Here is a 56,380-nt window from a genome sequence, read left to right on the forward strand (position 1 = left end):
CCAGCCGCTGCATCGGATTGAAGGCGATCTGCAGTCCCAGATTGAGCAACGCCGAGAACGCGATGATGCAGACGCAGGGCACGATCGGAACGTCGAATTCCAATCCCTGGGCGACGATGAAGATCGCCACCAGCTGGCCAAGCGCGGCCAGCCAGCGCAGCCGCAGGATCGTATCCAGGCGGACATAGCTGCGTGGCTGGCGGAAATCGGAGGCGGCGAGGTCGGTCATATCTGGACCTTAGCTGTGCTATGGGCAGCGCACAAATTCGCGACTTACCGCAAGGAGGCGGTGCAAGCCTTGCGCTTATTGTCGCAATGGCTCAATGAACGGCCATATGCAACAGAGCGAGACAGGTCAGGGGCAACCGCCGGCGGCCGATCTGAGCGGATCGGCGGCGATCGATGTTGCGCATCTGGTCAAGCTCTACAAGGCCACCCGCGCCGTCGACGATATCTCCTTCCGCATCGCGCGCGGCAGCATCACCGGACTGCTCGGCGGCAACGGCGCCGGCAAGACCACGACGATCGCGATGATCATGGGGCTGGTGCTGCCGACCTCGGGCCGAGTTCAGGTCTTGGGCGCCAAGATCCCCGAGCAGAGCTACGACGTGCTCGGCCGGATGAACTTCGAAAGCCCCTATGTCGATATGCCGATGCGGCTCACGGTGCGGCAGAACCTGACGATTTTCGGGCGCCTTTATGCGGTGACGCATTTGCGGGAGCGGATCGACCGGCTTGCCGCCGATCTCGACCTCAAGGATTTCCTCGATCGCGCCAATGGAAAGCTGTCCGCCGGGCAAAAGACGCGCGTCGCGCTCGCGAAGGCGCTGATCAACCAGCCGGAACTGCTGCTGCTGGACGAGCCGACCGCGTCGCTCGATCCTGACACCGCCGATTGGGTGCGGCAGCATCTTGAAACCTATCGCAAGACCCACAACGCCACGATCCTGCTCGCATCGCACAACATGCTGGAGGTCGAGCGCCTGTGCGACCGCGTCATCATCATGAAGCGCGGCAAGATCGAGGACGACGACAGCCCCGACCGGATCATGGCGCGCTATAACCGTGACACGCTGGAAGAGGTGTTTCTCGACGTCGCGCGCGGCCGGATGCGGGAGGGCGTGACGTGAGCGAGGTCGTGAGCCGGCAGAATCACGGGATTTCCTTGCATCGCATCAATGCGATGGTGCTGCGCTATTGGTATCTGTTGATGTCGTCGTGGCCGCGGCTTCTGGAACTGGTCTATTGGCCGGCGCTGCAGATCATCACCTGGGGCTTTCTGCAGACCTACATCTCGCAAACCTCGGGTTTCTTCGCCAGGGCCGGCGGCTCGCTGATCGGCGCCGTCATCCTCTGGGACATCCTGTTCCGCGGGCAGCTCGGCTTCTCGATCTCGTTTCTCGAGGAGATGTGGGCGCGCAATCTCGGCAACCTGATGATGAGCCCGCTGAAGCCGATCGAGTTCCTGCTCTCGCTGATGATCATGAGCCTGATCCGGCTCGCCATCGGCATCACCCCGATGACGCTGATGGCGCTGTTCTTTTTCGGCTTCAACTTCTACGCCATCGGGGTGCCGCTGATCGCGTTCTTCTGCAATCTGATCTTCACGAGCTGGTCGGTTGGCGTGTTCGCCTCGGGCCTGGTGCTGCGCAACGGGCTCGGCGCCGAAAGCATCGTCTGGACGCTGATGTTCGCGGTGATGCCGCTCGCCTGCATCTACTATCCGGTCGATGTGCTGCCGGTCTGGCTGCAATATGTCGCCTGGACCTTGCCGCCGACCTATGTGTTCGAGGGCATGCGCGCGCTTCTGATCGACCACGTCTTCCGCGCCGACCTGATGATCGATGCGCTTCTGATCAACGCCGTCCTGTTCGCTGCATCTTTTGCAACCTTCCTTGCCCTGTTGCGCAGCGCCAAGCGTCACGGATCGCTGCTCAGCGCTGGTGAATAAATGTCACTTTCCCAAGGAATTTCGCTGTTTTAGGCAGATATCGACCCTAAATGCACCTAGCGTCGCATTGACGCATTATTGCGCATTCGGCAGTATGCTGCGGCGCAAAACAGGGGTATGACAGGGGTCTGAACGACGATGCCGATTGGTGAATTTGGCGGTGCCCCGCCACTGGTGGCGGAAGGCAGGCCGGCACTCACGACGCCGCTTTACTGGATGTACGAGATGGCGCATGCGTCGCTCAATCCGGCGCGCGCGGTGACCGACGCCACCAAGATTCTGTTCCAGAATCCGCTCAATCCGTGGACGCACACCGAGTTCGGCAAATCGGTCGCTGCCGCATGCGAATTGTTCGAGCGTACCACCCGCCGCTACGGCAAGCCCGAATGGAACCTGCCCACGACCGAGGTCAACGGCATCCGCACCGCGGTCGAAGTCCGTTCGATCTGGGAAAAGCCGTTCTGCCGCCTGCTGCATTTCGACCGCAAGCTGACGCGGCCGCTGCGCGCGCCGCAGCCGCGCGTGCTGATCGTGGCGCCGATGTCGGGCCACTATGCGACGCTGCTGCGCGGCACGGTCGAAGCATTCCTGCCGACGCATGAGGTTTACATCACCGACTGGGCGGACGCGCGCATGGTGCCGCTCGCCGCCGGCCGCTTCGATCTCGATGACTATGTCGACTACGTCATCGAGATGCTGCACACGCTCGGCGGCAACATCCATGTCATCGCGGTGTGCCAGCCGTCGGTGCCGGTGGTCGCGGCCGTGTCCGTGATGGAAGCGAACAAAGATCCCTTCGTGCCGCTGTCGATGACGCTGATGGGCGGCCCGATCGATACAAGGCGCAATCCGACCGCGGTCAACAACCTGGCCGAAGAGCGCGGCATCGAATGGTTCCGCAACAACGTCATCACCAAGGTGCCGTTCCCTCATCCCGGCGTGATGCGCGACGTCTATCCGGGCTTCCTGCAGCTCAACGGCTTCATCAGCATGAACCTCGACAGGCACATGGACGCGCACAAGGCGCTGTTCGCCAATCTGGTGAAGGGTGACGGCGATCTCGTCGACAAGCACCGCGAATTCTACGACGAGTACCTCGCGGTGATGGATCTCACGGCGGAGTATTACCTGCAGACCGTGGAGCTCGTGTTCGTCAAGCACGCGCTGCCCAAGGGCGAGATGACCCATCGCGGCAAGCCGGTCGACCCCTCGAAGATCCGCCGCGTTGCGCTGATGACGGTGGAAGGCGAGAAGGACGACATCTCCGGCCTCGGTCAGACCGAGGCGACGCACGCGCTCTGCACCGCGATTCCCAAGCATCGCCGCGTGCACTACGTGCAGAAGGGCGTTGGGCACTACGGCGTGTTCAACGGCTCGCGTTTCCGCTCCGAAATCGTGCCGCGCATCTCCGATTTCATGGTTTCGGCGGCCACTACGCGGCTTTCCCTGGTCGCAGCGGCCGAATAGGTATCGTTTCGGCCGCGATTTCGGTCGCGGCACAAGCTGCTGAATTGACTAAAAGAATTTCGATTCCGGGAGCGCTCAAGGAATGATTATTTCTTCATTGTTTGAGCGTTGCTTTCAATCGTGATTCATTCTAAAAATTCCGGTTCCAGCCCCAGCCCATAGGGGGCGAGAATCGGTCGACCCCTGTATATTGGGCAAATGATTTGTTTTTGCGCCGAGCCATTCCGCTGGCGGCGGATATGGCAGAATTCGGGTGAACTCCTGCTCCCCGGACTCTCAAACATGGCTACTCGCGCGCTCCTCTATCGGCGGCCCGCCGAACCCGCGACCCTTTTGGTCAGGCACGGCTCTCAATTCTTCACCGTCAGGCTTCGCAGACACAGGCGCGCGCGCCGCTACACGTTGAGAATTCATCCGACAGACCGTGAAGCGATCCTGACGATGCCACCGCGTGGCACGATCATAGAAGCCAAGGACTTCGCGAACCTCCACGGCGGCTGGATCGCCGCACGTCTCGGCCGTCTGCCGAAGGCCGCGCCCTTTCAGCCCGGCACGTTGGTGCCGTTGCGCGGCGTGCCACACCGCCTCGTTCACCGTGCCGGCGAACGCGGCACGGTCTGGACCGAGACCCGTGACAGCGGCGAGAAGGTGTTGTGTGTCGCCGGTGGCGTCGAGCACATGGATCGCCGCGTGCACGACTTCCTCAAGCGCGAGGCGCGCAAGGATCTGCAAAAGGCGGCGGAGCTTTACGCCGCGGAACTCGGCGTCCGGGTGCGGCGCATTTCGATCCGCGATCAATCCAGCCGCTGGGGCTCTTGCACCGCGGCCGGTTCGCTATCGTTCTCGTGGCGGCTGATCCTGGCGCCGCCCTTCGTGCTCGACTACCTCGCCGCCCATGAAGTGGCGCATCTCGTCGAGATGAACCACTCGCTGCGGTTCTGGAGGGTGGTCGGCAAGCTCTGTACGTCGGTCGACCGTGCCAAGAGCTGGCTCGACACCCACGGCAACGACCTGCATCGCTACGGGATCCTGGATTAGCCGGCGGTAGCGCCCCAAATCGAACGCTCGTCCCCCGCGAAAGCGGGCGTTCCAGTATTGCAGAGACGTCTGTCTTCAAACCGAGAGCCCGTGGTGTACTGGATCCCCCGCATTCGCGGGGAATGACGATCTGTTGGCAATGGAAACGTTGCGCGTAGCCCCTTGGCTTCATCCGAGCGACGAGCCGAACACGCCTAAAGCAAGATGAGTTTGGATCGAATCGGTTCGGCGACGGACTCGCTTTACCTCTCCCAAGGGAGAGGTGAATCTCCGTTGCCGTTTCAGCTCAACCTAGTCTCATCACGCCTTAGCGACGTCCGCCGAACAGGCGATCCACCAGCCAGCCATCCAACCCCGCGGCCGCTTCCGGACGCGCGTGCGGGTGGGGCGGCGCAGCCGAGGCGCGCACCGGCGCCGGCGGGCGGTAATAACCGCCGCCTGCTTGAGGCACGGGCGCAGGCGGCGGTTGCATCGGCGCCTGCATCTGGCCCGTCGGGGCCGATGGCGGCGTGATCTGCGACGAGATCTGCACCAGGTTCGCCGGTCCCCAATTGCCTTGCGAGTTCGGGATGGCCGCGACCGGCACGCCTTGATGCGCGGCTCTCATGAAGCGCGTCCACACTTCCACAGGCAGGCCGCCGCCGGTCGCCTTCCGGGTCGGCGAATTGTCGTCATTGCCGAGCCAGACGCCGGTGACGAGATTGGCGGTGTAGCCGATGAACCAGGCGTCGCGATAATCCTGACTGGTGCCGGTCTTGCCGGCGGCGGTCCAGCCGGGGATTTCGGCCTTGCGCGCGGTGCCGGAGATCAGCGTTTCGCGCATCATGCTGTTCATCATCGCGTCGTAGCGCGGCTCGATCACCTGGTTCGGCGGATCGGCCGGACGGTCGTAGAGAACCTTGCCCGAGCTGGTCTTGATCCTGGCCACAACATGCGGCGATACGGCGTACCCGCCATTGGCGAATGGCGCGTAGGCGCCGACCAGCTCGATGACGGACACTTCGGACGTACCGAGTGCGATCGAGACGTTGGGCTCGAGCTTCGAGGAGATGCCGAGCCGGTGCGCGGTGCGCACCACGTTCTTCGGGCCGACCTCGAGGCCGAGCCGCACCGCGACCGTGTTCAGGGACATCGCCAGCGCCTGGGTCAGCGTCACCGAACCGAAATATTCGTGGGTGTAGTTCTCGGGCTTCCAGCCCTTGATGTCGAGTGGGGCATCCTGACGGATCGTATCAGGCGTCAGACCGGCCTCCACCGCGGTGAGATAGACGAACGGCTTGAAGGCCGAGCCGGGCTGCCGCTTCGCGGTCACCGCGCGATTGTACTGGCTTTCTGCGTAGTTCCGGCCGCCGACCATGGCGCGCACCGCGCCATCAGGCGACATCGCCACCAGCGCGCCCTGGCTGACATTGAACTTCACGCTCTTGGCCGCGAGCTCGTCGATCACGGCGGCTTCCGCGATGTTCTGCAGCCTCGGATCGATCGTGGTCTGCACCACGATGTCCTGATCGATCTGGCCGACGAGATCGTCGAGCACCTCGCCGATCCAGTCGGCGACATAGTTGACGGTGCCGGCGCCGGCGGGCTTCACGTTGAGCAGGGGCTGGCCCATGGCGGCCTTGGCCTGCGCGTCGGTGATGAACTTGGCGTCGGCCATTGCTGCCAGCACGACCTGCGCGCGCTGCTCGGCGCCTTTCGGATTGCGGTTCGGCGCCAGCCGCGACGGCGACTTGACGAGGCCCGCCAGCATCGCGGCTTCCGCCAGCGTCACGTTCTTCGCCGATTTGCCGAAATAGCGCTGCGCCGCGGCCTCGACGCCGTAGGCGCCGGAACCGAAATAGACGCGGTTGAGATAGAGCTCGAGAATCTCGCTCTTGGAATGCTTGCGCTCCAGCCACAGCGCGAGCTCTGCCTCCTGCAGCTTGCGCTGGATGGTGCGCTCCTGGGTCAGGAACAGGTTCTTGGCGAGCTGCTGCGTCAGCGTCGAGCCGCCCTGCGACACGCCGCGATGCATCAGGTTGGCCACCGCCGCGCGCAGGATGCCGAACGGGTCGACGCCGAAATGCGAATAGAAGCGGCGGTCCTCGATCGCGATGAAGGCTTTCGGCAGATAGGGCGGCAGATCCTTCAAGGCGACATTGGCGCCGGCCATCTCGCCGCGCTGCGCCAGCACGCTGCCGTCGAGGCCGACGATCTGGATGGTCGGCGGGCGCTTCGGGATTTCCAGCGACTGAATCGGCGGCAGATGCGCGCCGACCCACACCACGACACCGATCACCGCGATGCACGCCCACAGGCCGAGCACCGCGCCCCAGTAGAGCAGGCGGCCGATGCCGAAGCCGCGCGACTTGCCGCGGCGCTTGCTGCCGCTGCGCGAGGCGCGCGGTTTCTCGCCGGAATCTGTTTTCTTGGGCTTGGATTTGGCCGGCTTGTCGTCGCCGCCGCCGGGAATGCGATCGTCGGGCGACAGCCGCAGGTCGGCAAGCGCGGCCGGAAGCCCGAACAGCGGCTCCTTGCGCGCACCGCCTTTTTTCCGTCCCCACGCCATAAGCAACGCTCACACTATTCCGGCGGGACACTAGCGCTCCCGGTTTAAGGGGCGGTTACGCAAAGCTTAACGGGGGATTAGGAGGTGAGGCAGCGCGTGCTAGATAGTGTGAGCATGATCCGGAGAAGTGGGCACCGGTTCTCCGAAAAGATCATGCTCAAACAAGACGATGGAGCGCGATCAAGATCGCGCTCCAGTGAACAACACATAAGGAGCGCCGCATGGGCCACATCGATCCGACCAAGGAAGTCTTCGCGCAGTTCCGCGACAACAATCGGCCAGGTCCGATCCACATGCTCAACCTGGTGCGCTTGCGCGAATGGGCGGCCTATCCCGACGGCCGCAAGGCGACCGGCGCGGAAGCCTATGCGGCTTACGGTCGTGAAAGCGGTCCGGTATTCGAGCGGCTCGGCGGTCGCATCGTCTGGCAGGGCCGGTTCGAGCTGATGCTGATCGGCCCGCAGGAGGAGCGCTGGGACCACTGCTTCATCGCGGAGTATCCGAGCGTCGGTGCCTTCGTCGAGATGATCCGCGACCCCGTCTATCGCGAGGCGGTCAAGCACCGCCAGGCCGCGGTGGAGGATTCGCGGTTGATCCGTCATGCTGTGCTGCCGGTGGGGAAGAACTTCGGCGAGATTCCGGAGTAGGTGCCTCAACGGTGCTCGCAATTACTATCCTCGTCGATAGATTGAGTCGGCCGCTCCAAAAACAAATCGGCGGCCTCTGGAGGCCGCCGATCGCATCTCACATCTGCAAGGACGACTAGCCCGCCGGAGCCTGGTCCTCGAGGATCGGTCCGAACAGCTCCCAGCGCTGGCCGTTGAAGCGCATCATCTGAAGCTGCTTGTTGACGCGGTAGTCGTTCGGCGTGGTGTTGCCCTTGATGCCGGGCAGCGCCATGTCGAGCTCGACGTTCTTCAGGTTGGTCGCCTGCTTCAGCACGTTCTCGCGCGTCAGGTTGTCGCCGCACTGCTTCAGCACGTGCACCATCAGCTGGGCCGTCGAGTAGCCGTAGGTGTTGAAGTTCGAGTTCTTGTCGCCGTCGGGATAATACTTGGCCATGAAGTCGAAATAGCGCTTCATGCCGGGATCGTCCTTCCACTGCGGGTCGGCCGGATCCTTGCCGTAGTTGGTGCTGATCAGGCCCTTGGAGGCTTCGAGACCCGCCGGCTGCAGGACGGCACCGACCGAGGTGGCGTTGATGTCGACGATCTGGATCGGATGCCAGCCCATTTCGTAGATCTTCTTGATCGCCTGCGCGGCCTGCTTCGGCGTCGAGGCCGAGAAGAACAGGTCGGCGCCGGCATCCTTGATCTTGATGATCTGAGAATCGACGGTCGGATCGGAGACCTCGTAGGAGGCTTCGGCCACGATCATCTTGGCGGCCTTGGCGCCGAGGCCGGCCTTGATGCCGTTCAGATAGTCCTTGCCGAGGTCGTCGTTCTGATAGAGCACGCCGACCTTAGCGTTCGGATGCTCCTTCAGGATGTACTGGCCGTAGATGCGGCCCTCGACGAAATAGTTCGGGTTGAAGCCGAGCGTCCAGGGGAAGTTCTTTGGATCGGTGAACTTCGACGCGCCGGTGGCCGCGAACAGCTGCGGCACCTTCTTAGCGTTGAGATATTTCTGCACGGCGGCGTTCGACGGCGTGCCGACGATCTGGAAGGTCAACAGCACCTCGTCGCTCTCGACGAGCTTGCGCACCTGCTCGACCGCCTTGGGCGGCGAATAGGCGTCGTCATACTGGATCAGGTTGATCTTGCGGCCGTTCACGCCGCCCTGATCGTTGATCATCTTGAAATAGGCGGCCTGGGTCTTGCCGATGCTGGCATAGGCGGAGGCCGGACCGCTGAAGGGGACCGTCTGGCCGATCTTGATTTCGGTATCGCTTGCGCCGGGATCGTACTTCTTCTGCGCGAGGGCCGGCGAGGCCGCCAGCGCCATCGCCAGCGCCGTTCCCGTGACCAGGTGGAAAATCCCATTCCTCATAATGCTGCTTTCCTCACGTGATTGATGGTTGGCCGATGATCTCGTCCGCGGGGCCAAATTCCCGCGGTTGCCATCGCTGGGCCGGGATACTGGAGGAACGCTTGTTGCAACGCAAGACGAGCGATGCCGAAAAGGTCAGCGATTTCAGTCAACCAAAGTAGGGGGCAATGCGAAAAAGAAACCGGGTTGGGGGTCGTGCTCCGCCTCACCTCGCCCCGCTTGCGGGGAGAGGTCGCATCGCATCGAAGATTCGATGCGGGTGAGGGGGAGTCTCCACGAGTGCAGCTACCCCCTCGCCCCGTAGGAACGGGGAGAGGGAGCTTATCTGGCCCCGGAGCGACTAACCCGCCGGTCCGGTATCCTCGATGATCGGGCCGAACAGCTCCCAGCGCTCGCCGTTGAAGCGCATCATCTGCATCTGCTTGTTGATGCGATAGTCCTTCGGTCCCGTCGTGATCGACATGCCGGGCAGCGCGAGGCTCGGCACGAAGTTCTTCAGGCTGGTCACCTGCTTCATCAGATTCTCGCGGGTGAGGTCGTCGCCGCACTGCTTGAGCACCTGGATCAGCAGTTCGGCGGTCGCATAGCCGTAGGTGTTGACTGTGTTGAGCTTGTCGCCCTCGGGATAATATTTGTCCATGAACGCGAAATAGGCTTTCACGCCGGGATCGTCCTTCCATTGCGGATCGGCGGGGTCCTTGCCGTAATTGGTCGAGATGATGCCCTTTGAGATGTCGAGGCCCGCGGGCTTCAGCGTCGCCGACACCGGGCTCGCATTGATGTCGAGGATATGCACCGGATGCCAAGCGAGGTCGGCGATCTTGCGGATCGCCTGCGCTGCGAATTTCGGCGTCGAGGCGTCGTAGATCAGGTCGGCGCCCGCGGCCTTCAGCTTGACGATCTGGGAATCGACGGTCGGGTCGGTCAGCTCGTAAGAGGCTTCCGCGACGATCATGCTATCGGCCTTGGCGCCGAGACCGCTCCTCAGGCCGGTGATGTAGTCGCGGCCGAGATCGTCGTTCTGGTAGAAGATGCCGATCTTGGCGTTGGGATAATTGGCCAGGATATATTTGGCGTAGATGCGTCCCTCGGACTGGTAGTTCGGATTGTACGCGATCGTCCACGGCGCGTTCTTGGGATCGGAGAAGCGCGATGCGCCGGTCGAAGCCAGCAGTTGCGGCACCTTCCTGGCATTCAAATATTTCTGCACGGCGGCATTCGATGGCGTGCCGATGATCTGGAAGGTGAACAGCACCTCGTCGCCCTCGACGAGCTTGCGCACCTGCTCGACCGCCTTCGGCGGCGAATAGGCGTCGTCATACTGGATCAGGTTCAGCTTGCGGCCGTTGATGCCGCCCTGATCGTTGATCATCTTGAGATAGGCGGCCTGGGTCTTGCCGATGCCGGCATAGGCCGATGCGGGGCCCGAGAACGGCACGGTCTGGCCGATCTTGATCTCGGTGTCGGTCGCCCCGATGTCGTATTTCTTCTGCGCGGCAGCTGACGTAACGGACAACGCGATCGCAAGCGAACTCGCAGCGAGCAATTGCACGCTTCTCATGTCGTGACCTCCCATGTTGCCGATGATCTTGTCCGCGGAGCTTCCCTCCGTCGGATGTCATCGTTGCAGCGATGATGGAGGAAGGGGTGCTCCATTGCAAGGACGCCGCCCGCGCGCAGTGTCGCGGAATTCGGGTGGACGTCGGCGGCCGTCAGGTGAAAGTATCACCGAGCAAGATCGATTTCCGCGAGATCAGCATGGCCGCACCGAAGACGCCGCAAGCCTTTAACCTCGATCGTCTCAAGACCCCGATCGGAACCGCGCTGCTGGTGACCGATGACGACGGCGTGTTGCGCGCGCTCGATTGGGACGACTACGAAGGGCGGATGCTCGAGCTGCTGCGGCTTCACTATGGCGCGGTGACGCTGCGCGCCGGCCGCGCGCCGCGTGAGCTTCGCGACGCCTTGAGCGGCTATTTCAAGGGCGACCTCGATCGGCTCGCCGAGATCAAATGGCGCGTCGCCGGCACGCCGTTCCAGCAGAAGGTCTGGCACGCGCTGCCGAAGATTCCGCCCGGCACCACCATGAGCTACGGCGCACTGGCGGCGAAGCTGAAAGTGCCGAACGCGATGCGCGCCGTCGGCCACGCCAACGGCTCCAACCCGATCAGCGTCGTCGTGCCCTGCCACCGCCTGATCGGCGCCAATGGTTCGCTGGTCAAGTATGGCGGCGGACTGGAGCGCAAGCGCTGGCTGCTGCGCCACGAGGGCGTGGAGGTTTAGAGCGCTTGCGAAGCGCCGCCGGGCGATTGATCGACGATCAATCGATCTTCGCTAAGGCGCGTTTCGCAGGTCGCGCATGATATAGAGGAATAAAATGAGCGAAGGCGCCCACGCGAGTATCGCTCCCACCAGCATCGCGTCTACTGTCGTCATGGCGGCTCCTTTGAGCGTTCCTCGCTCTCGTCGCTAGATCAATTTCTTCGATGGTTCACCGGTTCGGGGCAAAGGATAGAGCCATTTCCAATAGGCTCTGTTGCGCTCCAACTGCCGCTTATAGGCCTCGCGACACTTCGTCGAGCAAAACTGCTCGAAGTGCCAGCTGCGCCGGATCAGTCCAAAGGGGCGCCTGCACTCCGGATTGCCGCAACGGTTTGTCATGACGTGGTCTCCGCATTGGCTCGCTGTATCCAGCGAATGAAGTTCTCCTGACCTTTGTAGAGACACAGGCGCCCGCAGTAGCGTTCGCTCGCCGGATTTCGCAGGGAGATGACCTTGGGATCTTCCCTGTCACATTGAGAGCAGCGCGGTTCTGCACGCATGGCAACCTCCCTCCGAGGAATGGCCATCTTCCGATCACAATGTCTGATGCTGTCTTTGCCGTCGTCCTTGCAGAAGACGACGATGCCAAGTCTTGCGCCGCCACTGCTCACCTTCAACTTGTCTAGATGTTTGCGGGGATTATCCTTGCGTATAGCCCGCCTGCCGCGTTCGATATGGCCTCATTCGATCGCGGGCGCGCCGACTTGGGCGAGGGCGGTATCGAGGCATCTGATCAGAGCTTCCCCGTCGAACGGCTTGATCAGAAAGCAGATCGCTCCCGCCCTCAGAGCGCGGACGCGATCGCTTTCGATCGAGAAAGCCGTGACGAAAATGAACGGAAAGCGCTGCCCGTTGGCAAGCAGGTGATCCTGCAGATCGAGGCCGCTCATGGCCGGCATTCTGACATCCGTGATCACGCACGATGTGTCGTTAAGGTGAGGCGAACGCAGGAATTCCTCAGCCGACGCGAATGTATGGACCATGTAGCCAAACGACCTGACGAGATTGTAGATCGCGGCGCGAACCGACCCATCATCGTCGATGATTGATATTACCGGCGGGTTGGGCAAGGAGATCCTTCCTGGGGACAACCAAAGGAGTGTTTGCCGCGTCCTGTGCGGTCTTGCTATCGCACAGTGCGTCGCGAAGCCGGGTCGGAGAATCATACTTAGGTTTGCGGCTTGCTGGATGCGGGCCCGATCCCGAGCATTTGCGCCATCCGCACTAGGTCCGGCAACGACTTCGCCGCCATTTTCCGCATGATGTGCCCGCGGTGTATCTTCACGGTGATCTCGGCCACCCCGATTTCGGCCGCGATCTGCTTGTTCATGAGCCCCGCCGTGACGAGAGCCATCACCTGCCGCTCGCGAGGAGTCAGGTTGGCGAACGCAACACGCAGGTCTGATAGGACCTTTGCCTCATCGCGGCGGCTTCTGTCGCGCTCGATCGCCGTCGTGACCGCATCCAGCATGTCCTGATCGCGGAACGGCTTGGTCAGGAAGTCGATAGCCCCGGCCTTCATCGCCCTGACCGTCATCGGTATATCGCCATGACCCGTCATGAAGATGATCGGAATGTGAATGTCGGCCTTCACCAGCTCGGCCTGGAAGTCCAGGCCACTCAGGCGGGGCATCCGGATGTCAAGGATCAGGCAACTGGCGACGTTCGGAAGCTTGCTCTGCAGGAATTCGTGCGCCGAGGCGAACACCTCGGCCCTCAAGCCGACCGACCGGAAGAGATTTCTCAGTGCTTCACGCACCGATGCGTCGTCATCGACGACGAAGACGATCGGGTCCTCGGCGCTTGCGAGGGTGGGCGGCGGTGTCGGGCGCCTGATCACCATGCGTGATTCCCTTGATGCAACGGCAGGGTGAACTGGAATGTCGCACCAGGGCCGACGTTGCCGGCCGCAGAGAGGCGCCCGCCGTGAGCGGCGACGATCGAGCGGCAGATCGACAGCCCCATTCCCATGCCGCCCGATTTGGTGGTGAAGAAGGCGTCGAACAGCCGGCCGGCGTCTTCGCCGGCGACGCCGACGCCGGAGTCCCTGACCGTAACCAGGATTTGCCGGGCTTCGTCATGGTCTGTGCGGATCGTAAGTTCCCGCGGCCGGTCCGTGACCGGCTGCATCGCTTCGATGCCGTTGATGACCAAGTTGAGGATGACTTGCTGCAGCTGGATGCGGTCGGCGAGGACCAGCGGGAGAGCGGGAGCAAGTTCCAGCCGCAGCAACACCCGGTGGCTCGCCAGTTCGTGTTGCACCAGGCTGATCACCTCGTTGATGACGTCATTGACGTCGAGCGGTGTCTTCTGACCGGTCGTCTTGTTCACCAGGGCGCGGACACGCTGGAGGACATCGCCCGCCCGATTGCCGTCTTTGATGATAGACTTCACCGCTCCGCGCGCTTCATCCAGATCGGGGCTGGGCCGGTCGAGCCAGCGCAGACATGCCGCGGCGTTGGCGACGACGGCGGCGAGCGGCTGGTTCACTTCATGGGCGATCGACGCAGCGAGCTCCCCGAGCGCCGTCACGCGAGTGACATGCGCGAGGTTAGCCTGCATCTCCTGCAAGTCCGCCTCGGCTTGCTTGCGGGCCGTCACGTCCGTCACCGCGCCGATGAATTCAGTCTCGCCCGAAGCATCCGTCACCGCATGCGCCCTGGCGTGGACATGTTTGATCGACCCGTCGGGCATCAGCAATCGGTATCCGTGCTCGAAGTCCTCGCCGTCGCGGGACGCGCACTCGATGGTCCGTCGCACGCGCGTGCGATCATCCGGATGGATGCGTTGAAGCACCGTGTCGAGCTTGATGGAAGGAGCCTTGTCGAATTCGAATATTCTGAAGGTCTCTTCCGACCAGATGATCTCACCACTCTCAACGTGCCAGCTAAAGTTGCCCGTGTGGCTCAATCGCTGAGCCTCGGCCAGATACATTTCACTCTGCCGCAGCGCGTTTTCGGCCTGCTTGCGCTCAGTGATGTCCTCGCATGCAATCAGGACGATCAATTGATCGTCCAGCCGCCGCACGGCCTTGGCGTTTTCACGAACCCAAAGCCGGGACCCGTCCTTGCGGACCTTCCGGATCTCCCAGCTGTGGGTTTGGCCGATCTTGTCGAGGCATGCTGCCACGTTGCTCTGGACCATGTCCCGATCTTCGGGGGCAAAGACCCTTAGCACGGATTGCCCGAGCAATTCGTCGACGGAGTAGCCCAGTTGTGCCGCGCCGAACGTGTTGACGGACAGAACGGTGCCCGTTGCATCGACCATGAAGTACATGACCGGGTTGTGCTCGAACACCTCCTTCCATTGTGCCTCGCTGTTGCGCAGCGCCTCGATCGCGTGCTCCTCGCCCTTCGCCTGGCCGTGCAGCACATCCTCCATCTGCCTTTGGCGGGAGCCCACCAGGCGCATCACGATCAATGCAGCGCCAAGCGCGGCGACGAGCAGCACGACGGCAATCAGATATGCGGGGGTCGCCGGCGACGGACCAAGCACCAGCCAAATGCACGCCGCCGTCCCGAGCGCCAGCACCATGCAGCCGAGCAGCCATTGTTCGGCCGGCCACTTCATTTTCGGATTGCGCATCATCGGCAGCACGAAGCAATTGGCCATTGCGGGCCGCGCTGCGTCGCTAGGTGACCAGTATCATCAGGTGACCAGTATCATCAGCGGCGACAACGTCGCCCTCCTAACAGGCTGAATACTAGCAGCTTTTCGCCGTTCGAGCGACATTATGCGGGAGCTTTCGTGATCTTCCCGCATGCCGTCAGGTCGCCCGGGAAGCGAAACCATCGCGCTCACTCAGGCTCAGGTTGTGCCTAAACCTAGGTATGGTTCTCCCCCACCACATGTAACGGCCCGATCAACCTCCGTTCAATGGCCGGTTCCAGCGCCTCGACTACGCTTGTTGGGTAACTCGATGACAATAGGCCGTCTGAAATTGCCATGCGATCGCCGATTACGAATCTGGGGATTGATATGTCGAAAACTCGCCTGCACTTGATCCTTTGCTCCGATGACATCGGGCCCGAAGCAAAGCACCTGGGGAGCGACCACCGCTTCCAACCTTCCGTTATCGACGGGGACGGACCAACGAGCAGCGAGTCGGCGAACGGCTCGTGGGGGAGCGCCTTGCTTGCACTGTTCGATCTGGGCCTTCTGTTGTCCCAGGCAACTTATCTTGCCTTCCTGGAGGCGAACCTGGCAGCGCTCGAACCCCAAGGCCGAGCCGACGCCGAACAACCCGATTAGACCTGCGCGGTCGTGTGATCGCCTCTGTCGTCATTCCGGGGCGGCCCGCACGGAATGATGACGGCGGAGAGAGTCGTCAGGCAGCCGGTTTCGCCGCGGCGTCCTCGCTCGACAACAGGTGCAGGAGCGCGCTCTTGATCGCGGCCTGCCGGGTCGGCGCGGTGACCTGGGCGCCGAGCAGGTCGGTCACATAGAACACGTCGCGGGCGCGCTCGCCGAAGGTCGCGACATGCGCGGAGGCGATGTTGAGGTTGAGCTTCGAGATCGCCGTGGTGAGCTGATAGAGCAGGCCGGGCCGGTCGAGGCCGGAGACCTCGATCACGGTGTAGCGATCCGACCACTGGTTGTTGATGGTGACCTCGGGCTCGACGATGAACGGCCGCGCCTTGCTGCGCACGGCGCGCCGCGCCACCGCCTCAGGCAGCCGCAGCTTGCCCTCCAAGACGTCCTCGATCATCTGGCCGATCCGGGTCGCGCGCCGGCCCTCATCCTCGTCGCGGTCGTATTCGCGCGAGATCGAGATGGTGTCGACGGCGCGGCCGTCGGTCGTGGTGTAGATCTGGGCGTCGACGATGTTGGCGCCGGCGGAGGCGCAGGCGCCCGCGATGATCGACAATAGCCAGGGGTGGTCGGTCGCGAGGATCGTGAGCTCGGTGACGCCGCGGACCTCGTCGAACCCGACATTGATCGCGAGCTTGTGACCGGCCTGTTCGCTCGCGCGGATGAAGCGCGCCTGGCGGATCTTGCGCGGCAGCTCGACCTTGAGCCAGTAGGCCGGATAGTGCCGGCCGATATAGGCGTTGAGCTCGGCTTCCGGCCATTCGGTGAATTCGGCGCGGAATTCGGCCTGCGCCATTGCGATGCGCTGGGCGCGATTGACTTCGGAGAAGCCGCCGGTCAGCACCGGCTCGGTCTCGTAATACAGCGTGCGCAGGAGCTGCGCCTTCCAGCCGTTCCACACGCCCGGGCCGACGCCCCTGATATCGGCGGTGGTCAGGATGGTCAGCAGCTTCATCTGCTCCACCGACTGCACCACAGCGGCGAAGTTCTCGATCGTCTTGCGGTCCGACAGGTCGCGCGATTGCGCGACAGTGGACATCGTCAGATGATCCTCGATCAGCCAGGCCACCAGCTCGGTGTCGGCAGGGGAGAAGCCGAGCCGCGGGCACAGCCGCCGCGCCACCTTGGCGCCCGCGATCGAATGATCCTCGGGCCGCCCCTTGGCGATGTCGTGGAGCAGCGTCGCGATATAGATCACCGGGCGGTGCTCGGGACGGATCTTGCGGAACAGGTCGCTCGCGACCGTGAACTCCTCGTTGCCGCCGCGCTCGATCTCCTGCAGGAAGCCGATGCAACGGATCAGGTGCTCGTCCACCGTATAGTGGTGGTACATGTTGAACTGCATCATCGACACGATCTTGCCGAAGGCGCGGATGAATTGCCCGAGCACGCCGGTCTCGTTCATCCGCCGCAGCACGATCTCTGCGTTGTCGGAGGTCAGGATCTCCATGAACAGGCGGTTGGCTTCCGGGTCCTCGCGGAGCTCGGTATTGACCAGCTTCAGCGAGCGGGTCACCGTGCGCATCGCGTCGGGATGGAAGGCGAGGTCGTTCTGCTGCGCGAGGCGGAAGATCCGGATGAGATTGACCGGGTCGTGCTTGAACACGTCGGGGGCGGCGAGGTTGATGCGGTTGTTGTCGACGATGAAGTCGTCGCTGCCCGTCACCCGCCGGCGCTTGGCACCGGGCCGGAAGCGCGCCACCATGCGGCTCAGCACCGGCGCGGGCTTGTTGTGCTCCTCCTCGAGCTTGGCGCACAGGATCGCGGTGAGGTCGCCGACATCCTTGGCGATCAGGAAGTAGTGCTTCATGAAGCGCTCGACGTCCTGCATGCCGGGATGCGAGGTGTAGCCGAGCCGAACCGCGATCTCGCGCTGCATGTCGAACGACAGCCGCTCTTCGGCGCGGCCGGCGAAGAAGTGCAGGTTGCAGCGCACCGACCAGAGGAAGTCGGCGCAGCGGCGGAAGGTGCGGTACTCCTGGGCGTCGAACACGCCGCGTTCCAGAAGCTCATCCGTCTCGCGCACGCGGTAGACGTATTTGGCGATCCAGAACAGCGTGTGCAGGTCGCGCAGCCCGCCCTTGCCGTCCTTCACATTGGGCTCGACCAGATAGCGCGACTGGCCGGCGCGGCGATGCCGCTCCTCGCGCTCGGCGAGCTTGGCGGTGACGAATTCCGATGCGGTGCCCTGCACCACCTCCTTGTCGAAGCGCTCGACCAGTTCGCCATAGAGCGGCTGGTCGCCGGTCAGGAACCGCGTCTCCAGGATCGCGGTGCGGATTGTCATGTCGCCGCGCGCCTGGCGAATCGATTCGTCGACCGAGCGCGTGGCGTGGCCGACCTTCAGCCCCATGTCCCAGAGGCAATAGAGGATCGCCTCCGCCACCTGCTCGCCCCAGGCGGTCTGCTTGTAGGGCAGGATGAACAACAGATCGATGTCGGATTCCGGCGCCATCAGCCCGCGGCCATAGCCGCCGGTCGCGACCACGGCCATCCGCTCGGCGCCCGAGGGGATCGGCGAGGGATAGAGGTGTTTGGTCGCCGCCTCATAGAGGATGCGGATGATCTCGTCCTGCACGAAGCAGAGCCGCTCGGCGCAGCGGCGGCCGTGCCGGTCCTTCAGGAGCAGTGCCTGCGCCGTGGCGCGCGCCGCGAGCAGTTCGGCCTTGAGCAGCTGCGCCATCGCGGCGCGGAACTGGTCCTCCCGGCCGGCATGCTTTTCGGCGAGTGCATTGACCGTCGCGGTGATCCGCGCAGTCTCGAAACGATCATCCGCTGCAGGGCGGACTTCGGCTACGACGCTGTCCATGCTTGCATCCGATAACGGACGGAGCGTTTGCTGTCACTGACCAAAGCATAAGGACTGCTGCTCCATGCTGTTTCAGTGGCGCTTCGAACAAGGTCGTTCTCGCGCCGCCTCGCAAAGGGTAGGGATTTTCTTGTTGATCGCAAGATTAACTCATTGAAATAAAAGAGTGTTTCTTTATCAGGTCAAGCAGATCGTCGAATGTCATCGTTGTCCCGGCGCACGCTGGCCGCGATGTTCGCGGTCTCGGCGCTGTTTCCCGGCGCGGCCTAACGGCATCAGCATCGTCTGGGTCCAGTCGGCCGGGTCCAACAAGGCGCTGGAATTCCTCGATGCCGGCTCGATCGATTTCGGCTCGATCGCGGGCTCGGCGGCGCTGGTGGCGAGGATCAAGGGCAACCCGATCAGGTCGATCTATGTCTATTCGCGTCCCGAACGGACCGCGCTGGTGACAGCGGCGCTACAAGGCCTTACACCGGCATAAAGAAAAATATGCCGGGAGCAGAACCATGGACTCCGCCGAACTCCGCGCAATGCAGGCCCCGATCAAGGAACGCTACAAGGCCGACCCGACGGCCGCCGTGATCACGCTGAAGGCCAAGGGCTCAATCGATAACGAGAGTATTTCCTGCAAGGTCGAAACCGGCCGCGCGCTCGCGGTCGCCGGCCTCCACCCCGCAACCGGCGGCTCCGGGCTCGAGCTCTGCTCCGGCGACATGCTGCTGGAGGCGCTGGTCGCCTGCGCCGGCGTCACGCTGAAGTCGGTCGCGACCGCCGTCGAGGTGCCGCTGAAAGTCGGCACCGTCTTCGCCGAGGGCGATCTCGATTTTCGCGGCACGCTCGGCGTCGACAAGGAGGCGCCGGTCGGCTTCCGCGAGATCCGGCTCCGCTTCGATGTCGGCACCGACGCGCCGCAGGACAAGCTCGACCTGCTGCTGAAGCTCACCGAACGCTATTGCGTGGTCTACCAGACCATCAAGAACGGCCCGAAGGTCATCGTCTCGATGCAGCGGGTGTGATCGCTCGCATGGAGCAACGCGGAATGCGAGCCGGGGAGGGTCATCTCTCCGTTCCGGCAGCGTCTCCGCGGAGAGACCGTGACCCCTCCCCGCCGCTCATTGCATTCGCGTCGACCCTCCCCTTTCAAGGGAGGATAAGAAAAACAACAAAACAACAAAATGTCCCCCGAGCTCCACTTCCTCCTGATCCTCGTGCTGCGCATGGCCGTCGCGGCGGCGTTCGTGGTCAGTGCGTCCATCGTCACGGAGCGATCGGGGCCGGTGATCGGCGCGCTGATCGCGACCTTGCCGATCTCGGCGGGGCCGTCCTACACCTTCCTTGCGCTCGACCATGACGCGGCCTTCATCGCCGAGGGCGCGCTGTCGAGCCTGCCGGTCAACGCCGCGACGATCTATATGGGGCTGACCTACGCGGTGCTGGCGCAGCGCTGCAGCATGTGGATCAGCGCCGGCGCCGCGATCGCGCTGTGGCTCGTGCTCGCCACCATCATGCGCCAGTTCGAATGGTCGCTCGCCGGCGGGCTGATCGTCAACGCGATTACCTTTGCGATCTGCATTCCGCTGCTGAAACCCTACCGGCATGTCGCCAAGATGCCGCTGATCGCGCGGCGCTGGTACGACATCCCGCTGCGTGCCGCACTGGTCGCAAGCCTGGTCGGAACCGTGGTCACGGCGTCGAGCTGGGTCGGTCCGCGCGTCACCGGCGTGATGGCGCTGTTTCCGATCGTGTTCTCCTCGATGATGCTGATCCTGCATCCGCGCATCGGCGGCCCGGCCACCGCCGCCGTGCTCGCCAACAGCGCCTGGGGCCTGATGGGCTTCGGCCTGGGCGTTGCCGTGTTGCATGTCGCGGTGCTGCAATTCGGCTCCGCGATCGGCCTCTGCTGCGCGCTCGCCACCTGCATCGTGTGGAATCTGGCGCTGTGGTGGAATGGGCGGAGGAAAGCCGTGAAGGCGTAGAAAACGTAGGGGTAGGTTAGTAGCCGAAGGCGTAACCCACCATGGCGCCTTGGTGAAAGAAGCGGTGGGTTACGCTACGCTAACCCAACCATCGGTGCCTCGTAGCCCGGATGGAGCGCAGCGTGACCCGGGGTCAGTTGAGCCGCTGATCAGGCTAAGGGGGCTTCCGTGGCGGCGGATGCCTCAACATGAAGTCCGCTCGCGAGCGCACGGCAGGATTGGGATCATCTGCAAGCCGGGCGACCAGAGGGGCCTCATCGTCTATTTGCGACCGCACGCTAATCATGGCGTCGGCGACAGCCCTCCTCACAACAGGCGATTTGTCGCGGACGCCTCGGGCGATGAAGAAGACTCGATCATGCTCTCGCTTAATGTCGCGTGTGTCGAAGACTGGGACGCGCTTTTGCAATCCGTAGACCTTGTCGATCCAAATCCATTCGAAGCCTGCCAGCCACGTCGCCCTCCCCGAGATCAAGCATTGATACGCTACGGCGCGGATGGCGGGCTCGATCGCTATCTCTGCGACATGCGGCAAATAGCGATCGAGACTGGAGAATCGCAGGGCGTTGCGCAAATGGGCTCCGCTCGCGCCGCTGGGCTGTTTCTCCAGCGTGGAGACGAATTCTGACAGGACATCGTCGCGACCGTATACCAGATCGAGACTTGCCGCCGTGTCGTGCCAGCGGCCCCAGATGAGGCGGCGACCAAGGAGGTACTTCGCGGTATCAGCCGCGACGGTTGCTGGAATTTGAGAGGCCACGCGTTGGACACAGCGCTGTGCAGCAAGGCGGACCGGGCCGACCCAATCGTTTAGTCGCCACGCCAACGCGGCGAAAAAGAACTGAGAGCCGGGCGGGGTCTCGAGATGATCAAGAGCAAGCTCCCTCACGCGGCCATCGGGATGAAATAGAAAGAGCCACGCATAGTCTGGATTCCTGGCCATGAGTGTCTGCTCGGACGACAGCCAGCGCAGTAACGTTTCCCTGAGCGAAGGTTGCCGCCACCAGTCGAGGCCGGCGGCCCAAGCGATCTCGCGGCTCGCTCGCACGACCTCGGTCGCTGGGAGCGTAGCAAGATCCGCCAGGGCCTCGCGAAGAGCTTGATCAGACCCGCTGCGGCCAAGCGCTTTCCCGACCGCCGATAACTTTGCATGGAGTGCGGGCGATAGGAGTGATCGATCACCGAATGCCATCGCCTATCCTCGCAGCATTCGCCGGGTGATGGAAGGTACGTAACCAACCAACCCCGGATTTCGCTTCGCTGCATCCGGGCTACGGAATTATTGCTTCGGCAGTTTTGCCTTCAGCGCATAGAGCGCCTCCAGCGCCTCGCGCGGCGACATCTCGTCGGGATGCAGCGCCTTCACTGCTTCCACCAGCAAATCCGCCTCGCTCGGCGGCGCGTCCTCAGTGGCGGCGCGGGAGGGCACGGCGAACAGCGGCAGGTCGTCGACCAGCGCACGCGCGGTCTGGCCGCGGTCCTGTGCTTCCAGTTTTGCCAGCACCGATTTGGCGCGCGCGATCACGGCGGGCGGCAATCCTGCAAGCTTCGCGACCTGGATGCCGTAGGAGCGGTCGGCCGAGCCCGGCAGCACCTCGTGCAGGAACACGACGTCGCCCTGCCATTCCTTCACGCGGACTGTGGCGTTGAACATCCGCGGCAGCTTGGCCGAGAGCGCGGTCAGCTCGTGATAATGCGTGGCGAACAGCGTGCGGCAGCGATTGCTCTCGTGCAGATGCTCGATCGCGGCCCAGGCGATCGAGAGCCCGTCGAAGGTCGCGGTGCCGCGGCCGATCTCGTCGAGGATCACCAGCGACCGCTCGCTCGCCTGGTTGAGGATCACGGCGGTCTCGACCATCTCGACCATGAACGTGGAGCGTCCGCGCGCCAGATCGTCGGCGGCGCCGACGCGCGAGAACAGGCGATCGACGATGCCGAGCCGCGCGCGCGACGCCGGAACGAACGAGCCGATCTGCGCCAAGAGCGCGATCAGCGCGTTCTGGCGCAGGAAGGTCGACTTACCGGCCATGTTCGGGCCAGTGATCAGCCAGAGCTGGCCGGCCCCCATCCTACCCTCCCCCGCTTGCGGGGGAGGGTAGGGTGGGGGTACCGGCGACAGATCGCAGGCATTGGCGATGAACGGCTGGCCGTCGCGCTTTAGCGCCTGCTCGACCACCGGATGACGTCCACCCTCGATGGCGAAGCCGAGCGAGCCGTCGACCTCGGGCCGCACGTAATTATCGTCAACGGCGAGCTTGGCCAGCGCGGTCGCGACGTCGAGCATCGCAAAGGCATGCGCGGCGTTTCGCAGATCGTCGCTGGCGGCGAGCGCCATCGCGCTCAGCCGATCGAAGATCTCCAGCTCGAGATTGAGCGCGCGCTCGCCGGCATTCGCGATCTTGGCCTCGGTCTCGCCGAGCTCCGATGTGGTGAAGCGGATCTGTCCGGCCAGCGTCTGGCGATGGATGAAGGTGGCGTTCAAGGGCGGCGCCAGCAGCTTGTCGCCGTGCTGGGCAGTGACCTCGACGAAATAGCCGAGCACATTGTTGTGCCGGATCTTCAGCGTCTTGATGCCGGTGTCCTCGGCGTAGCGCGCCTGCATCGCGGCGACCACGAGGCGCGAGGCATCGCGCAGGTTCCGGCTCTCGTCGAGCGCGGCTTCATAGCCCTCGCGGACGAAGCCGCCGTCGCGCTTGATCAGCGGCAGTTGCTCGCTCAATGCGCGGGAAAATTCCTGCGCGAGATCGCGCGAGGGCCGGCGCAGCGCCGCCATCACGGCGGCGATCTCGGCCGGCGGATTATCGAGCTGCGCCAGCAGCTCGAGCGCCTGGTCGGCGGCCAGGATGCCGTCGCGCAGGCTGGCAAGGTCGCGCGGGCCGCCGCGGCCGACCGAGAGCCGCGCCAGTGCGCGCGACATGTCGGGCGCCGCGCGCAGCACGGTTCTGACGTCTTCGCGCGCGGCGCTGTCGGCGACGAAGGCCGAGACGGCGTCGAGCCGCCGCGCGATCACGGCAACGTCGGTCAGCGGTGCGGCAAGGCGCTGCGCCAGCAGGCGCGAGCCCGCCGCAGTGACAGTGCAGTCGATCGCATCGAGCAGTGAGCCGCGACGTTCGCCGGCGAGCGTGCGCGTCAGTTCGAGATTGGCGCGGGTCGCCGGGTCGATCGCCATCGTGGTGCCGGCGGCCTCGCGCGCCGGCGGCGACAGCGGCGGACGCTTCCCCACCTGGGTGCGGTCGATATAGGTCACCGCGGCGGCCGCGGCGGTTGCCTCCAGTCGCGACATCGCCGAGAGGCCGTCCATGGTCGCGACCGCGAAATAGTCGCACAGCCGCCGCTCGGCGGTGGCGCTGTCGAACACGTCGCGGGTCAGCGGCGTCACCGACGGCAGCTCGCGCAAGGTCGGCGCAAGCTCCGTGTCGCTATAAAGCGCATCGGTGACGATCGCCTCGTTCGGGTTGATGCGCGCCAGCGTCGCCGCAAGTTCCGCGGTCGAGCACTCCGTCACCATGAATTCGGAGGTCGAGATGTCGATCCAGGCAAGCCCGAGCCGGTCGGCGCCGGCCGAACCGCGGGCACGGGCGATCGCGATCAGATAGTTGTTGGTGCGGGCGTCGAGCAGCGTGTCCTCGGTCAGGGTGCCCGGCGTCACCAGCCGCACCACGCCGCGGCGGACCACGCTCTTGTTGCCGCGGGCGCGCGCCGCCGCCGGATCCTCGGTCTGCTCGCACACTGCGACGCGATGTCCGGCGCCGATCAGGCGATGTAGATAATCCTCGGCGCGTTCGACCGGCACGCCGCACATCGGGATGTCCATGCCCTGATGCTTGCCGCGCTTGGTCAGGACGATGCCAAGCGCCTTCGAGGCGATCTCGGCATCCTCGAAGAACAGTTCGTAGAAGTCGCCCATCCGGTAGAACAGCAACAGCCCGGGATGGGCCGCCTTGATTTCCAGATACTGTTCCATCATCGGCGTGACGCGCGACGGCGCCTCGGCGGGAGCAGATTCGGGCGGAACGGGGATGGACTGCTGGATTGTCATCAGAGCGTTTTCGAGAGAAGTGGGCACCGGTTCGCGTGAAGAAAACGCGTCCAAACAAGAATCTGGTGCCCGGTTCTGATCTCATCAGAACCGACCGGGCTCCAGAACGCGGAAGCTACAAAATTTCGCCGCGCGGTCCTATCCGAGAGAACGGGGTTTTCCACCCTCTCCACGGCCCAGATAGAATAGCCCTCACGGTAATGCGTGCATGGCGCGCAGGCGCATCAATTGACCTGCCGCGGGCACACTCCTAAAACTCACCTCAAGTTCCGGCCTATCCAGCGCCTAAGCCACGGCATTCAGGGAGAGATTCAATGCGTGATGTGTTCATTTGCGATGCCGTCCGGACTCCGATCGGCCGTTTCGGCGGTTCGCTCGCCAAGGTCCGCGCCGACGATCTCGCCGCGGCCCCGATCAAGGCGCTGATGGCGAAGCATCCGACGCTCGATTGGTCTGAGGTCGACGAGGTCTTTTTCGGCTGCGCCAACCAGGCCGGCGAGGACAATCGCAATGTTGCGCGCATGGCGCTGCTGCTCGCCGGCATGCCCGATTCGGTTCCCGGCCAGACCTTGAACCGGCTCTGCGCCTCCGGCCTCGATGCGGTCGGCGCCGCGGGCCGCGCCATCCGCGCCGGCGAGATCGATTTCGCGATCGCCGGCGGCGTTGAATCGATGACGCGCGCGCCCTTCGTGATGGGCAAGGCGGCGGAAGCGTTCTCGCGCTCGGCCGACATCTACGACACCACGATCGGCTGGCGCTTCATCAATCCCCTGATGAAGGCGCAGTACGGCGTCGATGCGATGCCGGAGACCGGCGAGAATGTCGCGGAAGAATTCCAGGTGTCGCGCGCCGATCAGGACGCGTTCGCGATCCGCTCGCAGCAGCGCGCAGGCGCGGCTATCGCATCGGGTTATTTCGCCGAGGAGATCATCCCGATCCAGGCGCCCGGCGGCAAGGCCGGTCCCATCACCGTCGACAAGGACGAGCATCCGCGCCCCGAGACCACGCTCGAGGGTCTCGCCAAGCTGCGGCCGATCGTGCGCAATCCGGGCACGGTGACCGCAGGCAACGCCTCCGGCGTCAATGACGGCGCGGCTGCGATGATCCTCGCCTCCGAGGCTGCTGTGAAGAAGCACGGCTTGACGCCGCGCGCGAAGATCCTCGGGCTCGCGTCGGCTGCGGTGCCGCCGCGCATCATGGGCATCGGCCCGGTGCCGGCGACCAAGAAGCTGGTCGAACGCCTCGGCATCAAGGTGTCGGACTTCGACCTGATCGAGCTCAACGAAGCCTTCGCCTCGCAGGGCATCGCCTGCCTGCGTCAGCTCGGCGTCAAGGAAGATGCCGATTTCGTCAATCCGCATGGCGGCGCGATCGCGCTCGGCCATCCGCTCGGCATGAGCGGCGCGCGGCTGGCGCTGACCGCCGTGCACGGCATGGAGAGGCGGGGCGGGAAGCTTGCCTTGGCAACTATGTGCGTCGGCGTCGGCCAGGGCGTTGCGGTCGCGATCGAAAAGATCAATTAGGCCAATGGCTTGGAAGGGCTGAAAACAGCCCTTCCCCGAATTGGTTATGTCCTATAATGATCTTCGGCAGGGCTCGCTGGCATGCGGGCCCACGGAGGAATTTGCCATGACCCTTCAATATCCGCTGCAGTCGCTCGCAGCGCATCCGGCGCGGTTGTCACCGGCCTATCGCTCCACGATCAAGCGCGCGCCTTCGAAGCCGTTGATCCCGATGCGGCATACACTCTCGGAGTTGACCGGCCCGGTCTATGGTCATGAGACCGTGCGCGAGCACGACAACGATCTCACCATCCAGCACAAGGGCGAGCCGCTCGGCGAGCGCATCATCGTGCACGGCTATGTGCTCGACGAGGATGGCCGCGGCGTGCCCGACACGCTGGTCGAGCTGTGGCAGGCCAATGCCTGCGGCCGCTACATCCACGTCGTCGACCAGCATCCGGCGCCGCTCGATCCGAACTTCACCGGCGCCGGCCGCACCCAGAGCGACGCCAAGGGCTACTACAAGTTCATCACCATCAAGCCCGGCGCCTATCCCTGGGGCAATCATCACAATGCCTGGCGGCCCGCGCATATCCACTTCTCGGTGTTCGGCCCCTCCTTCGTCTCGCGGCTGGTCACGCAGATGTATTTTCCGGGCGACCCGCTGTTTCCGTTCGATCCGATCTTCAATTCGGTGACCGATGAGAAGGCGCGGGCGCGGATGATCTCGTCGTTCGATCTCGAAAACACCAAGCCGGAATGGGCGCTCTGCTACCGCTTCGATATCGTGCTGCGCGGGCGCAACGCCACGCCGATGGAGACCAAGTAACGTGTCGAACCAGCGTCCCGATGGCATCACGCCGTCGCAAACCGTCGGCCCTTATTTCAAGTACGGCCTGACGCCGAACGGCGAATATGCGTGGAACGACGCCTTCACCAACAACCTGCTGACGCCCGACGTCTCCGGCGAGCGCATCCGCATCGAGGGCAAGGTCTATGACGGCGACGGCGCCGTGATCCCGGACTGCATGCTGGAGATCTGGCAGGCCGATGCCCAGGGCCGCTTCTCCGATCCGCAGGACAAGCGCGCGCTGCCGAATTCTTCCTTCAAGGGCTTCGGCCGCTGCGGCACTGATGCGAGCGGCGCTTACGCCTTCGACACCATCAAGCCGGGTGTGGTGCCGGATCCCGACGGCAAGCCGCAGGCGCCGCACATCCTGCTCGCGGTCTACGCGCGCGGCATGCTGCTGCATCTCTACACGCGGATCTATTTCGACGACGAAGCCGGCAACGCCAGCGATCCGGTGCTGGCGCTGGTGCCAGAAGATCGTCGCACGACCCTGATCGCCAAGCGCAAGGCGGGTGCGGGCAACGTCTACACGCTCGACATCCACCTGCAGGGCGACAACGAGACGGTGTTCTTCGACGTCTAGCGACGCCGTCGCGAACTGCGCCTGCCACGGCGCGCCATCGGCCGCGCACACGAATCCAGCCCTAAGCGTCCCCCAAAATCCGCTGCGCGCCTTCGCAGCGGATTTCGCTTGACTATGCGTGATCAGTTATATAACGTATATGTTATATAATCGATATGGAACTAAGCATGGCCGACCTCGACGCCGCCTTCTCCGCGCTCGCCGACCCGACCCGCCGCGCGATCCTGGCGCGCCTCGCTTTGGGCGAGGCGACGGTGATGGAGCTGGTCGAGCCGTTCGACATGACCCAGCCGGCGATCTCCCGTCATCTCAAGGTGCTCGAGCATGCCGGCCTGATCGTGCGGCGGATCGAGGGCACCAAGCGGCCATGCCGGCTCGCGCCAAAGGCGGTCGCCGAGATCGATCAATGGCTCGGAATGCTGCGGCGTGCGCTGGAAACCAATTACGACCGGCTGGACGGAGTGCTGGCCGCGATGAAGCCTGAAAAGTGAAAGGTCCCACATGAGCAAGCTGGCGCTGAAGACTGAAGGCGACCGCCATGTCGTCGTTGTCAGACGTTTCAAAGCTCCGCCCGAGGCGGTGTACCGCGCGCACACCGAGCCCGAGCTGCTGCAGAAGTGGCTGCTCGGCCCGGAGGGCTGGACCATGCCGGTCTGCATCAGCGAAGCGCGTCCCGGCGGCAAGATCCGCTACGAGTGGACGGACGGCAAGGGCGGCGGATTTCACCTCACCGGCGAATATCTCGAGCTCGAGCCCTTCAGCCGCATCGTCCATGTCGAGCGTATGCATCTGCCCGATCCGACGCCGGACAATCATGTCGAGACCCGCTTCGAGCCCGACGGCAGCGGCACCTTGATGACGATGCGGATGACGCTGCCCGATGCCGAGACGCGCGCAGCGATGCTCGCGACCGGTATGGAGCATGGCATGGAAGCGAGCTATGCTCGGCTCGACGGCATGAGCTGAAAGCTTTCGCATTCGAGGGACGATGCGCGACCGCTTCCTCACGGGTCTGATTGGATATCCGATCGCGCATTCGGCCGCGCCCGCGATGCATGAGCAGGCGGCTACCGTGCTCGGCGTTCACTGCCACTACCAGCTGATCGAAGTGGCGGCCGCCGGGCGCGACGATCTGCGCGCCATGCTCGACGGCGTCAGGCGCCTCGGCTTTGCCGGCGTCAACGTCACCTTTCCCTACAAGGAGGCCGTCGTCGAGCTGCTGGACGAGCTGACGCCGGACGCGCGCGCGATCGGCGCGGTCAACACCATCGTCGTCGACGGCCCGCGGCTGGTCGGGCACAACACCGACGCGACAGGCTTTGCACGCGCGATCGAACCGCTGCTCGCGACTACGCCACGCGGCGCGATCGCGCTGATCGGGGCCGGCGGCGTCGGCAAGGCGATTGGCTTCGCGCTCGCCGGCCTCGGCGTTGGCGACATCAGGATCTTCGATGCCGAACCCGCCAGAGCCGCGCAGCTTGCCCGCCAATTGCAGGGCGGCGTCGCGGTTCGCAGCATCGCGGCCGCGGTCGAAGGCGCCGCTGGGCTGATCAATGCGACGCCGGTCGGCATGCTGCCGAGCCTTGCGTCGCCGGTGCCGGATGAGTTGCTGCATCCATCGATGTGGGTCGCCGACGCGGTCTACACTCCGCTCTGGACGCCGCTGCTCACCGCGGCGAAGGCCACGGGCGCCGCCGTGCTGACCGGCCGCGATCTCGCGATCAACGCCGCCGCAGATGCGTTCGCCCTGTTCACGGGGATGACGCCGTCGCCGGATGTCATGGGAATTGCATTCGACGCGGTGATGGCGAAGCGCTACGCTTCGCCGGCGTGACGCAGAGGCGTTCCCATGGCGAAAATCAGGATCGGTCTGACCGGCTGCGGCTTCGTGTCGGAGCTGCATATGGTTGCCTACCGGCGCGTCTACGGCGTCGACGTCGAGGTGAGGGCGGTCGCGGCGCGTGGCGATCACGTCGTCGCGTTCGCGCGCAAGCATCAGATCCCGACCACCTATCGCAGCTTCGCCGAGCTCGCGGCCGACCGTGAGCTCGATGTCGTCGACATCTGCACGCCGCCCAATTTGCACGCCGCGATGATCGTCGCGGCGATGCAGGCCGGCAAGCACGTGATCTGCGAGAAGCCGTTCAGCGGCTATTTCGGCCGGGACGGCGACAGAGAGCCGATCGGCAGGCATGTGCCGAAGGCGCTGATGTACCAGCGCGTGATGGAGGAGATGGAGAAAACCCGCCCCGCGATCGAGCGAACCGGGAAGCTCTTCATGTATGCCGAGGACTGGATCTATGCCCCGGCCGTGACCAAGACCGCGGAGATCATCCGCGCGACAGGCGACAAGATCCTGTTCATGAAGGGCGAGGAGAGCCATTCCGGCTCGCATGCGGCGCACGCCGCGCAATGGGCGATGACCGGTGGCGGCTCGCTGATCCGCATGGGCTGCCATCCGCTGTCGGCGGTGCTCTATCTCAAGCAGGTCGAGGCCCGCGCGCGCGGCGAAACGATCACGGTTGCGAGCGTCATCTGCGACGTCGGCAACGTCACCGCCGGCCTCAAGCCGGAGGAGCGCGCCTATATCAAGGCCAATCCGGTCGACGTCGAGGATTGGGGCACGCTGACCTTGACCTTCTCCGACGGCACCAAGGCGACGGTGTTCTCCGGCGACATGATCATGGGCGGCGTACGCAATCTGATCGAGACCTACACCTCCAGCGGCTCATTGTTCGCCAACATCACGCCGAACACGCAGCTAGTGAGCTACCAGACCTCTGAGGAGAAGCTCGCGTCCGTCTACATCACCGAGAAGGTCGATCGCAAAACCGGCTGGCAATATGTCTGTCTCGAGGAGGAATGGACCCGCGGCTATTTGCAGGAGATCCAGGATTTCATGGAATGCGTCGCGACCGGCCGCCAGCCGCTCGCCGACCTCGCGCTGGCCTATGAGACGACGAAGGTGAACTACGCCGGCTATTGGGCGGCGGATGAGGGCAGGCGGGTGATGTTGTGAGATATCTCGAGAGAAGGCGTCGGTAGTGCCCCTCTTCCCTTCTCCCCTTGTGGGAGAAGGTGGCGCGCGTAAGCGCGTCGGATGAGGGGTTGTCACCGCAAGCGTAAATCGCGAGAGAGTCACGCGTGGAGAGAGACCCCTCACCCGGCTTCGATGCGCTGCATCGAAGCCACCTCTCCCACAAGGGGAGAGGGTGCGACTGCCGATGCGGCCGCAATCTCCGACCCTACGCCGCGTAGATCGAGCTCTTCGGCAGCGGGAACACCGGATCCTGTGTCCTTATGTTGGTCGGCCACACCACCGAGATGTGCTCGCCGGCGTTCTGCATCACGACCGGCGTCGAGCGCTCGTTCTGGCCGGCCAACGGCGTGCCCGGCGGATAGAACTTCACGCCATAGCCCTGGATGGTGCCGCCGGGCGGGATGTCGACGTCGAGCGCCGCCTTGCGGATCGCTTCCGGATCGAAGCCGCCATATTTCTCCTTGGCGACCGGCAGCACGTTGTTGAGCAGGATCCAGGTTTGGTTGAAGCCCATCGAGCAGTGCGGCGGCACATCGGTCGCGTTGGTCTTCGCCTTGTAACGCTCGACCATGATCTTGGTGAGATCGCCGACCCCCGGCGCCAGCTTGGCGGGATCGAGCAGCTGCGCCGGCACCGGATCGATGTTGCAGAAATTGTCGATGTCGGCGCCGAAGGTCGCGCGCAGCTTGTCGAGCTGGCTGTAGCCCGCGCCGGCGCCGAACAGCATCTTGAACTTCAGTCCGCTCTCGCGCGCCTGGCGCAGGAACAGGGTGATATCGGGGTTGTAGCCGGCGTGCGAGATGATGTCCGCTTTCGCGCGCTTCAACTTGGTCACCAGCACGGAGAGATCGGGCGCTGAGGCCGAATAGCCTTCCTTGAGCACGATTTGCAGCCCGGCCTGCTTGGCAAACGTCTCGTCGGCGGCGGCGACGCCGACGCCATAGGGGCCGTCCTCGTGGATCAGCGCGACCTTGACGTCCTTCGGCTCCATGCCGAGCTTGGCCTTGGTGTGCTCGGCGAGGAAGCCCGCAAAGGCCTGGCCGTACTGATCGGAATGGATCTGCGCACGGAAGACATATCGCAGGTTCCGGTCCTTGAAGACCGCGGTCGAAACCGCTGTCGTGATCCAGAGAATCTTCTTGTGCTGCTCGACCTTGGCGGCGAGGGGCACCGCGTGCGCGCTGGAGTACACGCCCGCGATGATGTCGAGCTTCTCCTGGTTGATCAGCCGCTCGACCTCGTTGATGGCGACGTCGGCCTTGCTCTGGGAATCGACCTTGAGGGTGGCGACCTTGTACTTGCCGCCGATGCCGCCGCGCTCGTTGCAGAGCTCGATCGCGATGTCGGTGCCAACAGATGAGGCGACCGAGCCTCCCGCCGCGAATGGGCCGGTCATGTCATAGACCGAGCCGATGCGCACCGTTTCGGCCTGAGCCTGCGCGCGTGTCCAATCGAAGCTGAAGGCAGCGGCGGCAGCCGCAGACGTCTTCAGCAGCGTCCTGCGTGAAGTCGGCATAGTGTCCTCCCCTTGCAATCGTCATTTTTGACGGATTTTTGCTTGTTTTTTGAGAAGTATTGGGAGCGCGCGGCGGAAAGTCAACGCGATTGCGGTGCGTCCCGTCTCGTTCGTTAGGAGGAGCGTTGGGCTTGCTAAGCTGTCATCGCCCGGCTTGACCGGGCGATCCAGTATTCCAGAGACAGTTGTGATTGAACCGATAAGCCGCGGCGTACTGGATCGCCCGCCTTCGCGGGCGATGACACGGAAAAGGAGGTCTGGCCGTGCGATCGGGGCGCGGACGACGGCTTCTACTCCATCACCGCCGCATGGTCCGACGGCCCGGACTGGTTGCGCAGCGTGGTCTTGGTCGAGCTGATCAGGATCGCCAGCGGCAGCGAAACCAGGATGAAGATCATCATCAGCTGGTAGTCGTGCGCGAAGGCGATGATCTCCGCCTGCAGCTTGAGCATTACGTCGGCCAGCGCGCGTCCGGTGTCGGTGTTCAGGTTGAGCTTGGCGGCGACGTCGGGCATCTGCAGCGCGTGGTTGAACGGATTGATGTGCTCCGACAGGATCGCGTAGGTGCGGCGGCTGCCCTGGGTCAATTCGGCGGTGACCAGCGAAATGCCGATCGAGCTCGCCATGTTGCGCACCAGCGTCAGCATCGAGGTGCCGTCGGTGCGCAGATAAGCGGGCAGCGTCAGGAACGAGGCGGTGGAGAGTGGCACGAAGACGAGGCCGAAGCCGAAGCCCTGCACGATGTTCCAGGTCACGATCTCTGGCACGCCGGTCTGGTCGGTCCAGCCGCTCATGTAGAACAGCGAGATCACGATCAGCGCGAGGCCGGCGATGATCAGCGTACGCGCCTCGATATACTTCATCAGGCGGCCGACCATCATCATCGCAACCAGGGTGCCGCTGCCGCGGGTCGCCAGCAGCAGTCCGGCGGTGATGATCGGATAGCCGATCACGTTCTGCAGGTAAGGCGAGGCCAGCGCCATGGTCGAATAGAGCGACAGCGAGATCACGATCATGAAGACGCTGCCGGTGACGAAGTTCTTGTCCTTGTACAGCGCGAACTGCACGAAGGGGCTCGACGTCGTCAGCGAATGCGCGAAGAAGTAATAGAAGCCGACGCCGGAGATGATGAACTCGGCGATGATCTCGTTGGATTCGAACCAGTCGAGCTGCTCGCCGCGGTCGAGCGCGAGCTGCAACGCGCCGACGCCGACCGCGAGCGCGATGAAGCCGAACCAGTCGAACCGCCGCGTCCGGTCCTGCTTGGTCTCGTCCATGAAGATGATCTGGCCGAGCACCGTCAGCAGTCCGAACGGCAGGTTGACGAAGAACACCCAGTGCCAGGAATAGGTTTCGGTGAGCCAGGCGCCGAGCGAGGGGCCCATGATCGGGCCCAGCATCACCCCCATGCCCCAGATCGCCATCGCGGTGGCGCGTTCGTGCAGCGAGTAGGAGTCGAGCATGACAGCCTGTGACAGCGGCACCAGCGCCGCGCCGAACACGCCCTGCAACAGGCGGAACAGCACCATCTGGTTGATGTCCTGTGCGAGCCCGCACAGCACGGAAGCGATGGTGAAGCCGGCCGAGCAGATGATGAAGATGCGCTTGCGTCCGAAGCGGTTGGCGATCCATCCCACCGGCGCGGTCATGATCGCGGCCGCGACGATGTAGGAGGTCAGCACCCAGTTGATCTGGTCCTGCGAGGCCGACAGCGAGCCCTGCATGTAGGGCAGGGCGACGTTGGCGATGGTGGTGTCCAGCGCCTGCATGATCGTCGCCGTCATGGCGCAGACCGTCACCATGTTCCGGCGCAGGCCGGGGACGGCGGATGGCAACGGCTCGGTCATTCAGTTCAGTCCTGTTCTTGCGATGAAGTCACCTCTCCCGCTCGCGGGGGAGGTCGGTGCGCGCGGCGCGCCGCGTGGGGGTTCTCTCCACAGTGTGACTCGTGGAGGGAGCCCCCACCCCAACCCTCCCCCGCAAGCGGGAGAGGGAGCGCATTGTCTTCGCGGTCGCCGGTGCGACCCAATCAACCTTAGTCCTGCTGGGCGGACGCCGGCGCGAGGCCGAGCAGGCCGGCCAGCGTGCGGCGGTGGTTGGTGTCGATCGTGGCGTAGACACTCATGCCCGCCTTCAGCTTTTTGACAAACGGATCGTCCTTGTCGAAATAGATGCGCACCGGCACGCGCTGCACCACCTTGACGAAGTTGCCGGTGGCGTTCTGCGGCGGCAGGATTGCGAACTGCGCGCCGGTGCCCGGCGAGAGCGAGCCGACCGTGCCCTTGAACACGTGGTTGGGGAAGGCGTCGACGTCGAGCGTGACCGGCTGGCCCACCGCGACATAGGTGAAGTCGCTTTCCTTCGGGTTGGCGTCGACCCAGGGATTATCGACGTCGATCACGGAAAACACCGGCGAGCCCGCGGCGACGAAGCGGCCGAGCTGGATCTGGTCGACCTGGGTCGCAACGCCGTCCATCGGCGCGCGCAGCACGGTGTGATCGAGGTTGCGCTGCGCGTCGTCGAGCTTCGCCTTGGCCTGGGCGTAGGGCGGGAATTGCTCGATCGGAAGGTCGACATTGCCGAGCAGCTGCGTCCTGGCGTTGGAGATCTGCTGCCGGATGTACTGCGCGAGGCTCTCGGCGGTGACTTGCGCGTTCGCCGCATTGTCGAGGTCGAGCTGGGAGCCAAAATTCTGCTTGGCCAGCGTCGACTTGCGTTCGACGTCGCGCTTCTTCAATTCGATGCTCTGCTGGGCGAATTCGAGCATCTTGGTGTTGATCTTGATGTTGTCGACCAGGTTGTCATAGGTGGTCCTGGTCTGGTCGAGCGCCGCCTTGGCCTGGGCGACCGCCAGGCGGAACGGCACCGGATCGATTTCGAACAGCTCGTCGCCCTTCTTGACGTGCTGGCCTTCCCTCACGACGATCTTGTCGATCTTGCCGGAGATCTCCGGCGTGATCAGCACCTTCTGTGCGCCGACATAGGCGTCGTCGGTGCCGACATAGCGGCCGCCATTGAGATAGAACACGACGCCGCCGATCACCGCTACGATCGGCAGCACCACCAGCAGCAGCGTGCGGCGACGGCGCCGCAGGCGGGTCATCAGGCTGCGGCGCGGCTTGCGGGTGATCTGTTCGGGCGCGGGCGTTTCCGGATTGCTCTTCTGCTCGGGTGCCAGCTTGAGGACGGTTTCAGCCATAGCGCTGTTCCTTTCGGGAGGAGTCGCTGGCTGGGCTTTGGATGGCATTGCGAACGTTTTCCTTGATCGATTCGAGTTGGCTGAGCAGGCGATGCGCATCAGTGGGATTGATGCCCTCGAGCGCAGTCGTCGTGAGTTCGGAGCGGAGGCCGGCGAGCTTGCCGAGCAGGGGGTGCGCGGCCTTCTTCAGATAGAGGCGGTTGACGCGGCGGTCGTTTTCGTCGCCGCGGCGCTCGATCCAGCCACTGTCGCAGAGCTTGTCGATCAGCCGGGTCAGCGTGATCGGCTGGATATCGAGCTGCTCGGCGAGCTCGGTCTGCTTCAGGCCCTCATTGCGCTCCACCTTGGTCAGGACGGCCCATTGCGCGCGGGTGATGCCATAGCGCGCGGCCTCCTTGTCGGCGTAGACGCGGATCAGCCGGAACACCTCGCCAAGCGTAAAAAGGAAATTGGTCTCCACGGACCCGGGCATGCTCCTGCCTCCATAAGCTTGGGATATAATAAGCTTGCTTATTAAATCTGCATGCTAGGTTAACGGAGGGCTGCTCCGCACTGCACACATGGCTGGAGGGGCGGGACGGCCGGCGCGGGCTTTGGGACCGGGCGCAAAAATGTTACGTTTCGGATCAAATGAGCCTGGCCAAGCCGACATTCCCCGCGCCCGATCACGATCACGGCCGTTGCGCCGCTGACGCGATGACCCATGCCGAGCAGGTGTGCGCCCGCCGGGGGCAGAAATTCACCCCGATCCGTCGCCAGGTGCTGGGGGCGCTGCTGGCCAGCCACCGCCCGCTCGGCGCCTATGAGGTGATCGACGAGCTCGCCAAGTCGATGCCGCGGCCGGCGCCGATCACCGTCTACCGCGCGCTCGACTTCCTGATGGAGAACGGCCTCGTCCACCGCATCGAGAGCCGCAACGCCTTCCTCGCCTGCGCGCACGACCATGACGAGACCTCGATGGTGGCGTTCCTGATCTGCGACCATTGCGGCTCGGTCGGCGAAATCCCCGCCGCACCCGTCGCGCAAAGCCTCACCGCGGCGGCGCGGGCCTCGGGCTTCATCCCGAAACTGTCCGTCGTCGAGATCGCCGGCACCTGCGCGCATTGCCAGAAATCGTAGTGGCTATGCGATTTGGGCCAACAATCACCGCGAAGACGCTGCGCCCCCTCTCCCGCAAGCGGGGGAGGTGAGTCGGCGATCCCAATAAGTCACAGAACAACACGGCATCAAGCCGGCCTCGAGGAAACGTGTCGACGCAAGCGATCACCACCAACGCCGCAAGACCAGTCACCGCCGGGCACGGGCTGCCGCCCGGCGCCATCGCGATCATGCTGATGCTGTGCGTGAGCTGGGGCTTCAATCAGCTCGCGGTCAAGCTCGCGCTGCCCGATGTGCCGCCAATGCTGCAGGCGATGATCCGCTCCGCCGGCGCGCTGCCCGTGATGCTGATCGTCGGCTGGATGCGCGGCGTGAAATTTTTCGAACGTGACGGCACGCTGCTGCCCGGCCTTGTCGCCGGGCTGATGTTCGGGGTCGAGTTCGTGCTGATCTTCACCGGGCTGGTGTTCACCTCAGCCTCGCGGGCATCGGTCTTCCTCTACACCGCGCCGTTCTTCGTCGCGCTCGGCTCGCACCAGTTCCTCGGTGAGCGGCTCAGCGCTGTGCAGTGGAGCGGGCTGGCGTTGAGCTTTGCCGGCGTCGCGCTCGCGATCGGCGTGCCGCAGCCCAATGTCGACGCCAAGGTGCTGCTCGGCGACCTCCTGGTGGTCGGCGGCGGCGTGCTGTGGGCGGCGACCACGCTGGTCGCCAAGGGCACCAACTTGCGCAAGGCCGCGCCGGAAAAGGCGCTCGGCTATCAGGCGGCGGTGTCGGTTCCGATCCTCGCGCTCGCCTCCTGGATCTCGGGCGAGCACATCACGCACATGCCGAGCGCGTTGTCGATCTCGCTGCTCGTCTATCAGGCGATCTGGGTGGTGGGCTGCACCTTCGTGATCTGGTTCGCGATGGTGAAGACCTATTCGGCGAGCAAGCTCTCGGCCTTCACCTTCATCACGCCGCTGTTCGGCGTGGTCGCGGCCTATTTCATCATGCACGACACGCTGACCGCCGTGTTCGGCGTCGCCGCGCTGCTGGTGATTGCCGGGCTCTATCTCGTCAACAAGCCCGATCCGAAGGTGACGCCGGATCCGAACGTCCCGGCGTGACTTGAGTGAGGCTGAGTTCTGTCCCCGTCATCCCCGCGCAAAGGCTACGCCTTTGTCGCTGGGAGGTGCTCGCGAAGCGAGCCTCGAAGGATGCACGGCCCGGCCGGTGGCCGTCGTGCTTCGAGACGCGCGTTCCGCGCTCCTCAGCATGACGGGGAAGCAGCATGGCGCGGTGCGACAAATCAACCCGACGGACAATTTTTCGCTTCGCGTTTCACCCAACTCAGCGGTCTAATGCCTCCGTCTCACCCGCCTGAGGGGCGCTTCGCGATCGTCACGAGTGTTGCGGTGAGATGCGGTGGACGCCGAGCGTGTGACTGACGAGCATGCGTGAGGCGGACGGTGAAGTCGTGCAGGCCTGACGCCCTAGTGGCAGGTGTCTCATCAGTAAGGGACGAGCTCTCTCGCTGATGACGGTGACAAACAAGCCCAGTCTCGCCGGGGAGAGCACGTATAAGCCGTAAACCATCGCGCAGGGAAAGCCGGAGTGTTTTCCGGTTTCACCTGTGGTCCTACCTCCCGTGCTTTTTTCACTGCACGGGACCCATGGGTGCGATCGGCACCCGGCTTTCCCTGCGCCCTCTGATCAAGCGAGGGCGGAACGAGAAGCAAAACTCGGACAAATCATGTCGCGAGAACGCGGACGTACGTCATACACTATCGTCATGCCCCGCGAAGGCGGGGCATCCAGTACGCCGCGGCCCTTCAGATTGAACTCAAACGTCTCTGGAATACTGGTCACCCTCCTTCGCGGGTGACGACACCGGATGGATTCTGCGAATGACGACAGCCAACTGGGCTGATCACGTACTACCCCGTCTCGATCGGCAGCGACTCGTCCTTGGCCCATTCGCCCATCGAGCCGTCATAGAGCGTGAGGTTGTGATAGCCGAGCCGATGCAGTTGCAGCAGGTCGACGGTTGCGGAGATGCCGCCGCCGCAATAGGCGATGACGCGCTTGTCCTTGGTGATGCCCTGGGCTGCGAACACAGCCTCGGCCTCCTTCAGCGGCACGAAGGTCTTGCTCTTGGGATCGACCAAGGTCGCCGCCGGCACGCTGACGCTGCCGGGGATGCGGCCGGGCCGGCCGTAGCGGCTCGGCTCCAGACCTCTGAAGAATTGCGGCCCGAGCGCGTTGACAATCACGGTGCCGTGGTCGGCTGTCGCGGCGAGCACGTCGTGCTTGCCGACGAACAGGTCCGGCTTCGGCCGGGCCGTGAAGGTCGCGGGCGGATAGCCGCCGGCGAGCCCGGTCTCGATGTCGCGCCCCTCGGCGGTCCATTTGTCGATGCCGCCGTCGAGCACCGAGGCACGCTCGAAACCCAGCGCGCGCAGCATCCACCAGAAGCGGGTCGCCCACATCGCGGTGCCGATGGAATACAGCACCACGCGGCTATTGGCCGAGATGCCGTGGCGGCCGAATGCGGCCTCGAGCTGCGCGACCGGCGGCATCATGAAGCGCAGCGCGGTATGCGCATCGGAGAATTCGGCCTGCAAATCGAGGAAATTCGCCCCCGGAATATGCCCGGCCTCGAAGGTCTGCCGGCCCGAGACGACGATATAGGGGACGCCGCTGCCCGCAGGGGCCGGCTCCAGATAGGTGGTGCAGTCGAACAGGCGCAGCTCGGGGCGGGTGAGGATGTCGGCGAGTTCCGCCGTGGTGATCAGCTCGTTATGGTCGGCCATGTCACGTCCTCCCGGCATGTCTTAACGGGATGCTAGAGCATGATCCGAAAAAGTGGGTACCGGTTTTTCGCGCGACAGACGCCAGGCGTTTGCGCGAAGGTCATGCTCGAAACCAAAAGATGCGCCGGATCGCATGAAAAGCCGCGACTTTGCCCTTTGAATCACCCCAATCCGGCCCAATATAGCGGACCATGCCGGACTCCGCTGCATGGCTTGCCTTCAGCCCAATCGGCGGCATAAGCTATTGAATTCACACCGGAAACATGATCTTCGGCTGCGCGATTGCGAAAGCCCACCGTCCCCTTGGTGAATGTCACCAAAACCTGATATTCGAGGCGCCATGAACAAGCCCGAGATTTTGCCGCAAGACGACGTCGCAGGCCCCCAGCCGCGGCACCAAACCACCCAGGTCATGGTCGGTAACGTTGCCGTCGGCGGCGGCGCGCCGATCGTGGTGCAGTCGATGACCAACACCGACACCGCCGATGTCGAGGGCACCATCGCCCAGGTCGCAGCGCTCAGCCGCGCCGGCTCCGAAATGGTCCGCATCACCGTCGACCGCGAGGAGGCCGCCGCCGCCGTTCCGCATATCCGCGACGGCTTGCGCAAGCGCGGCATCACCACGCCGCTGATCGGCGACTTCCATTATATCGGCCACAAGCTGCTCGCCGAATATCCTGATTGTGCCGAAGCGCTCGACAAGTACCGCATCAATCCGGGCAATGTCGGCTTCAAGAACAAGCGCGACACGCAGTTCGCCGACATCATCGAGATCGCCAACAAGAACAACAAGCCGGTGCGGATCGGCGCCAATTGGGGCTCGCTCGATCAGGAGCTGCTCACCAAGCTGATGGACGAGAACACCGCCTCGCCCAACCCGCGCGATGCCCGGGCGGTGACCCGCGAGGCGATGGTGCAGTCGGCGCTGTTGTCGGCGGCCCGCGCCCAAGAGCTCGGCATGCCCAAGAACAAGATGATCCTGTCGGCGAAGGTTTCCGCCGTGCAGGATCTGATCGCGGTCTATCAGGAGCTGGCGCGTCGCTCTGACTATGCGATCCATCTCGGCCTCACCGAAGCCGGCATGGGCTCGAAGGGCATCGTGGCCTCGTCGGCCGCGCTCGGCATCCTTTTGCAGCAGGGCATCGGCGACACCATCCGCATCTCGCTGACGCCGGAGCCCGGCGGTGATCGCACGCTGGAAGTGCAGGTCGCGCAGGAATTGCTGCAGACCATGGGCTTCCGCACCTTCGTGCCGCTGGTTGCAGCCTGCCCGGGCTGCGGCCGCACCACCTCGACCACGTTCCAGGAGTTGGCGCGCTCGATCCAGGATTTCATCCGCGACGAGATGCCGACCTGGAAGACGAAATATCCCGGCGTCGAGCAGCTCAACGTCGCAGTCATGGGCTGCATCGTCAACGGCCCCGGCGAATCCAAGCATGCCAATATCGGCATTTCGCTGCCGGGCACCGGCGAAGCGCCGGCCGCGCCTGTGTTCGTCGACGGCAAGAAGTTCCGCACCCTGCGCGGCCCGACCATCGCCGCCGAGTTCAAGGCGCTGGTGATCGACTACATCGACCAGCGCTACGGCAACGGCGCCAAGCTGCCGGTGACGGCGGGCGCCGCGGAGTAAATTGCGGTGGCGGTAGCCCGGGTGGAGCGAAGCGAAACCCGGGGCACTGCTGCCATGCATGGGCTGATCCCGGATTGCGCTGCGCTCCATCCGGGCTACGATGTTTCGTAATCAAGAAACATCGGGAGACGCCCATGAGCTCACTGTCCGGCAAGCAGGGCCCGCGTTACCGGCAACTCGCCGACCAATCCGAGCCCTACGAGACCATCGGCGTCGAGAAATTGACGCCGATCATCGGCGCGGAGATCTCCGGCGTCGATATCGGCAAGCTCGTCGATGGCGATGCGCGCTCCAACCGCCAGATGGACGAGATCCATCGCGCGCTCGCCGAAAACCTCGTCATCTTCTTCCGCGACCAGCACATCACCCCGGCCCAGCATCTCGCCTTCGGCCGCAAGTTCGGCGAGCTGCATGTGCATCCGGCCGCGCCCAACGAGGGCGATCCGGCGCTGATGAAGATCTACGCCGACAAGGATTCGCCGCGCGCCAATGGCGAGGGCTGGCACACCGACGTGTCCTGCGATCTCGAGCCGCCGATGGGTTCGATCCTCTACATCAAGCAGTGTCCGCCGCGCGGCGGCGACACGCTGTTCGCCAACATGTATGCCGCCTATGAGGCGCTGTCGGACCGCATGAAGGCCTATCTCGACGGGCTCACTGCGCTGCATGACGGCGAGCAGACCTATCGCGGGCTCTACGCGAATTACGGCGTCGCCGACAAGCAGAGCTATCCGCGCGCCGAGCATCCGGTGGTCCGCACCCATCCGGTGACGGGCAAGAAGGCGCTCTATGTCAATCGCGGCTTCACCCGTCACATCATCGGCATCCCCCGCGACGAGAGCGACGCTGTTCTGGCCTATCTCTACCAGCATGCGGAGAATCCGCTGTTCCAGTGCCGCTTCCGCTGGACCGAGAACGCGATCGCGTTCTGGGACAACCGCTGTGCCCAGCACCGCGCGATGTGGGACTACTGGCCGCATACCCGCTCCGGCACGCGCGTGACCGTGAAGGGAGAACGGCCGGTGTGAGCCGTTGCGCCATCTACGAAGCCAGAAAAGCAACGAGACATCCGGGAGGTCGTCCATGCTCCGCGCCGAAGACAACAAATTCCTCACCGAGTCAGGTGCGGGAACGGGGATGGGCGAGTTGCTGCGCCGGTTCTGGATTCCGGTGCTGCTCTCGGAGGAACTCCCGGAGCCTGACGGCGACCCGAAGAAGATCGTGGTGCTCGGCGAGGAATTGCTCGCCTTCCGCGACAGCCGCGGCGTGGTCGGCGTCATCGATCAGCACTGCCCGCACCGCGGCGCCAATCTCTGGCTCGGCCGCAACGAGGAATGCGGCATCCGCTGCGTCTATCACGGCTGGAAGTTCGACACCGACGGCGCTTGCGTCGACATGCCGACGTCGTATCCGGACCTCAACGCCAAGGACCTGATCCGCATCAAGTCCTATCCGGTGCGCGAATGGGGCGACATGATCTGGGCCTATATGGGTCCCGCCGATCAAATGCCGGAACTGCCGGCGCTGGAGATGGCGCTGCTGCCGCCGTCGCACCGCTTCGTCAGCAAGAAGTGGCAGGACTGCAACTGGGTGCAGGCGCTGGAGGGTTCGATCGACACCGCGCATTTCACCTTCGCGCATCTCTCCTTCGAGAAGGAGGAGAACGAGATCCTCGACATCAAGCGTCATTTCGTGAATCCGCTGATGCGGGTCGCGACCGACCACATGCGCTGGATCGCCGAGGACCCGCGCCCGGTGATCAAGATCAACCCGCACGATGCCGGCCTCACCGTCGCGGGCGGGCGGCTCACGGGAAGCGACAACATCTACTGGCGCATCGCCCAGTTCCTGATGCCGATCCATTCCTACGCGCCGAGCTCGATGCCGGGCGAGAATATCTTCGGCCAGAGCTTCGTGCCGGTGACCGACACCAATTGCTGGATCTACACTTACGCATGGAATCCGCACCGGCCGCTGACCGAGGCGGAGCGCGACGGTTACCGCAACGGCAATGGCGTGATGGCGGTGGTCGACGAGAACTACGTGTCGCTGCGCAACAAGTCGAACGACTATCTGATAGACCGCACGCTGCAACGGACCAAGAGCTACACCGGCATCAAGGGCGTGTCCGAGCAGGACGCCGCGGTGCAGGACAGCCAGGGACCGATCGCCGACCGTACCCGCGAGCATCTCGGGCCGACCGATCTCGGCATCATGCATTTCCGCAAGCTGGTGATGGATGCCGCCCGCGCGCTGCAGCAGGGCGAGGCGCCGCCGCACGTCAAGCGCCAGGACCGCTACACCGTGCGCTCCGGCGCCTGCGTCACCAGCAAGACCAAGGATCTCACCGCCGTCATGATCGAACGCTTCGGCGATCCCGCAGGCTTCGTCGGAGGCCCCGGCCAGAACGCAGCAGCGGAGTAGGCGCGGGCACTACAGCGGAATCCGCCGATACTCGCGGTTGGCGAGGCTCGCTTCCTCGAGGTCGAGGTCGCGCTCGATCCGGCGGCGCGTTTCGTCGGTGATCTTGCCGTCGCGCAGCAGCGCATGGATGAACTTGCGTTCGGAGGAGATCAGTTCGCGCGTCAGCTCGGTGCCGGTCGCGGAGACGTCGTGCTTGTCCGGGTCGAGGGAGTCGGGCAACTGGCTGAGGCGGATCTCGTGCCGCGAACGCAACAGCTTCACCACCTCGTCCGACAATTCGCGGTCGTCGGTGATGGCGTCGAGCGACTTCAGCGCAGCCGCCAGCGCGTCGCGCCGCGCCGCGATCTCCTGTTCGTGCTCGGCAAGATGCTCGCTGCGGCCGTCCCTGGCGAGGCCGAGCCAGCGCACCACCGGCGGCAAGCCGAGGCCGAGCCCGACCAGCGTCACGAAGATCACGCCGAAAGCGACGAACAGGATCAGGTCGCGGTAGGGGAAGGGATCGCCATTCGGAAGCGCCAGGGGCAGAGCCAGCGCCGCGGCGAGCGACACCGCGCCGCGCACGCCGGTGAAGGCGACCACGAACACCGCCCGCCAGGACGGCAGCGGATCGCGCTCGCGCACGCGCCGGCTGATCCAGCGTGGCAGGTAGGTGCCGGGGAACACCCAGAGGAAGCGCGCGACGATCACGATGACGGCGACCAGCGCGGTGGCCGCGAGGATGTCGTGCAGCGGAAACGCCTTCGATCGCTCGAACAGCGAGCGCATCTGGAAACCGGTCAGCAGGAACAGCAGGCCCTCGATCAGGTAGATGACGAGGTCCCAGAAGAAGATGCCTTGCAGACGCGTCGCGGCCGAGATCAGCAGCGGCCCGTTCCAGCTCATATAGAGCCCGCAGGCGACGGTGGCGATCACGCCGGAGCCGCCGAAATGCTCCGGAATCCAATAGGCGATGTAGGGCGTGATCAGCGACAGCGTGATCTCGACCTGGGGATCGCGGGCCCGGCGGCGTGCGCGCAGGCTGAGCCAGCCGACGGCCGCGCCGAACAGGATCTCGCCGGCGACGATGACCAAGAACGTGCCGGTCGCCTTCGGCAGCGAGAACAGCCCGGTCGAGATCGCCGCCACCGCGAAGCGATAGAGGATCAGCGCGGTCGCGTCATTGGCGAGACCTTCGCCCTCGAGCACGACCAGGATGCGGCGCGGCATGCCGAGCTTGCGGGCGATCGCGAGCGGCGCGACCACGTCCGGCGGCGCGACGATGGCGCCGAGCAGGAAGCCGACGCTCCAGGGCAGGCCGATCAGATAATGCGTTGCGGCCGCGACCATGAAAGCCGTGAAAATCACGCAGCCGACCGACAGCAGGATGATCGGGCGCAGATTGGCCTTGAACTCGCGCCAGCTCATCGCGACGCTCGCCGAATAGATCAGCGGCGGCAGCACGACCAGCAGCACCAGCTCCGGCGGCAGTTCCACCGACGGCATGCCCGGCACGAAGGCGAGCATCACGCCGACCAGCAGCAGCAGGATCGCCGGGGCAACATTGACCCGGCGCGCCAGCAGCGCGGTTCCCGCCAGCAGGCCCAGCAGGGTGAGAAAGATCTGAAACTTGGCTTCCATAAGAGGCTCAATTCGCCCGGAAACCTGCGTCAGTCAATGCAGATCGGCCGGCCTCGGGCCGCCCGAGCCGTCACAAAGTCGTCGTCCAACAGCCGCCGAAGGGGACGCCGCACGGCGATACGGGCGATCCGAAGTGGTGCGCGAAACGCCGGCGATCACTCCCGGAGGTCGTAGCGATAGGATTTCGAGACGATCTGCCAGCCATCGGCGAGCTTCATCGCCACCAGATAGTCGGTGAAGTAGCGCGGCGGCAGCTGGCAGCGAACCTTGATGAAGGCGGTCTTCTCGTCGGAGCGATCGATGGTGACGATGAAGTCCTCGCGCGGCTTGCCTTCCGCCTTCGCCGACGGCCGCTTGCGCACACGCTCGAGCCAGTCCGGCACGGTCAGCACCTGCAGCTCGCCCTTTTCGACCCAGCGGAGGTCGGCGGACGGATGGAAAATCGTGCCGAGCTTGTCGGCGCTGCCCTCGTAGAGGCCGTCGAAATAGGTCTGCACGACAGCCTCGACGCTCGATCGATCATGGCTCATGGGTTAGTCCTCCCGGCAGGAATTGGTGCTGACAGGATTTAGCCATGAACCGCTGGATTGCACCATCACCATCACCGCCGGCAGATGCAGATCATGTGCGACGCCTATCTGTGTCGTCTTGTCAGGCCCGGCTGCCATCTCGAGTATCGCAGCGGCGGCCCGGGTCTCGGCGTCGGCAATGCCGAGGTCTGCAACTAGAGCGCGCTCGCCGCGAAGGAACTGTGCTCACTCCCCGCAAGCGGGAGAGGTGCACCGAATCTGCCGCTGGACTAGATCGCGCTCGCCGCGATGTTCACCATCAAGGCCAGCAGCGCGGTGTTGAACACGAACGAGATGATGCCGTGCACGGTCGCGGTGCGGCGGATGATTCTGTCGGTGATGCAGACATCGGAGACTTGCGCGGTCATTCCGATCACGAACGAGAAGTAGACGAAGTCCCAGTAGTCGGCCTCGACATGCTCGCCGGCGCTCGGGAATTGCAGGCCGCCGGGTGTCTTGCCGCGATAGAAGTCGTGGGCGTAGTGCAGCGCGAATGCGGTGTGAACCACCGTCCATGACAGCGCGATGGTGACGACCGCAACCGCCAGCGCCGCCGGATTGTCCTTCGCCGCGCCGAGCTCGGAGACGATGGCGGCCAGGCTGGCAAACGCGCCAAGGGCCGTCAGCAGCAGGATCAGGAATCGCCCGTCGTCCTGCACGATCGCATTGCGCTTGATGTGGCCGACGTCACAGCGCAGCATCATGACATAGGCGAGCACGAGATAGAGCGCGGCGAAGGCGTCCCAGCCGGCGAGCAGGCGCGTGACGGTGCGCGCCGATTCCGGCACCAGCAGCGCCACCAGGATGCCGAAGGCGACCGAGACGAAGGTGCGCGGCCGGCCCACGATAACGCGGACCGGCATGGGCAGCTTGCGGAAACGAACAAGGCGGGCCTCGAACTCCCTGCTCATTTCGCTGATGCCGTCGGCTAGTTCTTGCGCTCGGCGACGAAGCGCGACGTCGCCCGCAGCACGTCGCCCCTGGCGCCGAACACCGACAGTGCGGCATCGGCACGTGCAACGAGGTCGCGCACGCGCTGTTTCGCGCCATCGATGCCGAGCTGGGTGACGAAGGTGGTCTTGCCGAGCGCCGCATCCGCGCCGGCCGGCTTGCCGAGCGCCGCCGAGTCGCCCTCGACGTCGAGCAGGTCGTCGGCGATCTGGAAGGCCTCGCCGAGCGCTTTGCCGTAATCGTCGAGCGCCTGGTATTCCTTCTGCGAGGACTGGCCGAGGATCGCCCCGGCGATGCAGCCGAAGCGCAACAGCGCGCCGGTCTTCATCTGCTGCAGGCGGGCGACGTCGACCGGCTCGCGGTCGCCGAAGCGGCCTTCGCCGGCGAGATCGAGGATCTGGCCGCCGGCCATGCCGCCGACGCCGGAGGCGCGCGCCAGCGCGCGGGTCAGGAGCAGGCGGACCGTGGCGTCCTTGTGGATCGCGTCGCGGGTGATGATGTCGAAGGCGATCGTGAGCAGCGCGTCGCCGGCGAGGATCGCGGTCGCGTCGTCATAGGCCTTGTGCAGGGTGGGACGGCCGCGGCGCAGGTCGGAATTGTCCATTGCCGGCAGATCGTCGTGGATCAGCGAATAGCAATGGATGCATTCGAGCGCCGCGCCGGCCATCAGGGCCGACTCCCGGGGCACGCCGAACACCGCCGCGCTCTCGACCACCAGGAACGGCCGGAGCCGCTTGCCGCCGCCAAGGCTGGAATAACGCATCGCCTCGATCAGCCGCTTCGGACGCTCGATCTCGTCGGTCTCCGTCGCATCAGACAGCAATTTCGCGAGCAGGGCTTCGGTGTCCTCCGCGGTCTGATCCAGCCGCTTGGCAAACTCTGCAGTACCGGTCGTCATTAAGAATTGCTCCAGATCGATTTTCGGGCGGACAATCGTTGATGGCACCGGCTTCGTCAATTCCACCCTGCGACGGAATGCGCCTTAAAAGTGCTGGAAAAACCGTGAATTATCATGCGGACGTCGGGTGCCCGGCCTTGTTCTGGCGGGTGGACCGCGTCCCCGCCGGGACCTTCGTTTTGCGCATCGTCCGAATTTTATTGCTGCTTTTGCTGGCCCTGCTGTTGCTGCCGTACCTGGTGACGCCGTTTTACCGGACCGGCCACCCGGTCTCGGCCCTAATGGTGTGGCGGACGCTGAAGGGCGCGCCGGTCACGCGGCATTGGATCGATCTCGGTGCAATTTCACCGTATCTGCCGCGTTCCGTGGTCGGCTCGGAGGACGCCCATTTCTGCACCCACCGCGGCGTCGACTGGGGCGCGCTGCGCGAGGTGATCGACGACGCCGAGGACGGCGACGTGGCGCGCGGCGGATCGACCATCACCCAGCAGGTTGCCAAGAACCTGTTCCTGTGGTCCGGGCGTAGCGTGATCCGCAAAGGCCTGGAATTACCGCTGGCGCTCTGGATCGATTTCGTGCTGCCCAAGCAGCGGATCCTGGAAATCTACCTCAACATCGCCGAAATGGGGCCGTCCGGGCAGTTCGGCGCCGAAGCCGGTGCCCAATACGCCTTCGGGAGGTCGGCGGCGGCCCTGTCGCCGCGCGAGGCGGCGCTTTTGGCGGCAATCCTGCCGAATCCGGTTAAAAGAAGTGCCCGGAACCCGGGCCCCGGGGTACGCCGGCTGTCCGGCACCTATATGGCGCGGGCCAACAAGGTTGGGCGCTGCTGGCGCGAAAATCGCGGCACTTAAGCCGATTTCGGGCGCATTTTGCGTTATCCCACCCTAGATTTACGTGATCCCTTCCTCTATAAGCGCGGCCTTACCGGCATCGCAGCTTGCGCTCTCAGCGCTGTGCCGTCCGCATTTCGGACGATGCCTCCGCAACACCCTAGAGGACACCGCTATGGCCGTTCCCAGAAGAAAAACCTCGCCGTCGCGCCGTGGCATGCGCCGTTCGGCCGACGCGCTCAAGACCCCGACCTATGTCGAGGACAAGGACTCCGGCGAGCTGCGTCGTCCGCACCACCTCGACCTGAAGACCGGCATGTACAAGGGCCGCCAGGTCTTGAAGGCCAAGAAAGAGTCCTGATCGGACGTCCGGCCTGCGCTGCAAGGCTTGCGGCGCTGCGCCTGAATTCGGCCAACGAGTGCGGTCAAGACGGGCGCGTCTGCGACGAGGCTGATGCATCGCCGCATTGCTTGGTTCTCCCTGAATAAGGCGCAAGCCCGATGGTCGGTTTTCCGCTGCTCCTGATTCCGCTCGCGGTTTACAACATCATCGTTTTCCTGATGCCCGGCGTGTCCTTCACGGATCCGCTGATCAGGCTGACGCTGATGTCGGGCGAGGAATGGCAGATCACGCTGAGCGACATGCTGCTCGCCGTCGGCGTGCTGCTGTTGCTGCTCGAGGTCATCAAGGCCGCCCGCCCCGGCGCGAAATATCTCACCGATCATCTGCTCTCGCTGATCGTGTGCGGCGCCGCGGCCGCCGAATTCGTGCTCTGGCCGAAATTCGGCACCTCGACCTACTTGCTGCTCGCGCTGCTTGCGCTGGTCGATTTCATCTCGGGAATCGCGCTGCGCACGCGCCGCCGCGCGCAGGCCGTGCCTGCGGCGACGAGCGCCCGTGCCAGCAGGTCCGAGCCGATGGCGAGCGACACGCTGCTGCAACCCCAGCCGACACCGGCGCCGGCCGCTGCGCCCGCACCTACCGCTGCACCCGCGCCGGCTGCGCCACCGCCGCCCGCCGCGCCGATTCCGCCGGCGGCATCGGTCGCGGAATCCGTGCTGCTCGATCAGGCCGCGCCAAAGCCCTCGGTCGCCTCACCGGATCTGCAGCCCAGCAACCAGCCGCCGTCAGATACGCCGAAGCCCTGACGGTTAATCGCTAGATTATCTGCCGGGTCCGCCGCGCGACGCTGCGGCGTTCGCGCAGATGCGGATCGTACGCACTCTGTGCGTCGGCCAGTGATCCCCGCCGGAGCCTGCGGGTCTGCGGTTCGCGTTCGGCGGTCGCGAGCAACTGGGCGACGAAGGAGGGATCGGCATTGATGAGCGGCACCTTGGGCGCCCAATGGGTCGTCGCGGTCAGCGGGACCAACGCCGTGCAGGCCACCTTGCGATCGCTCGCGACCTCATCCTCCTCGACATCAGATTGATCGATATCGAACATTGCGAACAGGCCCCGGTTAACCGTCACATTTTGGGACATTGCGTCCTTCAGCAACCTTGTCACGGCAAGGGCCATGCCGAATATGCCGCATCCGTTCCGGGGCGCCGTCAAATGTGGTTTCCGGATTATTTATCAACTTCACCTAGCGTTGGATTTGCCGGAACCACTATCTTTGGGACGTAGAATCACCGCGTGCTGTTCCGAATCGAGGCAAGCCCGATGCCCTCTGTCCCGCCAGCTGCCAGCATCCTCGCCTCGCTCGGCCAGGCAACATTCGCTTGGGATTTGGCGACCGACGCGCTCGCGTGGAGCGACAATGTCGCGGCGCTCTTCCCTGACATCCCCGAGGCGGCATTCGCCAGCGGCGCGGAGTTCGCCAGACTGATCGAGCCGTCGCCCTCTGTGCGCCGCGAGGCGCTCGGCTTGGCCGCGCCGGCACCAAGCGGCGAAGCGATTCCCTATCGGATCGAATACGGCGTGCGCGCGGTAACCTCCGCGCCCGTGATCTGGATCGAGGAAACCGGCGTCTGGTTTGCGGGCGCCGACGGCCGGCCGGAGCGCGCGCAGGGCATCGTTCGCATCAACAACGAGCGCCACGCCCGCGACGAGCAGCTTCTCAAATTGTCGCGTCACGATCCGCTGACCAACGAGCTCAACCGCACTCATCTGATCGCCTCGCTCGCCGAGACGATCGAGGAGTGCGCGCGCTTCCGCACCTCCTGCGCCTTCATGCTGATCGGCATCGATCATCTGGCGCGGGTCAATGACGCCTTCGGCTTCGACGTCGCGGATGCTGTCATCGCCGAGGTCGCGAAGCGGATTCGCGCACGGCTGCGCAGCGGCGACATGCTCGGCCGTTTCTCCGGCAACAAGGTCGGTCTGATCCTGCGCAACTGCACGGTCGACGACACCAATGTGGCCGCCGAACGGTTCCTGGCCGCGGTGCGCGACGACGTGGTGCCGACCAAGTCCGGCCCGGTGTCGGTGACGGCCTCGATCGGCGTCGTCACCATCCCGCGGCATGCGAGGTCGGCGGAGGAGGCGGTCAACCGCGCCCAGGAGACGCTGGAGTCCGCCAAGAGCCGCCGCGCCGGATCGTTCGCGATGTGGAAGCCGAACGTCGAGCGCGACGCCCAGCGTCGCGTCAACATCCGCGTCACCGATGAGATCGTCACCGCGCTGAACGAGCGGCGGATCGTGATCGGGTTCGAGCCCGTGGTCGAGGCGCGCTCGCGGCAGCCCGCGTTCTATGAATGCCTGGTCCGCATGGAGCAGGAGGACGGCCAGGCGCTGCTCGCGCCTGATATCGTGCCGGTTGCCGAGCGGCTCGGCCTGATCCGGCTGGTCGATCACCGCGTGCTGGAGCTGGCGATTGCCGAACTCGCCGCCGCGCCTGGCGTGCAGCTCAGCCTCAACATCTCGCCCGACACCACGATGGATCCGGACTGGTGGACCACGATCGAATCGCTGATGCGTGCGCATCCCGGCGTCGGCGAGCGGCTGATCGTCGAGATCACCGAGACGGTCGCGATCCAGGACATCGACCACGTCCGCGGCTTCGTCACGCGGCTGAAGAATTTCGGCAGCCGGATCGCGATCGACGATTTCGGCGCGGGCTACACCTCATTCCGCAACCTGCGCAAGCTCGGTGTCGATCTCGTGAAGATCGACGGCGCCTTCGTGCAGAACATCGTGCACTCGGCCGACGATCGCGCCTTTGTGCAGACGCTGATCGACCTGGCGCGGCGGCTTCAGATCAAGACGGTCGCCGAGTGGGTGCAGGACGAAGAAGCCGCCGTGATGCTGCGCGAGTGGGGCTGCGACTTCATCCAGGGCCGCCTGATCGGGCTTGCGTCACCGGATCGGCCGTGGAGCGCAGGGGCCGAGAAGGCAGTGCCGGCGGCGGGGTAGTTCGAAGCGCCGCTACAAGACCCGTCATCCCCGCGCAACGGCTTCGCCGTTGTCGCTGGAGTGGCCGCGCAGCGGCGTCTCGAAGGATGCACGGCCCGGCCGGTGGCCGTCGTGCTTCGAGACGGCTGCTTCGCAGCCTCCTCAGCATGACGGACCACAACGCGCGGAATGCGCGACGAAACGCCTACTCGTCCTTCTTCGGCTGCGACATGCGCTCGAGACGTTCCTGCATGTCCTTCATCTGACGGCGCAGGTCGTCGATGTTGTTGTTCTCCGGCGCGGGCTCCGGCACCTTCTCAGACCCGGTGCTGGGACGCTGCGGCACGAACGGCTTGAACATCGAGAAGGTCTGCTGGAACAGCTCCATGTTGCGGCGGACCTGTTCCTCCAGCGGCGCAAACGGCGTTCCGCTCAAGGCGCCGGCGATCTGCTTGCGGAACTTTTCCTGTTCCTTGGTCAGCGTCTCCAGCGATTGCTCGAGATATTTCGGCACCACCATCTGCATGCTGTCGCCGTAGAAGCGGATCAGCTGGCGCAGGAACGTGGTCGGCAGCAGGTTCTGCCCGGCCTTGTTTTCCTGCTCGAAGATGATTTGTGCGAGCACGGAGCGGGTGATGTCGTCGCCTGTCTTGGCGTCGTAGACGAGGAAATCCTCGCCTTCCTTCACCATCGCGGCGAGATCCTCAAGTGTCACGTAAGTGCTCGTACCGGTATTATAGAGCCTCCGGTTCGCGTACTTCTTGATCGTAGTCGGTTGTTCAGATTTTGCCATGGGCTCACACTTCAAACACCGAAGGATCCGGAACCCGGCAGCACCGCCGCAGGGCTAAATGCAACGCATCGCAGCAAAGGTAAGCATTTTCAAAGCGCTTCGGCTACCGTTTTGTGCGGCACGGTTAATCTCAAAGCATAGGGATTGCTCAGGAAACTGCCAAGGGCGTCAATTTGAGTGCGTCGCGGCGCGAATTCGGCCACACTCCGATTGACATGCCTCAACGAGGTTTACAGGATGGGTAGTTAAGAGACAGGCCCGCCAACCGGCCGCCCGCCGTCGAAAAAACCCAGCCACAACCACAGGAGATGTCCATGTCAGACGATGTCGTCATCGTCAGCGCCGCCCGCACCCCGGTCGGCAGCTTCAACGGCGCGTTCGCCACCACCCCCGCCCACGACCTCGGCGCGATCGCCATCAAGGCGGCGCTGGAGCGCGCGGGCGTCGAGCCCGGGCAGGTCTCCGAAGTCATCATGGGCCAGATCCTCACCGCCGCGCAGGGCCAGAATCCGGCCCGCCAGGCCTCGATCTCGGCTGGCATCCCGGTGGAGAGCCCGGCCTGGGGCGTCAACCAGCTCTGCGGCTCGGGCCTGCGCTCGGTCGCCCTCGGCTACCAGGCACTGGTCAATGGCGACTCCTCGATCGTCGTCGCCGGCGGCCAGGAGTCCATGAGCATGGCCCCCCACGCGCAATATCTGCGCGGCGGCGTCAAGATGGGCGGCCTCGAACTGGTCGACACCATGATCAAGGATGGGCTGTGGGATGCCTTCAACGGCTACCACATGGGCAACACCGCCGAGAACGTCGCCAAGCAGTACCAGATCACCCGTTCGCAGCAGGACGAGTTCGCCGTCGGCTCGCAGAACAAGGCCGAGGCCGCGCAGAAGGCCGGCAGGTTCAAGGACGAGATCGTCCCGGTCACCATCAAGACCCGCAAGGGCGACGTCGTGGTCGACACCGACGAATATCCGCGCCATGGCGCCACCCTCGACGCGATGGCCAAGCTCCGCGCGGCCTTCGAGAAGGACGGCACCGTGACCGCCGGCAACGCCTCGGGCATCAATGACGGCGCGGCAGCCGTCGTGCTGATGACCGCCAAGGAAGCCGCGCGGCAGGGCAAGAAGCCGCTCGCCCGCATCGTCTCCTGGGGGCAGGCCGGCGTCGATCCCAAGATCATGGGCACCGGTCCGATCCCCGCCTCGCGCGCCGCGCTGAAGAAGGCCGGCTGGAACATTGCCGACCTCGACCTGATCGAGGCCAACGAGGCGTTCGCGGCGCAGGCCTGCGCGGTCAACAAGGACCTCGGCTGGGATACCGCCAAGGTCAACGTCAACGGCGGCGCGATCGCGATCGGTCACCCGATCGGTGCGTCGGGCGCGCGCGTGCTGGTGACCTTGCTGCACGAGATGCAGAAGCGCGATGCCAAGAAGGGTCTCGCGACGCTCTGCATCGGGGGAGGCATGGGCATCGCCATGTGCGTTGCACGCGACTGAACAAAAGGCAGCGGGGCGGGTTAGGTGATGAAAAGATCATCTGTCAACCGCGGCGCGAGCTGATAAATAAGATGCCCGGCCACGCGCCGGGCATTTTTGTTTTGTACGTGAGTGAGTGCAAAAAAGCCGGAGTCATTCCGGCTGTAAAAGACGGCCAAGGAGGAATCGGACATGGCACGTGTTGCATTGGTGACGGGCGGAACGCGGGGCATCGGAGCTGCGATCAGCAAGGCTCTGAAGGCGGCGGGCTACAAGGTGGCGGCGACTTACGGCGGCAATGATGCGGCTGCCGAGAAGTTCAAGGCCGAAACCGGCATCCCCGTGTTCAAATGGGATGTTGCCTCGTTCGACGCCTGCGCGGATGGCGTGAAGAAGGTCGAGGCCGAGCTCGGGCCGGTCGACGTGCTGGTCAACAATGCCGGCATCACTCGCGACACTGCCTTCCACAAGATGACGCTCGAGCAGTGGAATGCCGTGATCAACACCAATCTCGGCTCGCTGTTCAACATGACGCGCCAGGTGATCGAGGGCATGCGCGCCCGCAAGTTCGGCCGCATCATCTCGATCTCCTCGATCAACGGCCAGAAGGGCCAGTTCGGCCAGGTCAATTATTCGGCGGCGAAGGCCGGCGACATCGGCTTCACCAAGGCGCTCGCGATCGAAAACGCCAAGGGCGGCATCACGGTCAACGTGATCGCTCCGGGCTACATCAACACCGAGATGGTGCAGGCGGTGCCGAAGGACGTTCTGGAGAAGAACGTGATTCCGCAGATCCCGGTCAATCGCCTCGGCGAGCCGGAGGAGATCGCGCGTGCGGTCGTATTCCTGGCCGCTGACGATGCCGGCTTCATCACCGGCTCGACGCTGACCATCAATGGTGGTCAGTATCACGCGTGACGCGAAGCGTCGTCGCGTCGCAGGCGTTATCAATCAAGTCGTGATGCCCGGCCTTGTGCCGGGCATCAACGTCATTACAAGGGGGCCGAACGATGACGTGGATGGCCGCGGCAGCTTGAGCGAAGAGATGTTCTGCGCTCGTGCCCGGCCGTGCCGGATCTTGCCCTGATGTCGACTCGTACCGCCACCCTTGTTGGACTGACCGCCATCCTGATGTGGTCGCTCTTGTCGGTCATGACGGTTGCAACCGGGCAGATTCCGGCCTTCCAGCTCGCCGCGATGACCTTCGCGATCGGGGCGGCGGTGGCGTTCGCAAGCTTCCTGTTTCGTCCGTCCGCCTTCGCCGCATTGAAGCAGCCGCCGGTCGCCTGGGCCGTCGGCGTCGGCGGCCTATTCGGCTATCACGCGCTGTATTTCCTGGCGCTGCGCTTCGCGCCGCCGGCGGAAGCAGGCCTGCTCAATTATCTCTGGCCGCTCCTGATCGTGTTGTTCTCCTCGCTGCTGCCGGGTGAGCGGCTCGCGGTCCATCACATCGTCGGCGCGGTGCTGGGCCTGGTCGGCACGGTGCTGCTGTTCGCGGGCAACACCGGCAGCTTCGCGCAGAGCCAGATTCCGGGCTTCGCGGCCGCCTTTGTCGCCGCCTTCGTCTGGGCGACCTACTCGGTGATGTCGCGCCGGCTGAAGGCGGTGCCGACCGATGCGGTGGCCGGCTTCTGCCTCGCCACCGCGCTGCTCGCCGCGCTCGTGCATCTGATGGTGGAGACCACGGTGTGGCCCGCGACGCCGCTGCAATGGCTCGCTCTCGTTGGACTCGGCATCGGCCCGGTGGGTGCTGCGTTCTTCGCCTGGGACATCGGCATGAAGCGCGGCGACATCCGCGTGCTCGGCGCTGCATCCTATGCCACGCCGCTATTGTCGACCGCCTTCCTGATCCTCGCGGGCTTCGCCAGACCGAGTGCCAACATCGCCATCGCTGCGATCCTGATCGCGGGCGGTGGCCTGATCGCGGCCAAGGACATGGTGTTGAGAAAGAGAACGTAGGATGGGTAGAGCGAAGCGAAACCCATCATGCCGCGCAATGCTCCAATTGATGGGTTTCGCTTCGCTCTACCCATCCTACGAAGAGGGCTCCCAGCCCCTCGGCGCCAGCTCGAAATTTGCAAACTCGAATCCCGGCGCCACGGTGCAGCCGACCAACGTCCAGTCTCCGGTGCTTTCCGCGGCCTGCCAGGCACCCGCCGGCACGATCGCCTGCGGCCGTTCGCCGCTGCTGACGTCGGGACCGAGCGTGACCCTGTGCCGGCTGCAGCCCTCATGGGCGATCTGCAGGACCAGCGGCGCACCGGCGTAGTAGTGCCAGACCTCGACCGCATCGATGCGATGCCAGTGCGAGCGCTCGCCGCGCGCGAGCAGGAAGTAGATCGCGGTCGAGCAGGCGCGTCCGCTGCCGTCGCAGCGCTTGTCGCGAAACGTCTCGCGATAATGTCCGCCTTCCGGATGCGGCTTCAGCTCGAGCTGCGCGATGATCTCGGCCGCCGAGGGCTGCGACATCAGGATTTGTTCTTGCGCTCGCGGAGCTCACCGAACACTTCGGCCGGATCGGCGCCCTTCATGCGGAGCTTCGCCGCGACCGAAGGCTCGTCGGCCCGCAGGAACACGTTGGCCTTCTTCTCGTCGCCGAGCAGCACGGGAATCGTCGGCTTGTTCTCGGCGCGCAGCTGCGTGACCTCGGCGGCGCGGGCCTGCAGCGCCGGATTGTCGGGTTCGACCGTCAGCGCGAATTTGACGTTGGAGGCGGTGTACTCATGGCCGCAATAGAGCCGGAAGTCGTCCGGCAGCGAACGCAGCTTCAGCAGCGAATCCCACATCATGGGGTAGTTGCCTTCGAACACCCGGCCGCATCCGATCGAGAAC

General features: G+C 64.4%; 52 protein-coding genes and 1 pseudogene (2 of these 53 running past the window's edge). 30 read left to right on the top strand and 23 right to left on the bottom strand.

Annotated elements, in window-relative coordinates; translation table 11 throughout:
- A protein-coding gene (locus MTX19_RS02950; RefSeq protein WP_280985836.1) for an ActS/PrrB/RegB family redox-sensitive histidine kinase crosses the window boundary here: on the bottom strand, positions 1-229 show its beginning. The gene continues 1,094 nt to the left of window position 1, outside the view; 229 of the gene's 1,323 nt are visible here — the first part of the coding sequence; its start codon is at positions 227-229; its stop codon lies off the left edge, out of view.
- Positions 230-335: 106 nt separating this feature from the next.
- Between MTX19_RS02950 and MTX19_RS02955 the strand changes: the two genes are divergently transcribed.
- The 4 genes from MTX19_RS02955 to MTX19_RS02970 all read left to right on the top strand — a co-directional run bounded on the left by MTX19_RS02955 (position 336) and on the right by MTX19_RS02970 (position 4,456).
- Positions 336-1,130: an ABC transporter ATP-binding protein gene (locus MTX19_RS02955; protein ID WP_280982371.1), complete on the top strand. Its 795-nt coding sequence runs from the start codon at positions 336-338 to the stop codon at positions 1,128-1,130.
- Complete coding sequence (locus tag MTX19_RS02960) at positions 1,127-1,951, top strand: ABC transporter permease (protein ID WP_280974528.1); 825 nt, start codon at positions 1,127-1,129, stop codon at positions 1,949-1,951. Before MTX19_RS02955 ends, MTX19_RS02960 begins: the two co-directional genes overlap by 4 nt.
- 138 nt (positions 1,952-2,089) lie before the next feature.
- Positions 2,090-3,418, top strand: a complete 1,329-nt coding sequence (gene phaZ / locus MTX19_RS02965; protein WP_280982372.1) for a polyhydroxyalkanoate depolymerase — start codon at positions 2,090-2,092, stop codon at positions 3,416-3,418.
- 198 nt (positions 3,419-3,616) lie between these two features.
- Positions 3,617-4,456 carry a SprT family zinc-dependent metalloprotease gene (locus MTX19_RS02970; RefSeq protein ID WP_280985837.1) on the top strand — a complete coding sequence of 280 codons (840 nt, stop codon included), beginning with the start codon at positions 3,617-3,619 and terminating at the stop codon, positions 4,454-4,456.
- A gap of 307 nt (positions 4,457-4,763) precedes the next feature.
- On the opposite strand, the gene MTX19_RS02975 is transcribed toward MTX19_RS02970, so the two are convergent.
- The gene (locus MTX19_RS02975; RefSeq protein ID WP_280985838.1) at positions 4,764-7,004 is read right to left on the bottom strand and encodes a penicillin-binding protein 1A; all 2,241 of its coding nucleotides are present in this window, start codon (positions 7,002-7,004) and stop codon (positions 4,764-4,766) included.
- Positions 7,005-7,225: 221 nt separating this feature from the next.
- Here MTX19_RS02975 and MTX19_RS02980 point away from each other — a divergent pair, with 221 nt between their 5' ends.
- Positions 7,226-7,651 carry a DUF1330 domain-containing protein gene (locus MTX19_RS02980; protein WP_280974524.1) on the top strand — a complete coding sequence of 142 codons (426 nt, stop codon included), beginning with the start codon at positions 7,226-7,228 and terminating at the stop codon, positions 7,649-7,651.
- 115 nt (positions 7,652-7,766) lie between these two features.
- On the opposite strand, the gene MTX19_RS02985 is transcribed toward MTX19_RS02980, so the two are convergent.
- Complete coding sequence (locus tag MTX19_RS02985) at positions 7,767-8,993, bottom strand: ABC transporter substrate-binding protein (RefSeq protein WP_280982373.1); 1,227 nt, start codon at positions 8,991-8,993, stop codon at positions 7,767-7,769.
- 340 nt (positions 8,994-9,333) lie between these two features.
- The gene (locus tag MTX19_RS02990; RefSeq protein ID WP_280982374.1) at positions 9,334-10,554 is read right to left on the bottom strand and encodes an ABC transporter substrate-binding protein; all 1,221 of its coding nucleotides are present in this window, start codon (positions 10,552-10,554) and stop codon (positions 9,334-9,336) included.
- 197 nt (positions 10,555-10,751) lie between these two features.
- Here MTX19_RS02990 and MTX19_RS02995 point away from each other — a divergent pair, with 197 nt between their 5' ends.
- The gene (locus MTX19_RS02995) at positions 10,752-11,276 is read left to right on the top strand and encodes a methylated-DNA--[protein]-cysteine S-methyltransferase (RefSeq protein ID WP_280984675.1); all 525 of its coding nucleotides are present in this window, start codon (positions 10,752-10,754) and stop codon (positions 11,274-11,276) included.
- Positions 11,277-11,995: 719 nt separating this feature from the next.
- Here the strand turns inward: MTX19_RS02995 and MTX19_RS03000 are convergent.
- The 3 genes from MTX19_RS03000 to MTX19_RS03010 form a co-directional block, all read right to left on the bottom strand.
- Entirely contained in the window at positions 11,996-12,385 is a 390-nt protein-coding gene (locus tag MTX19_RS03000; protein WP_280982375.1) for a response regulator, read from the bottom strand.
- A gap of 98 nt (positions 12,386-12,483) precedes the next feature.
- Positions 12,484-13,158, bottom strand: coding sequence for a response regulator transcription factor (locus tag MTX19_RS03005; protein ID WP_280982376.1), 675 nt, complete (start codon positions 13,156-13,158; stop codon positions 12,484-12,486).
- Positions 13,152-14,927 (bottom strand): PAS domain S-box protein, encoded by a 1,776-nt coding sequence (locus MTX19_RS03010; protein ID WP_280982377.1) that lies wholly within the window; start codon positions 14,925-14,927, stop codon positions 13,152-13,154. Before MTX19_RS03010 ends, MTX19_RS03005 begins: the two co-directional genes overlap by 7 nt.
- Before the next feature lie 333 nt (positions 14,928-15,260).
- On the opposite strand from MTX19_RS03010, the gene MTX19_RS03015 reads away from it, so the two are divergent.
- Complete coding sequence (locus MTX19_RS03015) at positions 15,261-15,566, top strand: hypothetical protein (protein ID WP_280982378.1); 306 nt, start codon at positions 15,261-15,263, stop codon at positions 15,564-15,566.
- Positions 15,567-15,642: 76 nt separating this feature from the next.
- Here the strand turns inward: MTX19_RS03015 and MTX19_RS03020 are convergent, their stop codons facing one another.
- Complete coding sequence (locus MTX19_RS03020; protein ID WP_280982379.1) at positions 15,643-18,435, bottom strand: [protein-PII] uridylyltransferase; 2,793 nt, start codon at positions 18,433-18,435, stop codon at positions 15,643-15,645.
- A 198-nt stretch (positions 18,436-18,633) separates the two neighbouring features.
- Here MTX19_RS03020 and MTX19_RS03025 point away from each other — a divergent pair.
- The 3 genes and pseudogenes from MTX19_RS03025 to MTX19_RS03035 form a co-directional block, all read left to right on the top strand.
- Positions 18,634-18,886 (top strand): annotated as a pseudogene (locus MTX19_RS03025) (aliphatic sulfonates ABC transporter substrate-binding protein); the annotation flags it as partial.
- 55 nt (positions 18,887-18,941) lie between these two features.
- Positions 18,942-19,451 carry an OsmC family protein gene (locus tag MTX19_RS03030; RefSeq protein ID WP_280982380.1) on the top strand — a complete coding sequence of 170 codons (510 nt, stop codon included), beginning with the start codon at positions 18,942-18,944 and terminating at the stop codon, positions 19,449-19,451.
- Positions 19,452-19,610: 159 nt separating this feature from the next.
- The gene (locus tag MTX19_RS03035; protein ID WP_280982381.1) at positions 19,611-20,411 is read left to right on the top strand and encodes a hypothetical protein; all 801 of its coding nucleotides are present in this window, start codon (positions 19,611-19,613) and stop codon (positions 20,409-20,411) included.
- 154 nt (positions 20,412-20,565) lie between these two features.
- On the opposite strand, the gene MTX19_RS03040 is transcribed toward MTX19_RS03035, so the two are convergent.
- Both MTX19_RS03040 and mutS read right to left on the bottom strand, forming a co-directional pair.
- On the bottom strand, positions 20,566-21,603 hold the full coding sequence (locus MTX19_RS03040; RefSeq protein ID WP_280982382.1) for a hypothetical protein: 1,038 nt from the start codon (positions 21,601-21,603) through the stop codon (positions 20,566-20,568).
- Positions 21,604-21,690: 87 nt separating this feature from the next.
- Positions 21,691-24,450 carry a DNA mismatch repair protein MutS gene (gene mutS / locus MTX19_RS03045; protein ID WP_280985839.1) on the bottom strand — a complete coding sequence of 920 codons (2,760 nt, stop codon included), beginning with the start codon at positions 24,448-24,450 and terminating at the stop codon, positions 21,691-21,693.
- A 314-nt stretch (positions 24,451-24,764) separates the two neighbouring features.
- Here mutS and pcaF point away from each other — a divergent pair, with 314 nt between their 5' ends.
- The 7 genes from pcaF (at position 24,765) to MTX19_RS03080 (ending at position 30,404) form a co-directional block, all read left to right on the top strand.
- A complete protein-coding gene (gene pcaF / locus MTX19_RS03050) occupies positions 24,765-25,973 on the top strand; it encodes a 3-oxoadipyl-CoA thiolase (RefSeq protein WP_280982383.1) in 1,209 nt (402 codons plus the stop codon).
- Between the two features lie 106 nt (positions 25,974-26,079).
- Positions 26,080-26,781 (top strand): protocatechuate 3,4-dioxygenase subunit beta, encoded by a 702-nt coding sequence (gene pcaH, locus MTX19_RS03055; protein ID WP_280982384.1) that lies wholly within the window; start codon positions 26,080-26,082, stop codon positions 26,779-26,781.
- Position 26,782: 1 nt separating this feature from the next.
- Positions 26,783-27,385, top strand: coding sequence for a protocatechuate 3,4-dioxygenase subunit alpha (gene pcaG, locus MTX19_RS03060; protein ID WP_280982385.1), 603 nt, complete (start codon positions 26,783-26,785; stop codon positions 27,383-27,385).
- A gap of 167 nt (positions 27,386-27,552) precedes the next feature.
- On the top strand, positions 27,553-27,876 hold the full coding sequence (locus MTX19_RS03065; RefSeq protein ID WP_280982386.1) for a metalloregulator ArsR/SmtB family transcription factor: 324 nt from the start codon (positions 27,553-27,555) through the stop codon (positions 27,874-27,876).
- A 10-nt stretch (positions 27,877-27,886) separates the two neighbouring features.
- Positions 27,887-28,351: an SRPBCC domain-containing protein gene (locus MTX19_RS03070; protein WP_280982387.1), complete on the top strand. Its 465-nt coding sequence runs from the start codon at positions 27,887-27,889 to the stop codon at positions 28,349-28,351.
- A 22-nt stretch (positions 28,352-28,373) separates the two neighbouring features.
- Entirely contained in the window at positions 28,374-29,219 is an 846-nt protein-coding gene (locus MTX19_RS03075; protein ID WP_280982388.1) for a shikimate dehydrogenase, read from the top strand.
- A 15-nt stretch (positions 29,220-29,234) separates the two neighbouring features.
- Positions 29,235-30,404, top strand: coding sequence for a Gfo/Idh/MocA family oxidoreductase (locus tag MTX19_RS03080; protein WP_280985840.1), 1,170 nt, complete (start codon positions 29,235-29,237; stop codon positions 30,402-30,404).
- Positions 30,405-30,630: 226 nt separating this feature from the next.
- On the opposite strand, the gene MTX19_RS03085 is transcribed toward MTX19_RS03080, so the two are convergent.
- The 4 genes from MTX19_RS03085 to MTX19_RS03100 form a co-directional block, all read right to left on the bottom strand.
- Positions 30,631-31,941 (bottom strand): ABC transporter substrate-binding protein, encoded by a 1,311-nt coding sequence (locus tag MTX19_RS03085; protein ID WP_280982390.1) that lies wholly within the window; start codon positions 31,939-31,941, stop codon positions 30,631-30,633.
- 290 nt (positions 31,942-32,231) lie between these two features.
- The gene (locus MTX19_RS03090; protein WP_280982391.1) at positions 32,232-33,788 is read right to left on the bottom strand and encodes an MDR family MFS transporter; all 1,557 of its coding nucleotides are present in this window, start codon (positions 33,786-33,788) and stop codon (positions 32,232-32,234) included.
- Positions 33,789-33,976: 188 nt separating this feature from the next.
- Positions 33,977-35,140 carry an HlyD family secretion protein gene (locus tag MTX19_RS03095; RefSeq protein ID WP_280982392.1) on the bottom strand — a complete coding sequence of 388 codons (1,164 nt, stop codon included), beginning with the start codon at positions 35,138-35,140 and terminating at the stop codon, positions 33,977-33,979.
- Positions 35,133-35,612, bottom strand: a complete 480-nt coding sequence (locus tag MTX19_RS03100; RefSeq protein ID WP_280982393.1) for a MarR family transcriptional regulator — start codon at positions 35,610-35,612, stop codon at positions 35,133-35,135. The genes MTX19_RS03095 and MTX19_RS03100 overlap by 8 nt, the downstream gene beginning before the upstream one ends.
- A gap of 158 nt (positions 35,613-35,770) precedes the next feature.
- On the opposite strand from MTX19_RS03100, the gene MTX19_RS03105 reads away from it, so the two are divergent.
- Positions 35,771-36,259, top strand: a complete 489-nt coding sequence (locus MTX19_RS03105; RefSeq protein ID WP_280974501.1) for a transcriptional repressor — start codon at positions 35,771-35,773, stop codon at positions 36,257-36,259.
- A 143-nt stretch (positions 36,260-36,402) separates the two neighbouring features.
- Positions 36,403-37,344, top strand: a complete 942-nt coding sequence (locus MTX19_RS03110) for a DMT family transporter (protein WP_280984676.1) — start codon at positions 36,403-36,405, stop codon at positions 37,342-37,344.
- Positions 37,345-38,154: 810 nt separating this feature from the next.
- Here MTX19_RS03110 and MTX19_RS03115 read toward each other — a convergent pair.
- Positions 38,155-39,030 carry a sulfurtransferase gene (locus MTX19_RS03115; RefSeq protein ID WP_280982394.1) on the bottom strand — a complete coding sequence of 292 codons (876 nt, stop codon included), beginning with the start codon at positions 39,028-39,030 and terminating at the stop codon, positions 38,155-38,157.
- A gap of 340 nt (positions 39,031-39,370) precedes the next feature.
- Here MTX19_RS03115 and ispG point away from each other — a divergent pair, with 340 nt between their 5' ends.
- The 3 genes from ispG to MTX19_RS03130 all read left to right on the top strand — a co-directional run bounded on the left by ispG (position 39,371) and on the right by MTX19_RS03130 (position 43,084).
- Positions 39,371-40,660, top strand: a complete 1,290-nt coding sequence (ispG, locus tag MTX19_RS03120) for a flavodoxin-dependent (E)-4-hydroxy-3-methylbut-2-enyl-diphosphate synthase (protein WP_280982395.1) — start codon at positions 39,371-39,373, stop codon at positions 40,658-40,660.
- A gap of 134 nt (positions 40,661-40,794) precedes the next feature.
- Positions 40,795-41,688 (top strand): TauD/TfdA family dioxygenase, encoded by an 894-nt coding sequence (locus tag MTX19_RS03125; RefSeq protein WP_280982396.1) that lies wholly within the window; start codon positions 40,795-40,797, stop codon positions 41,686-41,688.
- A gap of 55 nt (positions 41,689-41,743) precedes the next feature.
- Entirely contained in the window at positions 41,744-43,084 is a 1,341-nt protein-coding gene (locus MTX19_RS03130; RefSeq protein ID WP_280982397.1) for a Rieske 2Fe-2S domain-containing protein, read from the top strand.
- 9 nt (positions 43,085-43,093) lie between these two features.
- Here MTX19_RS03130 and MTX19_RS03135 read toward each other — a convergent pair whose 3' ends face one another.
- Positions 43,094-44,701 (bottom strand): Na+/H+ antiporter, encoded by a 1,608-nt coding sequence (locus MTX19_RS03135; protein WP_280982398.1) that lies wholly within the window; start codon positions 44,699-44,701, stop codon positions 43,094-43,096.
- 155 nt (positions 44,702-44,856) lie between these two features.
- The gene (locus MTX19_RS03140) at positions 44,857-45,231 is read right to left on the bottom strand and encodes a nuclear transport factor 2 family protein (RefSeq protein WP_280982399.1); all 375 of its coding nucleotides are present in this window, start codon (positions 45,229-45,231) and stop codon (positions 44,857-44,859) included.
- Between the two features lie 57 nt (positions 45,232-45,288).
- Here MTX19_RS03140 and MTX19_RS03145 point away from each other — a divergent pair, with 57 nt between their 5' ends.
- Complete coding sequence (locus tag MTX19_RS03145) at positions 45,289-45,429, top strand: hypothetical protein (protein ID WP_280982400.1); 141 nt, start codon at positions 45,289-45,291, stop codon at positions 45,427-45,429.
- Between the two features lie 71 nt (positions 45,430-45,500).
- On the opposite strand, the gene MTX19_RS03150 is transcribed toward MTX19_RS03145, so the two are convergent.
- Positions 45,501-46,181: a DUF1345 domain-containing protein gene (locus tag MTX19_RS03150; protein ID WP_280982401.1), complete on the bottom strand. Its 681-nt coding sequence runs from the start codon at positions 46,179-46,181 to the stop codon at positions 45,501-45,503.
- Between the two features lie 17 nt (positions 46,182-46,198).
- Positions 46,199-47,119: a polyprenyl synthetase family protein gene (locus MTX19_RS03155; RefSeq protein WP_280982402.1), complete on the bottom strand. Its 921-nt coding sequence runs from the start codon at positions 47,117-47,119 to the stop codon at positions 46,199-46,201.
- A 179-nt stretch (positions 47,120-47,298) separates the two neighbouring features.
- On the opposite strand from MTX19_RS03155, the gene mtgA reads away from it, so the two are divergent.
- From mtgA to MTX19_RS03170, 3 genes are all read left to right on the top strand, one after another.
- Entirely contained in the window at positions 47,299-47,970 is a 672-nt protein-coding gene (gene mtgA, locus MTX19_RS03160) for a monofunctional biosynthetic peptidoglycan transglycosylase (RefSeq protein WP_280984677.1), read from the top strand.
- A 154-nt stretch (positions 47,971-48,124) separates the two neighbouring features.
- Complete coding sequence (gene rpmF / locus MTX19_RS03165; RefSeq protein WP_044536294.1) at positions 48,125-48,310, top strand: 50S ribosomal protein L32; 186 nt, start codon at positions 48,125-48,127, stop codon at positions 48,308-48,310.
- 140 nt (positions 48,311-48,450) lie between these two features.
- On the top strand, positions 48,451-49,098 hold the full coding sequence (locus MTX19_RS03170; protein ID WP_280982403.1) for a hypothetical protein: 648 nt from the start codon (positions 48,451-48,453) through the stop codon (positions 49,096-49,098).
- Between the two features lie 10 nt (positions 49,099-49,108).
- Here MTX19_RS03170 and MTX19_RS03175 read toward each other — a convergent pair whose 3' ends face one another.
- Complete coding sequence (locus MTX19_RS03175) at positions 49,109-49,393, bottom strand: hypothetical protein (RefSeq protein WP_280984678.1); 285 nt, start codon at positions 49,391-49,393, stop codon at positions 49,109-49,111.
- Positions 49,394-49,612: 219 nt separating this feature from the next.
- Between MTX19_RS03175 and MTX19_RS03180 the strand changes: the two genes are divergently transcribed.
- Complete coding sequence (locus MTX19_RS03180) at positions 49,613-51,304, top strand: bifunctional diguanylate cyclase/phosphodiesterase (RefSeq protein WP_280982404.1); 1,692 nt, start codon at positions 49,613-49,615, stop codon at positions 51,302-51,304.
- 184 nt (positions 51,305-51,488) lie between these two features.
- Here MTX19_RS03180 and phaR read toward each other — a convergent pair whose 3' ends face one another.
- Positions 51,489-52,076 carry a polyhydroxyalkanoate synthesis repressor PhaR gene (gene phaR, locus MTX19_RS03185; RefSeq protein ID WP_280982405.1) on the bottom strand — a complete coding sequence of 196 codons (588 nt, stop codon included), beginning with the start codon at positions 52,074-52,076 and terminating at the stop codon, positions 51,489-51,491.
- A gap of 314 nt (positions 52,077-52,390) precedes the next feature.
- Between phaR and MTX19_RS03190 the strand changes: the two genes are divergently transcribed.
- The 3 genes from MTX19_RS03190 to MTX19_RS03200 all read left to right on the top strand — a co-directional run bounded on the left by MTX19_RS03190 (position 52,391) and on the right by MTX19_RS03200 (position 55,507).
- Entirely contained in the window at positions 52,391-53,569 is a 1,179-nt protein-coding gene (locus MTX19_RS03190; protein WP_280982406.1) for an acetyl-CoA C-acetyltransferase, read from the top strand.
- Between the two features lie 171 nt (positions 53,570-53,740).
- Positions 53,741-54,466 (top strand): acetoacetyl-CoA reductase, encoded by a 726-nt coding sequence (phbB, locus tag MTX19_RS03195; protein ID WP_280982407.1) that lies wholly within the window; start codon positions 53,741-53,743, stop codon positions 54,464-54,466.
- Between the two features lie 168 nt (positions 54,467-54,634).
- On the top strand, positions 54,635-55,507 hold the full coding sequence (locus tag MTX19_RS03200; protein ID WP_280982408.1) for an EamA family transporter: 873 nt from the start codon (positions 54,635-54,637) through the stop codon (positions 55,505-55,507).
- Positions 55,508-55,582: 75 nt separating this feature from the next.
- Here the strand turns inward: MTX19_RS03200 and MTX19_RS03205 are convergent, their stop codons facing one another.
- Positions 55,583-56,017, bottom strand: coding sequence for a cupin domain-containing protein (locus MTX19_RS03205; protein ID WP_280982409.1), 435 nt, complete (start codon positions 56,015-56,017; stop codon positions 55,583-55,585).
- A protein-coding gene (gloB, locus tag MTX19_RS03210; protein WP_280982410.1) for a hydroxyacylglutathione hydrolase crosses the window boundary here: on the bottom strand, positions 56,017-56,380 show its final stretch. 404 nt of this gene lie beyond the right edge of the window; only the last 364 of its 768 coding nucleotides appear in the window; its start codon lies off the right edge, out of view — the gene reads right to left on this strand; the stop codon is at positions 56,017-56,019. Before gloB ends, MTX19_RS03205 begins: the two co-directional genes overlap by 1 nt.

It is taken from the genome of Bradyrhizobium sp. ISRA464, assembly GCF_029910095.1.
Classification (GTDB): Bacteria; Pseudomonadota; Alphaproteobacteria; order Rhizobiales; family Xanthobacteraceae; genus Bradyrhizobium.

Bases quoted from the DNA above. Each gene is read 5' to 3' on its own strand.
- MTX19_RS02955 (WP_280982371.1), top strand. From the start codon at position 336: ATGCAACAGAGCGAGACAGGTCAGGGGCAACCGCCGGCGGCCGATCTG.
- phaZ (WP_280982372.1), top strand. From the start codon at position 2,090: ATGCCGATTGGTGAATTTGGCGGTGCCCCGCCACTGGTGGCGGAAGGC.
- MTX19_RS02970 (WP_280985837.1), top strand. From the start codon at position 3,617: ATGATTTGTTTTTGCGCCGAGCCATTCCGCTGGCGGCGGATATGGCAG.
- MTX19_RS02975 (WP_280985838.1), bottom strand. From the start codon at position 7,004: ATGGCGTGGGGACGGAAAAAAGGCGGTGCGCGCAAGGAGCCGCTGTTC.
- MTX19_RS02980 (WP_280974524.1), top strand. From the start codon at position 7,226: ATGGGCCACATCGATCCGACCAAGGAAGTCTTCGCGCAGTTCCGCGAC.
- MTX19_RS02985 (WP_280982373.1), bottom strand. From the start codon at position 8,993: ATGAGGAATGGGATTTTCCACCTGGTCACGGGAACGGCGCTGGCGATG.
- MTX19_RS02990 (WP_280982374.1), bottom strand. From the start codon at position 10,554: ATGAGAAGCGTGCAATTGCTCGCTGCGAGTTCGCTTGCGATCGCGTTG.
- MTX19_RS02995 (WP_280984675.1), top strand. From the start codon at position 10,752: ATGGCCGCACCGAAGACGCCGCAAGCCTTTAACCTCGATCGTCTCAAG.
- MTX19_RS03005 (WP_280982376.1), bottom strand. From the start codon at position 13,158: ATGGTGATCAGGCGCCCGACACCGCCGCCCACCCTCGCAAGCGCCGAG.
- MTX19_RS03010 (WP_280982377.1), bottom strand. From the start codon at position 14,927: ATGGCCAATTGCTTCGTGCTGCCGATGATGCGCAATCCGAAAATGAAG.
- MTX19_RS03015 (WP_280982378.1), top strand. From the start codon at position 15,261: ATGCGATCGCCGATTACGAATCTGGGGATTGATATGTCGAAAACTCGC.
- MTX19_RS03020 (WP_280982379.1), bottom strand. From the start codon at position 18,435: ATGGACAGCGTCGTAGCCGAAGTCCGCCCTGCAGCGGATGATCGTTTC.
- MTX19_RS03030 (WP_280982380.1), top strand. From the start codon at position 18,942: ATGGACTCCGCCGAACTCCGCGCAATGCAGGCCCCGATCAAGGAACGC.
- MTX19_RS03035 (WP_280982381.1), top strand. From the start codon at position 19,611: ATGTCCCCCGAGCTCCACTTCCTCCTGATCCTCGTGCTGCGCATGGCC.
- MTX19_RS03040 (WP_280982382.1), bottom strand. From the start codon at position 21,603: ATGGCATTCGGTGATCGATCACTCCTATCGCCCGCACTCCATGCAAAG.
- mutS (WP_280985839.1), bottom strand. From the start codon at position 24,450: ATGACAATCCAGCAGTCCATCCCCGTTCCGCCCGAATCTGCTCCCGCC.
- pcaF (WP_280982383.1), top strand. From the start codon at position 24,765: ATGCGTGATGTGTTCATTTGCGATGCCGTCCGGACTCCGATCGGCCGT.
- pcaH (WP_280982384.1), top strand. From the start codon at position 26,080: ATGACCCTTCAATATCCGCTGCAGTCGCTCGCAGCGCATCCGGCGCGG.
- MTX19_RS03065 (WP_280982386.1), top strand. From the start codon at position 27,553: ATGGCCGACCTCGACGCCGCCTTCTCCGCGCTCGCCGACCCGACCCGC.
- MTX19_RS03070 (WP_280982387.1), top strand. From the start codon at position 27,887: ATGAGCAAGCTGGCGCTGAAGACTGAAGGCGACCGCCATGTCGTCGTT.
- MTX19_RS03075 (WP_280982388.1), top strand. From the start codon at position 28,374: ATGCGCGACCGCTTCCTCACGGGTCTGATTGGATATCCGATCGCGCAT.
- MTX19_RS03080 (WP_280985840.1), top strand. From the start codon at position 29,235: ATGGCGAAAATCAGGATCGGTCTGACCGGCTGCGGCTTCGTGTCGGAG.
- MTX19_RS03085 (WP_280982390.1), bottom strand. From the start codon at position 31,941: ATGCCGACTTCACGCAGGACGCTGCTGAAGACGTCTGCGGCTGCCGCC.
- MTX19_RS03090 (WP_280982391.1), bottom strand. From the start codon at position 33,788: ATGACCGAGCCGTTGCCATCCGCCGTCCCCGGCCTGCGCCGGAACATG.
- MTX19_RS03095 (WP_280982392.1), bottom strand. From the start codon at position 35,140: ATGGCTGAAACCGTCCTCAAGCTGGCACCCGAGCAGAAGAGCAATCCG.
- MTX19_RS03100 (WP_280982393.1), bottom strand. From the start codon at position 35,612: ATGCCCGGGTCCGTGGAGACCAATTTCCTTTTTACGCTTGGCGAGGTG.
- MTX19_RS03105 (WP_280974501.1), top strand. From the start codon at position 35,771: ATGAGCCTGGCCAAGCCGACATTCCCCGCGCCCGATCACGATCACGGC.
- MTX19_RS03115 (WP_280982394.1), bottom strand. From the start codon at position 39,030: ATGGCCGACCATAACGAGCTGATCACCACGGCGGAACTCGCCGACATC.
- ispG (WP_280982395.1), top strand. From the start codon at position 39,371: ATGAACAAGCCCGAGATTTTGCCGCAAGACGACGTCGCAGGCCCCCAG.
- MTX19_RS03125 (WP_280982396.1), top strand. From the start codon at position 40,795: ATGAGCTCACTGTCCGGCAAGCAGGGCCCGCGTTACCGGCAACTCGCC.
- MTX19_RS03130 (WP_280982397.1), top strand. From the start codon at position 41,744: ATGCTCCGCGCCGAAGACAACAAATTCCTCACCGAGTCAGGTGCGGGA.
- MTX19_RS03135 (WP_280982398.1), bottom strand. From the start codon at position 44,701: ATGGAAGCCAAGTTTCAGATCTTTCTCACCCTGCTGGGCCTGCTGGCG.
- MTX19_RS03140 (WP_280982399.1), bottom strand. From the start codon at position 45,231: ATGAGCCATGATCGATCGAGCGTCGAGGCTGTCGTGCAGACCTATTTC.
- MTX19_RS03150 (WP_280982401.1), bottom strand. From the start codon at position 46,181: ATGAGCAGGGAGTTCGAGGCCCGCCTTGTTCGTTTCCGCAAGCTGCCC.
- MTX19_RS03155 (WP_280982402.1), bottom strand. From the start codon at position 47,119: ATGACGACCGGTACTGCAGAGTTTGCCAAGCGGCTGGATCAGACCGCG.
- rpmF (WP_044536294.1), top strand. From the start codon at position 48,125: ATGGCCGTTCCCAGAAGAAAAACCTCGCCGTCGCGCCGTGGCATGCGC.
- MTX19_RS03170 (WP_280982403.1), top strand. From the start codon at position 48,451: ATGGTCGGTTTTCCGCTGCTCCTGATTCCGCTCGCGGTTTACAACATC.
- MTX19_RS03175 (WP_280984678.1), bottom strand. From the start codon at position 49,393: ATGTTCGATATCGATCAATCTGATGTCGAGGAGGATGAGGTCGCGAGC.
- MTX19_RS03180 (WP_280982404.1), top strand. From the start codon at position 49,613: ATGCCCTCTGTCCCGCCAGCTGCCAGCATCCTCGCCTCGCTCGGCCAG.
- phaR (WP_280982405.1), bottom strand. From the start codon at position 52,076: ATGGCAAAATCTGAACAACCGACTACGATCAAGAAGTACGCGAACCGG.
- MTX19_RS03190 (WP_280982406.1), top strand. From the start codon at position 52,391: ATGTCAGACGATGTCGTCATCGTCAGCGCCGCCCGCACCCCGGTCGGC.
- phbB (WP_280982407.1), top strand. From the start codon at position 53,741: ATGGCACGTGTTGCATTGGTGACGGGCGGAACGCGGGGCATCGGAGCT.
- MTX19_RS03200 (WP_280982408.1), top strand. From the start codon at position 54,635: ATGTCGACTCGTACCGCCACCCTTGTTGGACTGACCGCCATCCTGATG.
- MTX19_RS03205 (WP_280982409.1), bottom strand. From the start codon at position 56,017: ATGTCGCAGCCCTCGGCGGCCGAGATCATCGCGCAGCTCGAGCTGAAG.